General features: G+C 62.6%; 61 protein-coding genes (1 of these 61 only partly in view). 27 read left to right on the forward strand and 34 right to left on the reverse strand.

What is annotated here, in order from left to right:
• The first annotated feature begins 45 nt into the window (after positions 1 to 45).
• The 7 genes from AC4FIJ_RS11020 (at position 46) to AC4FIJ_RS11050 (ending at position 4,024) form a co-directional block, all read left to right on the forward strand.
• Positions 46 to 645 carry a dCTP deaminase domain-containing protein gene (locus tag AC4FIJ_RS11020; RefSeq protein WP_490336847.1) on the forward strand — a complete coding sequence of 200 codons (600 nt, stop codon included), beginning with the start codon at positions 46 to 48 and terminating at the stop codon, positions 643 to 645.
• Positions 638 to 1,483: a thymidylate synthase gene (locus AC4FIJ_RS11025; protein ID WP_490336776.1), complete on the forward strand. Its 846-nt coding sequence runs from the start codon at positions 638 to 640 to the stop codon at positions 1,481 to 1,483. Before AC4FIJ_RS11020 ends, AC4FIJ_RS11025 begins: the two co-directional genes overlap by 8 nt.
• 81 nt (positions 1,484 to 1,564) lie before the next feature.
• Complete coding sequence (locus AC4FIJ_RS11030) at positions 1,565 to 1,771, forward strand: hypothetical protein (protein ID WP_490336777.1); 207 nt, start codon at positions 1,565 to 1,567, stop codon at positions 1,769 to 1,771.
• Between the two features lie 216 nt (positions 1,772 to 1,987).
• Entirely contained in the window at positions 1,988 to 2,551 is a 564-nt protein-coding gene (locus tag AC4FIJ_RS11035; protein ID WP_490336778.1) for a hypothetical protein, read from the forward strand.
• Positions 2,552 to 2,858: 307 nt separating this feature from the next.
• The gene (locus tag AC4FIJ_RS11040; protein ID WP_490336779.1) at positions 2,859 to 3,224 is read left to right on the forward strand and encodes a hypothetical protein; all 366 of its coding nucleotides are present in this window, start codon (positions 2,859 to 2,861) and stop codon (positions 3,222 to 3,224) included.
• Positions 3,225 to 3,244: 20 nt separating this feature from the next.
• Positions 3,245 to 3,418 (forward strand): hypothetical protein, encoded by a 174-nt coding sequence (locus tag AC4FIJ_RS11045; protein WP_490336780.1) that lies wholly within the window; start codon positions 3,245 to 3,247, stop codon positions 3,416 to 3,418.
• Between the two features lie 159 nt (positions 3,419 to 3,577).
• Positions 3,578 to 4,024 (forward strand): DUF4168 domain-containing protein, encoded by a 447-nt coding sequence (locus tag AC4FIJ_RS11050; RefSeq protein ID WP_490336781.1) that lies wholly within the window; start codon positions 3,578 to 3,580, stop codon positions 4,022 to 4,024.
• A gap of 94 nt (positions 4,025 to 4,118) precedes the next feature.
• Here AC4FIJ_RS11050 and AC4FIJ_RS11055 read toward each other — a convergent pair whose 3' ends face one another.
• The 11 genes from AC4FIJ_RS11055 to recJ all read right to left on the reverse strand — a co-directional run bounded on the left by AC4FIJ_RS11055 (position 4,119) and on the right by recJ (position 14,177).
• Positions 4,119 to 4,724, reverse strand: a complete 606-nt coding sequence (locus AC4FIJ_RS11055; protein WP_490336782.1) for a YybH family protein — start codon at positions 4,722 to 4,724, stop codon at positions 4,119 to 4,121.
• 84 nt (positions 4,725 to 4,808) lie between these two features.
• Positions 4,809 to 6,185 (reverse strand): alpha,alpha-trehalose-phosphate synthase (UDP-forming), encoded by a 1,377-nt coding sequence (locus tag AC4FIJ_RS11060; protein ID WP_490336783.1) that lies wholly within the window; start codon positions 6,183 to 6,185, stop codon positions 4,809 to 4,811.
• Positions 6,182 to 6,979, reverse strand: coding sequence for a trehalose-phosphatase (otsB, locus tag AC4FIJ_RS11065; protein WP_490336784.1), 798 nt, complete (start codon positions 6,977 to 6,979; stop codon positions 6,182 to 6,184). The genes AC4FIJ_RS11060 and otsB overlap by 4 nt, the downstream gene beginning before the upstream one ends.
• 75 nt (positions 6,980 to 7,054) lie before the next feature.
• Positions 7,055 to 8,293, reverse strand: a complete 1,239-nt coding sequence (locus AC4FIJ_RS11070; RefSeq protein WP_490336785.1) for a nucleotidyltransferase domain-containing protein — start codon at positions 8,291 to 8,293, stop codon at positions 7,055 to 7,057.
• Complete coding sequence (locus AC4FIJ_RS11075) at positions 8,286 to 8,813, reverse strand: asparagine synthase-related protein (protein ID WP_490336786.1); 528 nt, start codon at positions 8,811 to 8,813, stop codon at positions 8,286 to 8,288. Before AC4FIJ_RS11075 ends, AC4FIJ_RS11070 begins: the two co-directional genes overlap by 8 nt.
• Positions 8,814 to 9,058: 245 nt before the next feature.
• Complete coding sequence (locus AC4FIJ_RS11080; protein WP_490336787.1) at positions 9,059 to 10,246, reverse strand: asparagine synthase-related protein; 1,188 nt, start codon at positions 10,244 to 10,246, stop codon at positions 9,059 to 9,061.
• Between the two features lie 5 nt (positions 10,247 to 10,251).
• Positions 10,252 to 10,773: a lasso peptide biosynthesis B2 protein gene (locus AC4FIJ_RS11085; protein ID WP_490336848.1), complete on the reverse strand. Its 522-nt coding sequence runs from the start codon at positions 10,771 to 10,773 to the stop codon at positions 10,252 to 10,254.
• An 8-nt stretch (positions 10,774 to 10,781) separates the two neighbouring features.
• Positions 10,782 to 10,988: a PqqD family protein gene (locus AC4FIJ_RS11090; RefSeq protein ID WP_490336788.1), complete on the reverse strand. Its 207-nt coding sequence runs from the start codon at positions 10,986 to 10,988 to the stop codon at positions 10,782 to 10,784.
• A 265-nt stretch (positions 10,989 to 11,253) separates the two neighbouring features.
• Complete coding sequence (locus AC4FIJ_RS11095; RefSeq protein ID WP_490336789.1) at positions 11,254 to 11,385, reverse strand: hypothetical protein; 132 nt, start codon at positions 11,383 to 11,385, stop codon at positions 11,254 to 11,256.
• A gap of 82 nt (positions 11,386 to 11,467) precedes the next feature.
• A complete protein-coding gene (locus AC4FIJ_RS11100) occupies positions 11,468 to 12,244 on the reverse strand; it encodes a hypothetical protein (RefSeq protein WP_490336790.1) in 777 nt (258 codons plus the stop codon).
• A gap of 124 nt (positions 12,245 to 12,368) precedes the next feature.
• Complete coding sequence (recJ, locus tag AC4FIJ_RS11105) at positions 12,369 to 14,177, reverse strand: single-stranded-DNA-specific exonuclease RecJ (RefSeq protein ID WP_490336791.1); 1,809 nt, start codon at positions 14,175 to 14,177, stop codon at positions 12,369 to 12,371.
• A 197-nt stretch (positions 14,178 to 14,374) separates the two neighbouring features.
• Between recJ and AC4FIJ_RS11110 the strand changes: the two genes are divergently transcribed.
• The 3 genes from AC4FIJ_RS11110 (at position 14,375) to AC4FIJ_RS11120 (ending at position 16,323) form a co-directional block, all read left to right on the forward strand.
• A complete protein-coding gene (locus AC4FIJ_RS11110; RefSeq protein ID WP_490336849.1) occupies positions 14,375 to 14,818 on the forward strand; it encodes a flavodoxin family protein in 444 nt (147 codons plus the stop codon).
• Positions 14,819 to 14,975: 157 nt separating this feature from the next.
• Complete coding sequence (locus AC4FIJ_RS11115; RefSeq protein WP_490336792.1) at positions 14,976 to 15,710, forward strand: hypothetical protein; 735 nt, start codon at positions 14,976 to 14,978, stop codon at positions 15,708 to 15,710.
• A gap of 43 nt (positions 15,711 to 15,753) precedes the next feature.
• Positions 15,754 to 16,323 (forward strand): AHH domain-containing protein, encoded by a 570-nt coding sequence (locus AC4FIJ_RS11120; RefSeq protein ID WP_490336793.1) that lies wholly within the window; start codon positions 15,754 to 15,756, stop codon positions 16,321 to 16,323.
• A gap of 20 nt (positions 16,324 to 16,343) precedes the next feature.
• Here the strand turns inward: AC4FIJ_RS11120 and leuA are convergent, their stop codons facing one another.
• The 6 genes from leuA to miaA form a co-directional block, all read right to left on the reverse strand.
• Positions 16,344 to 18,026 carry a 2-isopropylmalate synthase gene (gene leuA / locus AC4FIJ_RS11125; protein ID WP_490336794.1) on the reverse strand — a complete coding sequence of 561 codons (1,683 nt, stop codon included), beginning with the start codon at positions 18,024 to 18,026 and terminating at the stop codon, positions 16,344 to 16,346.
• 280 nt (positions 18,027 to 18,306) lie between these two features.
• Complete coding sequence (locus AC4FIJ_RS11130) at positions 18,307 to 18,954, reverse strand: YceI family protein (protein ID WP_490336795.1); 648 nt, start codon at positions 18,952 to 18,954, stop codon at positions 18,307 to 18,309.
• Between the two features lie 179 nt (positions 18,955 to 19,133).
• Positions 19,134 to 20,153: a ketol-acid reductoisomerase gene (gene ilvC / locus AC4FIJ_RS11135; RefSeq protein ID WP_490336796.1), complete on the reverse strand. Its 1,020-nt coding sequence runs from the start codon at positions 20,151 to 20,153 to the stop codon at positions 19,134 to 19,136.
• Between the two features lie 108 nt (positions 20,154 to 20,261).
• The gene (gene ilvN / locus AC4FIJ_RS11140) at positions 20,262 to 20,777 is read right to left on the reverse strand and encodes an acetolactate synthase small subunit (RefSeq protein ID WP_490336797.1); all 516 of its coding nucleotides are present in this window, start codon (positions 20,775 to 20,777) and stop codon (positions 20,262 to 20,264) included.
• Complete coding sequence (gene ilvB / locus AC4FIJ_RS11145; protein ID WP_490336850.1) at positions 20,777 to 22,525, reverse strand: biosynthetic-type acetolactate synthase large subunit; 1,749 nt, start codon at positions 22,523 to 22,525, stop codon at positions 20,777 to 20,779. The genes ilvN and ilvB overlap by 1 nt, the downstream gene beginning before the upstream one ends.
• Positions 22,526 to 22,676: 151 nt before the next feature.
• Complete coding sequence (gene miaA, locus AC4FIJ_RS11150) at positions 22,677 to 23,630, reverse strand: tRNA (adenosine(37)-N6)-dimethylallyltransferase MiaA (protein WP_490336798.1); 954 nt, start codon at positions 23,628 to 23,630, stop codon at positions 22,677 to 22,679.
• 34 nt (positions 23,631 to 23,664) lie between these two features.
• On the opposite strand from miaA, the gene serB reads away from it, so the two are divergent.
• Positions 23,665 to 24,546 carry a phosphoserine phosphatase SerB gene (serB, locus tag AC4FIJ_RS11155; protein WP_490336799.1) on the forward strand — a complete coding sequence of 294 codons (882 nt, stop codon included), beginning with the start codon at positions 23,665 to 23,667 and terminating at the stop codon, positions 24,544 to 24,546.
• 33 nt (positions 24,547 to 24,579) lie between these two features.
• On the opposite strand, the gene purL is transcribed toward serB, so the two are convergent.
• Entirely contained in the window at positions 24,580 to 26,799 is a 2,220-nt protein-coding gene (purL, locus tag AC4FIJ_RS11160; protein ID WP_490336800.1) for a phosphoribosylformylglycinamidine synthase subunit PurL, read from the reverse strand.
• A gap of 139 nt (positions 26,800 to 26,938) precedes the next feature.
• Between purL and AC4FIJ_RS11165 the strand changes: the two genes are divergently transcribed.
• The 8 genes from AC4FIJ_RS11165 (at position 26,939) to AC4FIJ_RS11200 (ending at position 33,413) form a co-directional block, all read left to right on the forward strand.
• On the forward strand, positions 26,939 to 27,193 hold the full coding sequence (locus AC4FIJ_RS11165) for an exodeoxyribonuclease VII small subunit (RefSeq protein ID WP_490336801.1): 255 nt from the start codon (positions 26,939 to 26,941) through the stop codon (positions 27,191 to 27,193).
• 5 nt (positions 27,194 to 27,198) lie between these two features.
• Positions 27,199 to 28,104, forward strand: coding sequence for a polyprenyl synthetase family protein (locus AC4FIJ_RS11170; RefSeq protein ID WP_490336802.1), 906 nt, complete (start codon positions 27,199 to 27,201; stop codon positions 28,102 to 28,104).
• Positions 28,105 to 28,156: 52 nt separating this feature from the next.
• Positions 28,157 to 28,678, forward strand: coding sequence for a pantetheine-phosphate adenylyltransferase (gene coaD / locus AC4FIJ_RS11175; protein ID WP_490336803.1), 522 nt, complete (start codon positions 28,157 to 28,159; stop codon positions 28,676 to 28,678).
• A gap of 91 nt (positions 28,679 to 28,769) precedes the next feature.
• A complete protein-coding gene (locus AC4FIJ_RS11180) occupies positions 28,770 to 29,522 on the forward strand; it encodes a peptidylprolyl isomerase (protein ID WP_490336804.1) in 753 nt (250 codons plus the stop codon).
• 44 nt (positions 29,523 to 29,566) lie between these two features.
• Positions 29,567 to 30,634, forward strand: a complete 1,068-nt coding sequence (gene queA, locus AC4FIJ_RS11185) for a tRNA preQ1(34) S-adenosylmethionine ribosyltransferase-isomerase QueA (protein ID WP_490336805.1) — start codon at positions 29,567 to 29,569, stop codon at positions 30,632 to 30,634.
• Between the two features lie 46 nt (positions 30,635 to 30,680).
• Positions 30,681 to 31,640, forward strand: a complete 960-nt coding sequence (locus AC4FIJ_RS11190; RefSeq protein WP_490336806.1) for an ABC transporter ATP-binding protein — start codon at positions 30,681 to 30,683, stop codon at positions 31,638 to 31,640.
• A complete protein-coding gene (locus AC4FIJ_RS11195; RefSeq protein WP_490336807.1) occupies positions 31,637 to 32,404 on the forward strand; it encodes an ABC transporter permease in 768 nt (255 codons plus the stop codon). The genes AC4FIJ_RS11190 and AC4FIJ_RS11195 overlap by 4 nt, the downstream gene beginning before the upstream one ends.
• Before the next feature lie 19 nt (positions 32,405 to 32,423).
• Entirely contained in the window at positions 32,424 to 33,413 is a 990-nt protein-coding gene (locus AC4FIJ_RS11200; protein WP_490336808.1) for a DUF481 domain-containing protein, read from the forward strand.
• A 12-nt stretch (positions 33,414 to 33,425) separates the two neighbouring features.
• Here AC4FIJ_RS11200 and AC4FIJ_RS11205 read toward each other — a convergent pair whose 3' ends face one another.
• Positions 33,426 to 34,184: a TSUP family transporter gene (locus AC4FIJ_RS11205; protein WP_490336809.1), complete on the reverse strand. Its 759-nt coding sequence runs from the start codon at positions 34,182 to 34,184 to the stop codon at positions 33,426 to 33,428.
• 145 nt (positions 34,185 to 34,329) lie between these two features.
• Here AC4FIJ_RS11205 and AC4FIJ_RS11210 point away from each other — a divergent pair, with 145 nt between their 5' ends.
• Both AC4FIJ_RS11210 and tgt read left to right on the forward strand, forming a co-directional pair.
• Complete coding sequence (locus tag AC4FIJ_RS11210) at positions 34,330 to 34,869, forward strand: alpha-ketoglutarate-dependent dioxygenase AlkB (RefSeq protein ID WP_490336810.1); 540 nt, start codon at positions 34,330 to 34,332, stop codon at positions 34,867 to 34,869.
• A 32-nt stretch (positions 34,870 to 34,901) separates the two neighbouring features.
• Positions 34,902 to 36,023 carry a tRNA guanosine(34) transglycosylase Tgt gene (gene tgt / locus AC4FIJ_RS11215; RefSeq protein ID WP_490336851.1) on the forward strand — a complete coding sequence of 374 codons (1,122 nt, stop codon included), beginning with the start codon at positions 34,902 to 34,904 and terminating at the stop codon, positions 36,021 to 36,023.
• On the opposite strand, the gene AC4FIJ_RS11220 is transcribed toward tgt, so the two are convergent.
• A complete protein-coding gene (locus AC4FIJ_RS11220) occupies positions 36,001 to 36,201 on the reverse strand; it encodes a hypothetical protein (protein WP_490336811.1) in 201 nt (66 codons plus the stop codon). The two genes, tgt and AC4FIJ_RS11220, sit on opposite strands and share 23 nt — an antisense overlap.
• A gap of 143 nt (positions 36,202 to 36,344) precedes the next feature.
• Positions 36,345 to 36,959: a 30S ribosomal protein S4 gene (gene rpsD, locus AC4FIJ_RS11225; protein ID WP_490336812.1), complete on the reverse strand. Its 615-nt coding sequence runs from the start codon at positions 36,957 to 36,959 to the stop codon at positions 36,345 to 36,347.
• Positions 36,960 to 36,993: 34 nt separating this feature from the next.
• Between rpsD and AC4FIJ_RS11230 the strand changes: the two genes are divergently transcribed.
• Entirely contained in the window at positions 36,994 to 37,512 is a 519-nt protein-coding gene (locus AC4FIJ_RS11230) for a chorismate mutase (RefSeq protein ID WP_490336813.1), read from the forward strand.
• A gap of 73 nt (positions 37,513 to 37,585) precedes the next feature.
• Here the strand turns inward: AC4FIJ_RS11230 and AC4FIJ_RS11235 are convergent, their stop codons facing one another.
• The 8 genes from AC4FIJ_RS11235 to AC4FIJ_RS11270 all read right to left on the reverse strand — a co-directional run bounded on the left by AC4FIJ_RS11235 (position 37,586) and on the right by AC4FIJ_RS11270 (position 45,440).
• Entirely contained in the window at positions 37,586 to 38,332 is a 747-nt protein-coding gene (locus tag AC4FIJ_RS11235) for an RNA methyltransferase (RefSeq protein WP_490336814.1), read from the reverse strand.
• Entirely contained in the window at positions 38,316 to 38,792 is a 477-nt protein-coding gene (gene nrdR / locus AC4FIJ_RS11240) for a transcriptional regulator NrdR (RefSeq protein WP_490336815.1), read from the reverse strand. The genes AC4FIJ_RS11235 and nrdR overlap by 17 nt, the downstream gene beginning before the upstream one ends.
• Before the next feature lie 14 nt (positions 38,793 to 38,806).
• Positions 38,807 to 38,986 (reverse strand): hypothetical protein, encoded by a 180-nt coding sequence (locus AC4FIJ_RS11245; protein WP_490336816.1) that lies wholly within the window; start codon positions 38,984 to 38,986, stop codon positions 38,807 to 38,809.
• 10 nt (positions 38,987 to 38,996) lie between these two features.
• Positions 38,997 to 40,295 carry a serine hydroxymethyltransferase gene (gene glyA / locus AC4FIJ_RS11250; protein WP_490336817.1) on the reverse strand — a complete coding sequence of 433 codons (1,299 nt, stop codon included), beginning with the start codon at positions 40,293 to 40,295 and terminating at the stop codon, positions 38,997 to 38,999.
• A gap of 26 nt (positions 40,296 to 40,321) precedes the next feature.
• Entirely contained in the window at positions 40,322 to 40,777 is a 456-nt protein-coding gene (gene rpiB, locus AC4FIJ_RS11255) for a ribose 5-phosphate isomerase B (protein ID WP_490336818.1), read from the reverse strand.
• A gap of 188 nt (positions 40,778 to 40,965) precedes the next feature.
• On the reverse strand, positions 40,966 to 42,993 hold the full coding sequence (gene rpoD / locus AC4FIJ_RS11260) for an RNA polymerase sigma factor RpoD (protein ID WP_490336819.1): 2,028 nt from the start codon (positions 42,991 to 42,993) through the stop codon (positions 40,966 to 40,968).
• 87 nt (positions 42,994 to 43,080) lie between these two features.
• Positions 43,081 to 44,964: a DNA primase gene (gene dnaG, locus AC4FIJ_RS11265; RefSeq protein ID WP_490336820.1), complete on the reverse strand. Its 1,884-nt coding sequence runs from the start codon at positions 44,962 to 44,964 to the stop codon at positions 43,081 to 43,083.
• Between the two features lie 23 nt (positions 44,965 to 44,987).
• Positions 44,988 to 45,440, reverse strand: coding sequence for a GatB/YqeY domain-containing protein (locus tag AC4FIJ_RS11270; RefSeq protein WP_490336821.1), 453 nt, complete (start codon positions 45,438 to 45,440; stop codon positions 44,988 to 44,990).
• A gap of 192 nt (positions 45,441 to 45,632) precedes the next feature.
• Here AC4FIJ_RS11270 and carA point away from each other — a divergent pair, with 192 nt between their 5' ends.
• The 3 genes from carA (at position 45,633) to greA (ending at position 50,774) form a co-directional block, all read left to right on the forward strand.
• Positions 45,633 to 46,817 carry a glutamine-hydrolyzing carbamoyl-phosphate synthase small subunit gene (gene carA / locus AC4FIJ_RS11275; RefSeq protein WP_490336822.1) on the forward strand — a complete coding sequence of 395 codons (1,185 nt, stop codon included), beginning with the start codon at positions 45,633 to 45,635 and terminating at the stop codon, positions 46,815 to 46,817.
• Between the two features lie 48 nt (positions 46,818 to 46,865).
• Positions 46,866 to 50,189: a carbamoyl-phosphate synthase large subunit gene (carB, locus tag AC4FIJ_RS11280; RefSeq protein WP_490336823.1), complete on the forward strand. Its 3,324-nt coding sequence runs from the start codon at positions 46,866 to 46,868 to the stop codon at positions 50,187 to 50,189.
• Between the two features lie 108 nt (positions 50,190 to 50,297).
• The gene (gene greA, locus AC4FIJ_RS11285; RefSeq protein WP_490336824.1) at positions 50,298 to 50,774 is read left to right on the forward strand and encodes a transcription elongation factor GreA; all 477 of its coding nucleotides are present in this window, start codon (positions 50,298 to 50,300) and stop codon (positions 50,772 to 50,774) included.
• A 50-nt stretch (positions 50,775 to 50,824) separates the two neighbouring features.
• On the opposite strand, the gene AC4FIJ_RS11290 is transcribed toward greA, so the two are convergent.
• The 5 genes from AC4FIJ_RS11290 to AC4FIJ_RS11310 form a co-directional block, all read right to left on the reverse strand.
• Positions 50,825 to 51,046 (reverse strand): DUF4170 domain-containing protein, encoded by a 222-nt coding sequence (locus AC4FIJ_RS11290; protein WP_490336825.1) that lies wholly within the window; start codon positions 51,044 to 51,046, stop codon positions 50,825 to 50,827.
• 104 nt (positions 51,047 to 51,150) lie between these two features.
• Positions 51,151 to 51,741, reverse strand: a complete 591-nt coding sequence (locus AC4FIJ_RS11295) for a hypothetical protein (protein ID WP_490336826.1) — start codon at positions 51,739 to 51,741, stop codon at positions 51,151 to 51,153.
• Positions 51,742 to 51,813: 72 nt separating this feature from the next.
• The gene (locus AC4FIJ_RS11300) at positions 51,814 to 52,188 is read right to left on the reverse strand and encodes a hypothetical protein (RefSeq protein ID WP_490336827.1); all 375 of its coding nucleotides are present in this window, start codon (positions 52,186 to 52,188) and stop codon (positions 51,814 to 51,816) included.
• 4 nt (positions 52,189 to 52,192) lie between these two features.
• Positions 52,193 to 52,555, reverse strand: coding sequence for a phage holin family protein (locus AC4FIJ_RS11305; RefSeq protein ID WP_490336828.1), 363 nt, complete (start codon positions 52,553 to 52,555; stop codon positions 52,193 to 52,195).
• A gap of 134 nt (positions 52,556 to 52,689) precedes the next feature.
• Positions 52,690 to 53,229: a hypothetical protein gene (locus AC4FIJ_RS11310; RefSeq protein ID WP_490336829.1), complete on the reverse strand. Its 540-nt coding sequence runs from the start codon at positions 53,227 to 53,229 to the stop codon at positions 52,690 to 52,692.
• Positions 53,230 to 53,536: 307 nt separating this feature from the next.
• Between AC4FIJ_RS11310 and eno the strand changes: the two genes are divergently transcribed.
• Together eno and AC4FIJ_RS11320 are read left to right on the forward strand one after the other, a co-directional pair.
• Positions 53,537 to 54,820 carry a phosphopyruvate hydratase gene (eno, locus tag AC4FIJ_RS11315; protein ID WP_490336830.1) on the forward strand — a complete coding sequence of 428 codons (1,284 nt, stop codon included), beginning with the start codon at positions 53,537 to 53,539 and terminating at the stop codon, positions 54,818 to 54,820.
• A 171-nt stretch (positions 54,821 to 54,991) separates the two neighbouring features.
• Positions 54,992 to 55,005, forward strand: the start of a protein-coding gene (locus AC4FIJ_RS11320; RefSeq protein WP_490336831.1) for a M13-type metalloendopeptidase. Its footprint extends 2,083 nt past the window's final position; only the first 14 of its 2,097 coding nucleotides appear in the window; the start codon lies at positions 54,992 to 54,994; the stop codon falls past the right edge of the window.

The raw sequence follows: 55,005 nt of genomic DNA on the forward strand, positions 1-55,005 counted from the left end.
GAGGCTTATGCCACTCCCGCCAACCCTTCGTAGCCAACCCCGTGAATAAGACGGGATAGATACGTCGTCCCTCCGCAAGGGATCGTCGAGGTCATAGCTGCGGAAACCCTCGCTGTACCAAGAAATGTATCTGGGCTAGCGTCGATTAAAACTTCAGTTTCCACGAACGGCATGCTCGCTCTTAACATTGGGATTATTGATCCTGGCTACCAAGGTCCAATGTCCAGCTTTCTGGTGAACTTCAGCAAGAATAATTTTTTAATCGAGGCGGGCGATGTGTTCCTTCGATGCCAGTTTTTCAATTTATCGCAAGTAGAGGATTCAAGTCTTGGTGATCCTATTTCGTATAGGACTTATCTACAGGAGAAAAAACAGAAGGTGGCCGGAAGATTTGGAGACACTTTCCTTAATGTCGAAGATATTGTCTCGTCCGCTGCAAAAGGGTTGGTGTTTCGAGGTTTAGGTTTCGTCGCAACTGTCGCGTTGATTATTACCTTTATGTCTTTTTTGCTGAACCTAGGGTTTTTTCGAGTGGCCGTAGACACAGATTCTCGGAGAGACGAATATATTTCTCGGTACGAGGATGAAATACGAGAATTAGAGGCCAAGGTATCTCAACTTGAGGACAGGCTGAAAGATGAATAGTTTCCTAAAGTTTGATTCATCTGATGATGTTGTCAAATGGGCTTTTGAAATGTGTAGAGATGAAGGAGAAAAAGTTTCTCCTAGGGGTATGCTTACTTATGAGGTGCCGGTCGTCGGCTTCGAGTTAACCTCTCCGAGAAAAAGAAAGATAAGCTGGTCCAAGAGAGGCTGGTCTTCGGGCTTGGGTGCGGCTGAAGCTGCTTGGCATTTATCCGGGTCAAGAGACGTGGATATCTTAGCCCACTATGCGAAAAGCTGGAAAAAATACAGTGACGATGGCCTTCGTGTAAATGGAAGTTGTTATGGTGCTAAGATATTTTCGGGGGGAGAGAACTCGCAATGGGAAGTGGCAAAACAAATATTAAAAAATGATTTAGACAGTCGTCGATCTGTGATCGTAACAGATGCGACAGTATCCAGTGATTTATATACTCTCGATAAATCATGCCTAACAAGCATGCAATTCTTGGTAAGGGACGGGAGGCTTCATGCTGTGGTGAACATGAGGAGTAATGATGTTTACCTAGGTTTACCATATGACATATTTCTATTTACAATATTTCAAGAGCGGATGGCCTTTGAACTTGACATCTCTCTTGGTAGTTATTTTCATATTGCTAGCTCTTTTCATTTATACGACCGAGATCTTGAGAGGGTAAACCGCAAAGGTGGTTTCGGTTCTTCTTATACTCAGGAAATGGCAACTCTCGATTTTAATGAGGTAAATAACTTTATTGCTGCTGAGGTTGCGTTTCGAAAATCCGGCGCTTGGTTGGGTAATGTAAGCTCCGGCTGGGAGGAGCTTGTTGCTGATCTCCGCAACTTCGCTAATAAGTAGAATGAAGTTTTATTGTCCTACACACCCCGACCTGTATAACTAACCCGGTTCCCTCAACCCTCGCACAGAGAGGAACCGGCCATGCCCCTTGAAATCCCCGCACCATCCGACCGCGATACCATCGATCACGCCCGCCGATGGCGCGCGCATGTCGAGGCTGGGCGGATCGGGACCGGAACGCCTTCCACCGCCGAGATAGCGCTCCAGCACCTCTATAACGAGGAAGTGCTGTGGGGCAGGGCGCGGACCTTTGCATATCCTGCGCCGCGGCGGTCGCGCTGGCCGTGATGTTGCCGGTTGCGGCCTTGCCGCGACGTTGGCGTAATTCGCCGTTTTTTGTTTGGGTCCCTCAAACGCCGGGCGCGGCCCATCCGGGCCGCTTGGCTTCGCCGCATAAGCGGCGGCGCGCGTTCGCGCTTGCGGGAGTCGCTTCGCGCCCCGTTCCAGCGCTCCGCTGACGGGTTGCGCTCTTCCGCCCTTGATCAAACCTCGGGAGATTCCTCCATGAACGATCTCACCCCCTGTGACTCCGCCCCCACCGACCTCGCTCCCCCCTCGCGCAACCGTCACGCGGGCTGGACCCGCGCGAAAATGGTCACCTTCCTGCGCGAACTGGCTGCGTCCCAATCCGTCGCGCAGGCCGCGTCTGCCGTGGGCCTTACGCGCCAGAGCGCCTATCGCCTGCGTGACCGTCTGGTCGGCACGCCTTTCGCGCTCGGCTGGGAAGTCGCGCTGGAGGCGGGGCTGACGCAGCTTGCGCATGCGATGCTCGACCGGGCGGTGAACGGGGTCGAGGTTCCGCACTACTACAAGGGCGAGCTGGTCGGCACCTCGCGCCAGTATGACGAGCGGCTGTCGATCTGGATCGCCTCGAACCCGTGGAAGATCGGCCGCCACCAGTTCGCGCGCGAGCACGGCGCCAAGGGCTTCGACCATCTGCTCGCCCGGATCGAGAGCGGCCCGCTCGACTGGACCGACGAGGAAGCCGGCGATCAGGGCAGCGCCGAACTGCGCCGCGCCCGCTCCTACGAAGGCGCGCTGGAAGGCTGGTACGGATCGAACCCCTGATCTCCGGCCCGCGACCCCGATGTTTGCCCGCACATCTCTCCGCACTCCCGCGGTGTCACTTTTCGCCCCAAGGCCCAGCATTTCCGCGGCACAGGGCCGGGTTACACAGCCTGTAGGACGTGTCACCTTTGTCACTTTTCGCGGGGGTATGCCGGGGCGGACGGTGGCGGCGGGAGAGGGAAAATCCGGTCCCCATGGTCGGGGCTTGCCGCGTGATATTGGGGTGATCCCCCGATACCGCCGCCATCCGCATCGGCCCAGTCTGCGCGTCAGAGGTCGCAACCGACCGACCAGAACGGAGGGATCCATGATCCGCTGGAGAGAGAGAAAACTGGGCGCCATCGCGGCGGCATGTCTTGCCGTCACCGCGATCTCCGCCCCCGCCATGGCAGAAGTGCGCCAGGTCGACGGCGATCTGTGGATGCAATCGACCGCAGAGCAGAAGCAGGCCTATCTGGTCGGCGTCGTCAACGTGCTGGCCGTCAACCAGGCGCTGCGGCAAAAGCGCGGCACCGCCGACGCCAGCGATCCGCTGTCGCGCTATCTGGCCGCCGCGGACCAGCAGTCCATCGCGCAGATGCAGGCCAGCCTCGACAGCTATTACGCCAATGCGGCCAATCGCTCGGTCCCGGTGCTGGGCGCCCTGTGGCGCGCATCGGTCGCGGCACGATGAAGCGCGGAAAGGATAGAGCCATGACAAAGCACAACAGGATCGCCATCGCGGCCATGGTGGCGCTCTCCATCGCCGCCTGCGCCACCACCAAGGGCGCGGTCATCGGCGGCGGCATAGGCGCCGTCGCGGGCGACGCAGGCAAGGGCGCCGCCATCGGAGCCTCTGCCGGCGCGGTGATCGACATCATCGACTAGGGGATCAGCGGCGCATCCCCCGGAGCGGTGCGGGTTACTGCCACGGCCCGCACCGCTTTCACTTCATCGCTGCTGAGGCACGACTGCCTCATTTCGGCCTCAATTGCGGCACGTAGTGGCGGGAACGCCGTTGAATTCAGGGCCGGGGATTGGGACTTCTTGTCGCATATTGGCGAAAAGGAGTATCGTGACATGAAAAAACTGATGATCTTCAGCGCGATGGCCGCAACCGGCCTCGCAGCACCCGCAATGGCCCAGGACGCGACCGACCACGCCGGTCACGCAATGGACGCCGAAACGGCAGAGGCCCCGGCAACGGCACCGCAAACCGCCGCTCCGATGGCCGAAGGTGAGGCAATGGCCGCAACCCCGGTGACCGAGGCAGAGGTCGACAGCTTTGCCGCCGCGATCGTCGACATCCAGAAGATCGAAGGCGACGCCGCAATCCCGGCCGAGGAAAAGCAGGCCCAGATGGTCGCAACCGTCAGCGAACACGGCCTGACCCCTCAGCGGTTCAACGAGATCAGCACAAGGACGCAGACGGATACGGAATTGCAACAGCGTATCCAGGTGGCAATGACGGAACTGATGTCGCCGGCCGGATAAGAGACAGGGTCGCGGCGGCAGTCCATAGAGACTGCCGACTAATCAGAGGCGGGCATCCGATCGAACGATCGGGTGCCCGTCCTGTCACGGAATACTAGTCGGAGGGAACGGTATCGGCGCGATCGGCCATGTTCTCATCGACCGGGGCGGGCGCGGCATCGCCCTCGGTCTCGTCCGTTGCGGCGCGGGCAGAAGGCAGCGCCACGCTATATTCGGAGACGATCTTCCATGACCCGTCCGCCTGCCGCTGCCACACCGACTGGCTCGTGCTGGAAACAATCGGGCTTCCCACCGGATCGGTGCTGTTGATCGAAATCCGGGCTGTAGTAACCGCGAAATCGGCCCCCGCCGAAACCCAGGTCTGGGTAGGGGTCACCGCGATCTTCACATTTTCATCGCCGAGAAGAGAGGCGTAATTCGCCCGGATCGATGCCGGGTCGGTCAATGGCTCAACATTCGGAATGACCAGCGTGGCATTAGGCGCATAGACCGATACGGCGCCATCGACATCGCGATTGTTCAAGGCGGCGATGCGGACTGCCTGCGCCTTTTCGATCGAAACCTCTGCCTGCGCGGGATCGGGGGCCTGCTTGGTCGGGGCTTCTACCAGCGTGTCCTGCTCGGACTGGTTGCAGCCCGCAAGTCCTGCAAGCGACATTACGACGGCAGCGGCAGTGGCCCTGCGAAACAGCGAATTCATCATGCCTCTCCTGCACGCAATTCGCTTGGAAATGCACGCCTTTTTCAAGAAAGCCAGCAGAGCCGACCGATTATCGACAGCAGACTAGCGGACCGTCTCGGTTTCTTCGATCATTTTCACGAACTTTTCGCGCCACCAGTGAACGTCTTCGTGCTCCACCCCTTCGCGAAGGCTTGCAAAGCGGCTCTTGCGTTCGGCCAGCGGCATCTTGAGGGCACGCTGGATGGCGTCGGCAACTTCTTCCGGTGCATATGGATTGACCAGCAGGGCTTCGGGCATCTGCGCCGCCGCGCCGGCAAATCGGGACAGCACCAAGACGCCCGGATCGTCGGGATCCTGCGCCGCGATATATTCCTTGGCCACAAGGTTCATGCCATCACGTAGCGGAGTCACCAGACCAACCCGTGCGGCCCTGTAAAGCGCTGTCAGTTCTTCGCGCCGATAGCCGCGATTGACGTATCGGATCGGCGTCCAGTCGACCTCTGCGAACATCCCGTTGATGCGGCCTGCCAGCTCATTCAGTTCCTCGCGGACGTGGCGATATTGCTCAACCTCGCCGCGAGATGGGGGCGCGACCTGTACCAGCACGACGGAGCGACGAAGCTCGGGATGGGCCGACAACATATGCTCGAAACTGACGAGCCTTTCCTGCAGGCCCTTGGAATAATCCAGCCGGTCGACACCGATGATCATGGTCAGCTGGCGCAGCGAGATCCGCATGCGTTCGGCCAGCTCGTTAGCAAGGCCGGTATCGCCCGCCTCGACGAAATTCTTGAAGTCGATGCCGATCGGGCACACGACCGCGCGCATCCGCTGGCCGTCGACGGTGATGTAATCGCCATCGACCGATCCACCGAGTTCATTCTCGCAGTAATGGCGAAAGCTTTCGAGCCATTCGGCGGTCTGGAAGCCGACCACGTCATAGCCGAACATGGACCTGACGAGCCTCTGGTGATGGGGCAGCGAAACCAGAAGGCGCGTCGGCGGCCAGGGGGTGTGAAGAAAGAAGCCGATCTTGTTCTTCACCCCATGATCGCGCAGCAGCGACGCCATCGGGATCAGGTGATAATCGTTGATCCAGATCGTATCGCCAGGCTCGATCATCACATGCAGCGGTTCGGCAAAGCGCTTGTTTACGCGCTCGTAACCCGATCCGAAGCTGCGGTTATACTTCGCGATGTCGATCCGGTAGTGAAACAGCGGCCACAAGGTGCGATTGGCAAAGCCGTTGTAATATTCCTCGACGTCCTGCGGTTCCAGATCAACGACGGCAGACCGGACGCCATCGACTTCCTCGAAGTTCACCGATCCGGTGAATTCCTCGACCTCATGTCCCGACCAGCCGAACCAGAGCCCGCCCGATTGCCGCAAAGCCGCCTGCAGCGCGACGGCAAGACCGCCTTGCGAGCCATCGGGACTGGGCATCGATACCCGGTTCGATACGACGATTAGGCGGCTCATGGCATGTCCTCGCTTGTTCCGGTTCCGGCGTGCTGCGACTTGTCTTTATGCAACGAACGTTTCAGCCAATCGTTCACATCGCGAACGCCGGGAAGGCGGTGGCTTGCAACGGTCCGTCTCGGTGCGCCGACCAGGATCCCCATACCGCCCGCGTCCTCTACCGTTCGGAAGCCATCCTCATCGGTCACATCGTCGCCCAGGAACACCGGCCGATGACCGGCGAAAGGCGACAGGCTGAGAAGTTCGGCAATGGCAGTGCCCTTGTCGACACCGGCGACCCGCACCTCGACCATGTCATGCCCATGCTGCACGTGGAGCGCGTGCTTGTCGGCCAGCTGTTTGGCCAGCTCCTGCGCCGCCTCGCGCATGTTGGGTGCACGCCTGTAGTGCAGGGCGGCTCCCAGCGGCTTGTCCTCGAACAGCAGGCCGTCGGCCGTTTCGGCGAAAACGGCAAATTGCTGCTGCGCAATGTCCAGCCCGTCGGGACGCGGCAGATATTCGCGTTCTCCTCCGGCGAGGCGCCATTCCGAGCCGTGACTGCCCGCTGCCGCCAGTCCGATCATGCCGAAACCGTCCAACACCTCGATCGCGCGCCCGCTGACCAGCGCGAGCCGGCCTTGCAGACGATCGTTCAATTCGTGGAGCGTGCGTAAAAGCTGGTCGGGAACGTCGACGGCGTCTGGCCGGTCGCACAATTCGACAAGCGTGCCGTCGAAATCGAGGAAAAGCGCGTCAGTGCCGAAATCGAGTAACGGAGGCTCTGAAAGCGGGCGATCGGGGTCAGGATCTGTCACACATTGGATTTGGCCGCTGCGGCGAGCGGGGTCAACCCTGTATGCTGCGATAGCGAAGATGGATGTCCCGCCTGCCTATCGTTCCGTTTCCTGACGCAGCCATTGCAGCATGCGGGCATCGCGTCTTGCGGCCTCTCGCAATGAGGGGTTGGTCATCGAGGCGAGATAATCCCGCCCTCGCTGCAGCACCCATCGCGGATAGCCGGTCCATCGCAGCCGATCCTGCGCGCTAGTGCTGGCAAGCTCGGCCAGTTTTTGCGGGGTAGGGTGAATGGCTTTCTGCAGCGCGCCGAGCGGTCCCGAGCCGGCATTCCCCGTTTCGAGCCGGCGCATCATCGCCCGCTGGTCGGCCTCTGCGGGAACCTGGAACATGGCCTGCAGCGCATCGGGAACAAAGCGTCCCGCGCGGTCCACGTCCGGCCTGATTTCCGCAGGAATGTCGATCTGCCCGGCTTCCCTTGCCAAGGCGAGCAGCAGATCGAGCGAGCGTCTGAGTTCCAGCCTGTCTGCGACCTTCACCGCGGCCTTCTGGTCGAGGTCGGGATGGCGCCACAACCGATGGATATCCGCAATCGTGAGCGGGCCATTGTCAAAGCAATTGTGCAAGGTCGCATGAACCGTCAGGTGCAGCAGGTTGGGCAGGGGGGCTGCATAGGCGATGGGGTGGCCGGAACTCGTGACCGGGCAAGCCGTGCCGAGCAGCATCGCGGTCAGCTCGGAATCTCCGGCCCAATGCCTTGAAAAGACCCGGTGATGAATTTCAACCGTGACCCCGTGCTGCTCGCACACGATCTCGGGCAATTGGTGGTTGTATTCGGTGCCATAGCTCTTCGCCCATGGCGCAGGCGCGAACCCGTTGACCAGCAGCCATTCGCGCGCCTCGACGGCCCGCTCCGCCGGGACCAGTATGTCGAGATCGCGCAGCGGACGCATCGCGGGCTGATCATAGAGCGAATAGGCGAGCGCGGAACCTTTCAGGGCCACATGCTCAATGCCCTTGTCGTCCAGCAGGGCTGCGATGCGGCCCAGAACCAGCTTTTGTTCAAGCGCATAGATGGACTGCCGCCGATAGAGATCGGTCAACCGCAACGCGGTATGCTGCGGTACCGCGACAGTGCTGGCGCGGAGATGGCGGTGCAGCAAATTGGCCGTGCGCGTCCGGACGGCAATCGCCTCGATCGCGGTCCATCCTGCGTCGTCCAAGGCCGCAAATTGCCCGTCATCAGGCTCGCTACCGCCGCAGATTTTCAAAAGGATCAGTTCGGCAAGTTCGTGGCGGGGTACGCGAAAGGTCCAGTCGTCGGCCTTATGCATTGCCGCGTTCCTGAAACTTCACGAAGCGCGCGGCGGTAAGGCCGCGGCCCACGGCGCAGAAGATGCGCGCGGCTTCCAGACCGCCGACGGAGTTGCCCCCCGACCATTCGCGCATCCAATTCTTGAGCCGAGGCAAATCGAGCATCTCGGCAATGTCCGCATCGTCTTCCAGCCGGTCAAGCTCGGCCATGATCGCGTCGCGTTCCTTCGACCAGCGCAGCGGCCAGTCGCTGCTCTGGATGCCGAGGCGCGTTTCGCATCGCACCTCCTCGGGCACGCGGCCCTTCAAAACGCGCCTTGCAAGCCAGCGGGTCTGCCCGTTCCGCAAATATTGTTCGTCGGGAATGCCCGCCGCCAGCTCGAAGAGCGGCCGATAGGCAAGCGGCGAGCGTTTCGGAACACCGTGCAGCAACTCAAGCGCCAGGGCCAGATCGGCACCGTCGCCGGAGGATCCGGCAATGACGGCCGCCCGCCATTCGCGCGCATCGCTTCGGTCAAGGAACAGCGGATCGTGTCCCATCGCTCTTCCGCGGGCGAGCACTCCGCTCCGCTCGGCATAATCGGAGCGCAGGGGGCACCAGCTCTCGAAGGGGTCGAGAGCCCGACCTCGCGCTCGCCGCAGTCTTGCGCGAAGCGTCAGCGACAATTGCGGCATGACGGCCTGGCTGATGAAGCGCCGAAAGTCCGATCCTTTCCCGCCCCGAGCCGAAACCTCGCGCCATGCAAGGCCCGCCCTGCCTTGCCGCAGCCAACTGGCGGGACCGGTCAGACCGTCATAGCTGAACCGCTATTGCCGAAATCGCCGTCGAGGACGACATCGCAGCCCGTGCGCGATGCGCGCCGCAGGATTTCGTGCCCCCAATGCAGATTGCCTGCGCCCATGGGGGCAAGGCCGGCCAGAAGGAACAGCTTGTCCTCTTCGTCCGACAAGGGCGCCGATCCCGTGTCGACAAGCTCGAGGTCGATGCGCGGATGCATGGCCGCAAATGCCTCTGCATTGGCTGCCTCATTGCCGTGGGCATTGGGCCAGTCCAGCGCCTCGAAACCCTCTTGCGGGACCCAGCAATAGGCCTTGAGCGGGCTGTCCGGGGGCAGGGCATCCAGCGCGAAGCTCGCGACAGCCTGCGAATCCAGTCCGCCGGACAACTCGGTGGCCACCTTGCCGAAACCGCGCAAGGTCTCGCGCGAGCCATGCGCCATCGCCGTTTCGACCGCTTCGACATAGTCCGCGTCTTTCGCGAAACGGACTTCGGGGAGCGAGAATATATCCCAGAAGCGGCGGCGGCTGAGGCCGGACCGATCGAGATGAACCACCTCGCCGGTCGCCACGCGTTCGATATCCCGAAACCAGCCGCGCCTGCTGTCGCCGAAGTTCAGATAGAGGGCGTCTGCCATTTGCGTCCGGTCGACGCGATCGCTTGCGCCCGCGGCAATCGCGGCCCGAGACGTCGATGCCGCGACGATACGCCCGGAATCGCGCCACAGGTGAAGAGGCGGCGCAGCCAGCGCCGAACGGGCAAGCCGCAGCCGATGCTCATCGGGGTAATAGGCAATGGCGGCGTAACGCCCGCTCAGCCGGCGGTCGCAATCGTCACCGAACTGCGTTAGGGCCGCGGCATAGATCGCATCGTCGCCCTGGCCGGCAGGCCTTTCGGGCAGATTTGCCAGGATAGCATCCCGGTCATGCAGTTCACCGGCAAACAGGACATAGGCGCCATCGGCACCGCGATGCGGCGTCCAGGGCGGTTTGCGTGCCCCCAGGCGAGGGGGCGGCGCATCTCGCAAGGCGGCACGGGTGAATAGCAGGCCGCAGTCGACCCGTGCCGATCCGACAGGTCCGCCTTGCCCAAGCCCCAGCGAATTGGCGATCCTGCCCCGTAGAGCAACGTCCGCACCCCCGCACCAGCTTCCATCGCCCAGGTCGATCGCGGCGGCGACAAGCAGCGAACCCATCGAAATTATCCCTCGGCGCGGGGGACTTGCCCAACCGCTGCATTCGAGAAAGTCATCAACGGGCGGTACAGGCGGCGATCGCAATGGCCGAGGATGATGTCTCCCCCGACTTCGACCCACGCGTGATATTCGTCCATCGCGGCATCCGATCCCCGGTAGACCGCGATGATCAGCCGCGCTTCGATATTCCGCCTTCGCAGCATCCACTGCAAGGCGACCGCGCGCGGAAGACATTTGGTATGGAAGGGCAGGCGTCCTGCCGCTCGCTCCACCTGTCTGGCCAATCGGCGCGACAGGCCGAGGTTCTCAGTCGTAGAGGCTGGTCCCATGACAGGCGGATCGACCGGTTTGACGATAGCGCCCAGAGTTCGGCGCCAATTCTTCATCGGGACATGGTTCACAAGTCCGCGAGCGATGGGCAAGAAAACCATCGCTTCGAGTGTCATCCGGCGGGAGGCGCTCCGTGTGGTCATCGCGCCGTCCTCACGCCTTTGCGCTATCCTCGACGGATCTGCCGCAAAGAACATATAATCGATCAGCAATATCGGGCGAATCCGGCATTGACGAGACTTTCGGCAAATCGCGCGACCCCTTCGCGTGCTTCCGTCGGCTCCACCTCATACTCGGAGCAAAGCTTTTCCGAAATGGCTTCCAGATCATCATCGCTATCGAGCAGTGTCCAGATGCGCAGTGCGACATCCTTGAGCGCGAAAAAACGCCCCGTATCGATATCGATCAGCATAAGCTCGTCATCGACGGGGCTCGCTTCGTATCGTTCGGTGATCTTCGAAAGTTTTTTCAGCGGCATGTCACGACATATGCCGAAACCTAAGCCGCAAAGCAAAGCCTATGCAAAGCAACGGTAAGTGCTGACAATTTATCAGACGCGCAAATTTGTAGACAATGCTTTTGCTAGCGACTGACCCAAATATAGGGCTTCAACGCAGCGCATACGAAAACCCCGGCCAGAAAGCCGGGGCGCGCATGATACTAATAAAGGCTCGGCGTCAGGAATTACGCGACAAGTTGTTCTTCCCGCTACCGTCCACGTAGTAGTTGTTGCCCGACGCGACCGAAGACAGGTCGACGTCCAGCGCTTCCAGCTTGGGTTCGCTCCAAAGGGCTTTCGACTGTTTCATAATTGTCTGGCGTCCTGCATTGTCCGCGTCTGATACTGAGGTCTTATACACCATTTCGCGTAATTCGCAAATGCACAATTTCTCAGAGACGGCTGAGTTGATCCACGATCCTCGGCAGATCCGATTCGAAACTGCCCCGATCTCTACGTCTATTCAACGTCCACACCCGCAGCCCTGTTCCCAATGACATCAGATCGCGCCGATAACGCGCTTCGTCCTGCAGCGCGATCGCGATTTCGATGCGGTACATCGCTTTGACAATACACGGCAATTTGGATGCTCCCGTGCACGGCTCCAGCATCGGTTCATCGCGATCCCAGGTTTGGAGGACGATAAGGTCCGTCAGGGGCAAGGGCTGCCCGCCTTTCGTCTCCAGGTCAGACTTTTCCGCCTCCAGAAGCTCGGCAAAATACTTGGCCGCGCCCGGTTCGATGGGCGAAAGCGCACGCGCGCCCGTCATTGCAAACGCGTCCTCGCATAATTTGATGCGGTTCCGGTCCGGCCAGGCAAGTATGCCATCATCGGCGAATTGAAGCAGCAAGACATCATCCGACCTGTGAGCAAAGCCATATCGCCCCAAGGCTGCGGCCAGCGTGGATTTGCCTTCGCCCGAATCGCCGGTAAACGCGACGATCCTGCCTCCCATGACCACGCTGCTGGCGTGAAGCGGCACCAGCCCGTTCAGCCATGCGACCGCGCCATAGACGGTGCCGTTGTAGAAAAGATCGGTTTCCTCGGTCGAACCGTCATCGCCCTGCGCAATCGCGATGCCCTTGCCCCTGGCATAATGGAAACGCGTGCCTCGCGGCGTGGTGAACAGGAATGCGTCACGGTTCAATTGCATGACGGGCCATTCCATCACGCAATGCTCCAGCCGATCGGGCAGCGTGCGCGCCTCGATGCGCATTTCCTCACGGATGATGGCGGGAAAGCTCATGCTTCCGGGTTCTACTGCGCCGGATGCGAATCGCCAGCAATTGGTCTCAATCCGCGAACGCCGCGTCTTCCAAAAGCAATTCGGCGACCGGAACACTACCCCAGTCGTCGATCTTGGCCCGTCCGGCCAGCCACAACTTCCGCCCGCGCGATCCGTGGAGCAAGGCTTGGCCCAGATCGCTTTCCTCGGCCCGAAAGGCGATGGCCTTGAACCGCGCGCCGTCCTGTCCGGCCGCGATCAGGCGCACGTGCCCCTGTCCGACGACATCCGCCTTGATAAGCGACACCGGCCCGACCGCCACCCTCGGCGCCGGCCAGCCGACGCCATACGGCCCCGCGGCTTCCATCTGTTCGATCAGCTCGGCATGCAACCCGCGCGGCGCCAGCGAAAGGTCGAGCGTCAGCGCGCGCGACGCCATTGCCCGTTCGACATCGCGGCCAAGGCGCTCGTCCAGCCAGTCCCTGAACGCGTCAATCCGGCCTTCCTCGATCGTCAGGCCTGCTGCCATTGCATGCCCGCCGCCCTTGACCAGCAAGCCCGCATCACACGCGGCGATGACCGCTGCGCCAAGATCGACGCCCGTGACAGAGCGGCCCGATCCCTTGCCGACGAACGATCCGTCCTTAGCGTCCTCTTCCACGGCGATCACGAAGACCGGCTTGTTCGTCTTTTCCTTGATACGACCCGCGACGATACCGATCACGCCGGGATGCCAGCCGCGACCGGCCAGCACGAGCACCGACCGGTTATGCTGGCCCAGCAGCTGCGCTTCCGCGGCAAGCTGCACCTCTCCCTCGATCGCGCGGCGCTCTTCGTTGAGCCGGTCGAGCAGGGCGGAAATCTCGCGTGCCTCGGCAGTGTCTTCGGTCGTCAGGAGCCGGACCCCAAGGCTTGAATCCCCGATCCGTCCCGCTGCATTGATGCGCGGACCCAGGGCAAAGCCAAGGTCGCTCGCGTGCGGAGCGCGCTTAACCCGGCCGGCGTCCAAGAGCGCCGCGATCCCGACATTCTGTCGCCGCGCCATCACCTTGAGCCCCTGCGCGACGAACGCGCGGTTAAGGCCGTGTAGCGCCGCGACATCGGCCACCGTTCCCAGCGCCACGAGATCGAGCAGGCCCATCAGGTCGGGCTCTTGCCTTTCGACGAAATAGCCCTCGGCACGCAGCAGTCTCACCAGCGCGATGCCGAGAAGAAAGGCGACACCCACTGCCGCGAGGTGGCCATAGGATGCCGCCTCGTCGCTCGAATCCAGCCGGTTCGGGTTCACCAGCGCGGCCGCGCGGGGCAATTCGCTGGCGCATTTGTGGTGATCGACGACGATAACGTCCACCCCGGCATCCGCCGCCGCCGCCAGCGCGTCATGCGCCATCGCGCCGCAATCGACCGTGACGATCAGGCTGGATCCGCTTTCCGCCAGCTGGACAAGCGACTGGCCCGTCGGACCATAGCCTTCCAGCAGGCGATCCGGAATGTAATGGCCCGCCTCGACGCCCAGCTGGCGCAGCAGACGGATCAGAAGCGCCGCGCTGGTGGCGCCGTCGACGTCGTAGTCGCCATAGATCGTGATCGTCTCACCGCCCAGAACGGCCTGCGCAAGACGCTCGGCCGCGCCGTCCATATCGGCGAAGATCGACGGATCGGGCAGAAACGCGCGCATGGTGGGCTGCATCTGGCGGTCGACGTCATCCTCCTGCACGCCGCGGGAAAGCAGCAATTGACGAAGCAGGCCCGCGCCGTCCGCCGCCATGCCAAGCGCCATGTTCCCGCCGCGCCATTGCCACGCCCGCCCTGAAAGCGAGGACGAGACATTGCAGACAAAGCCCTTGATATTGCGTTCGTCGATCCGGGAAGCCATGGTCGGATCATAGCACGTGGGGAGAGAGCCTTTCGGTCCCTCTCCATCATGTCGGCGACTTATCCACGATTTAGCTTTATTCACGATCCAGCGGGACAATCGGCGAGACGGGTGTGAGCGGCAACCGAACGGACAAGCCAGACGCGGCGCGCCAGATTCTGATCGTCTGGCATTCACGCACAGGCGGCGCGGAGGCCATGGCTCTGGCCGCAAGGGAAGGGGCCGATGCGCAGGATGACAATGTTGCCGCCGCTCTTTTGCGCGCGAGGGATACCGAACCGGGCGATGTTCTGGACGCGGCGGCATTGCTGTTCGTGTGTCCGGAAAATCTGGCCGCGATGTCTGGCGAGATGAAGGAATTCTTCGACCGCTGCTATTACCCCGTTCTCGGCAAGGTCGAGGGAAAGCCCTTTGCCACCGCCATCGCGGCAGGATCGGATGGCGAAAATGCGACCCGCCAGATCGACCGCATCGCGACAGGCTGGCGGCTGCGACGGGTGGCCGATCCGCTGATATGCAATTTCGGCGCGCAGACGCCCGAGGACATCATGGCGCAAAAAACCTTGTCGCCGGCAGACCGCAAAGCCTGTTTCGATCTGGGAGCCGCCCTGGCGGCAGGCACGGCGATGGGTGTGTTCTAGCCGGATGACCGACAGGACATATCCGATTCTGTCCTGAGTCGGGATAGGTCCAATACGGATCGAACCGGATCTCGTCAGCAACCGATGTTTGCTCTACTAGGCAACGCCGTGGGAGATTTGTGGCGGCTGCCCCGCGTGGTAGCGCTCGCAATTTTAGATGATGAGGGACGAACAGAAATTGCGGGGTCGGCATTTAACCCTCTTTTTCCATGATAAGCGGACCGAACGTGAACGGCTGCTTCGCACCCGGCTGCAGTCGGCGGGCCGGGCCGTCGAGACCCTCGGGGTCGACCAATGGCGCGTCGGCGACGGCGTGGCGGGCGAGGATGGGATGGAACTCACCATTCGCTTCGCGGACAGGTCGGCCTGGGGCGGGGGCAGTCCCGCACATTGTTTTGAAATCGATCGCGATCTGATTGGCGACTGTCTCGCGGTGACGATCGCCGCTTCGCCGGCCTTCGTTTCCGATTTCGACCCGGTGGACATGTTGCGGCATCAATGCGCGCTGGCACTGGAATTGCTCGACGCGCAAGCGGTCGGAGTCTTCTGGTCCGGGGCCGATTGCCTGATGGGCGCCGACTATTTCCGCCGAATGGTTTCGGTATGGATCGACGGCGGCGCCTTTCCGGCGCTGGGCCTGACCGCTCTGGTGCGCGAGGATACGGGCGTAATGCGCTCAACCGGCCTCGAATTTCTCGTCGGTCAAGAGGTCGCGGTGCTTCCGGGGGAGGGCATGGAGGGCCGCGATCAGGCCAGGCTGGCGATCCGCATGATCGACTTTCTTGTGCGCGAGGGGCCGATCCAGCAGGACCAGACGATCGATGTCGACGGCTTCGGACCGGTCCACGTGCAAGTCGATGCGAATAAAGGCCACATTAACCTCTATCGCTAAGATTGGTATTAGCATTTGATCGCGTAGTGCAGGCCTAACAGGCATGCAAAAATCGTCAGCGAATATCGGTTCGTCCGGAACCAGGTTTTCGTCGGTCAACAGGAGGGGTTCGGCAGGCTATTCTCCGGGATGGCAGCGGCACCATCTGTTGCCTCGGCAGTTACTTTCACACGGCAGTCTGGAACGTTTCTTTGCGGAGCTTCTTCCGCAGGGGTTGGGGTTTGAGAATTTCGGGACCAACGGTGTCCTGTTGCCGGCTACGGAAAAGCTGGCTCTCAAACATGGGCTGCCGCTGCACCGCGGCCCGCACCGCCTCTATAATGAATTGGTGCTGGAAAGGGTCGCTGCGATCGAGATGTCTTGGTCACAGTCAAGAAATCGAAGGCAAATCCTGGGCTCGGCCGCGGCGGATCGATCGCGGCGCCAGCGTGCCAATGATGATGCGCTCGAAAGGATGGCCCTGCTTCAGCGGGCCTTGAAGCGCCGCCTGCTGACCTGTTCGGGCAAGCCGCTGATTCTGAACCGTAAGGATCCGGTCGGTACCGGGATCGATTTCTCGCATCTCGACGCCATGGCCGATCTGCTGTGGGATGATACGCGCCCGTACAGCTGACGGGCGCGCATCCCTATGCGTCAGTCACGCTCGGCCCACGCGCCATTGGCGGCGCTCAGGATCGCACGCACGCTGGCGGTGGCGACGTCCTCGTCGATGCCCACGCCCCATATCGTGCAGCCGTCCGGCGTGATGCACTCGACATAGGCCGCCGCCCGCGCGTCGGAACCCTTGTTCATGGCGTGCTCCGAATAATCGTTCACCTCGAGGGTCAGGTCGAAACTGTCGCGCAAGGTCGCGATGACCGAGCTTATCAGCCCATTGCCGCGGCCCGAAACCGAACGTTCCTCGCCATTGACGGACACTTTGCCTGAGAAGATGCGCGTGCCGTCGGCGGCGCGGGCTTCCTCATATTCGACAAGCTGGAAGTGCTGGGGGCGCGAGAGGCGGTATTCGTTCCGGAAAGCCTGCCAGATATCCTCGGCGTTCAGCTCGCGGCCGGTCTGGTCGGCCATTTTTTGCACCGCGCGCGAAAAATGGGCCTGCATGCGCTTGGGCAGCTTCAGCCCCTTGTCCTGCTCCAGCACCCAGGCAAAGCCGCCCTTGCCGGACTGCGAATTGACGCGGATCACCGCCTCGTAATTGCGGCCCAGGTCCGCGGGATCGATCGGCAGATAGGGCACGCGCCACAGCTCGTCGTTCTGCTGTTCGTGCGCCTCGAACCCCTTCTTGATGGCGTCCTGGTGGCTGCCGGAAAAGGCCGTAAACACCAGCTCGCCGCCATAGGGATGGCGCTGATGGACGGGGATCTGGTTGCAATATTCCACCGTCTCGATCACCGCGTCGATGTCCGAGAAGTCGAGGCCGGGATCGACACCCTGCGTGTACATGTTGAGCGCCATCGTCACGAGGCAGCAATTGCCCGTCCGCTCGCCATTGCCGAACAGGCACCCCTCGATCCGGTCCGCGCCCGCCATCAGTCCCAGTTCCGCCGCCGCGACCCCGGTGCCGCGGTCGTTATGCGTGTGGAGCGAGATCACCGCGCTGTCGCGGTTCGGCAAGTTGCGGCAGAAATACTCGATCTGGTCGGCATAGATGTTGGGCGTCGCCGCCTCGACCGTGGCGGGCAGGTTCAGGATGATCGGGCGTTCGGGCGTCGGCTGCAGTATCTGCATCACCGCCTCGCAGCACTCGATCGAGAAATCGAGTTCGGCGGTCGAGAACGTTTCGGGCGAATATTCGAAATGCCAGTCGGTATCGGGGCGCTTGCCCGCCTCGTCGCGGATGACCTTGGCGCCGGCGACCGCGATCTCGCGCACCTCGGCCTTGGTCATGCGGAACACGATGTCGCGCCACGCCGGGCTGACCGCGTTATAGACATGGACGATGGCCTGCTTCGCGCCTTCGAGGCTTTCGAAGCTGCGGCGGATCAGATCCTCGCGGCTTTGGGTCAGCACCTGCACCAGCACATCGTCTGGAATCCGGCCCGACCGCACAAGGCCCTTTATGAAGTCGAACTCGGTCGCGCCCGCAGCGGGGAAGCCGACCTCGATCTCCTTCAGCCCCACCTTGACCAGCATGTCAAAGAAGCGGTTCTTCTTCACCGCATCCATCGGATCGATCAGCGACTGGTTGCCGTCGCGCATATCGGTGGAGAGCCAGCGCGGCGCCTTGTCGATCACGCGCGAGGGCCACTGGCGGTTTTCCAGCGGCACGGTCGGAAACGGCCGGTACTTGGCCGAAGGGTTCTGCAGCATAGTCATGGGGTTGTTCGCTTTACGTCCTGGATCTGTGCGATGATCTGGCTGGTTCGGCCCTCAAGCCCTTCAGCAGAGTGGATCGTGTCCCCCGGGGCGCAGACGGCGCCGCGGACACGACGCATCGCTTCACGCCCGGGGGCGGATAAGTCGCAGGAGTAGTCCAGGCTTCGCGTTCATGGGGCTGCCTATGCTGCACCATCCGCCGCTTGTAAAGCGAAAGACCGCGGGCAGCGGGGACGATTTCGATACAAATCGCCCCTCGCTGCCCGTCATCCGCGCAAGATTACTGCTTTTCGAATGCCGCCGTGATGTCCAGTTCGACTTCGTCCGACACCAGCGGAATGAAGGCGTCGACACCGAAATCGGACCGCTTGATCGTGGTGCGCCCTTCGAAACCCAGCGTCTGGACCTGGCTCATCGGATTGGCACCCGCGCCGGTGAACTCGGCGGCGATCACCACCGGCTTGGTCACGCCGTTCAGCGTCAGATTGCCCGTGATGTTCGCGCTGGTGTCGCCGGTCATCGCCACCGAAGTCGAGGTGAAGCGCGCCGCGGCCGGATCGGGACCGAAGAAATCGGGGTCGCCGCCGTCCTCACCGGCACGCAGCAGATGATCCTTGAGGCCTTGCGCGGCCACGGTGACATCGGCAACCGGGATCGTCACGTCGACGCTGGCGGCGGAAGGATTGGCCGGATCGATCTGCAGCGTGCCGGTCACGCCGCCGAAAATCCCGAAATAATCGTTGAAACCGAAATGGTTGACGCGAAAGCCGACCAGCGTGTGCAGCGGATCGGCGGCATAACTGCCTGCCGCCACGCGCGAGACGTCTACCTGACCGGGAAGGGCGGGCACGTCGTTCTGTGCGAATACGGGGGCGGCAACAATGGCCCCTGCCATCGCGAAGGCCGCAAGCTTTGTCTTCACATTCATGATTATAATCTCCTCAATTCCCGAACCGTCCGCGCCGCTATTTGGCCATCAATGCGGACAATAAAAGTAGGCACAGCCATGTAACCCAGCCTAGTGGATTGAGATCGCTCAACAAAAAACCCGCCGCCCACGATGGGGCGGCGGGTCCATAATGTCAGCGGCCCGTCAGGGCCGAAGGATCAGTTCTTTTCCTTGTCGACCAGCTTGTTCGCGCCGATCCACGGCATCATGGCGCGCAGCTTTGCGCCGGTCTGCTCGATCGGGTGCGCTTCGGCGGCCTTGCGGCTTGCCTTGAGTTCGGGCTGACCCGCACGATTGTCGAGCACGAAGTCCTTCACGAACCGGCCCGACTGGATGTCGGCCAGAACGCGCTTCATCTCGGCCTTGGTCTCGTCGGTGATGATGCGCGGCCCGGTCTTGATGTCGCCGTATTCGGCAGTGTTCGAGATCGAGTAGCGCATGTTGGCGATGCCGCCTTCATACAGCAGGTCGACGATCAGCTTCGTCTCGTGCAGACACTCGAAATAGGCCATTTCGGGGGCATAGCCCGCCTCGACCAGCGTTTCGAAGCCGGCCTGGATCAGATGGGTGACGCCGCCGCAAAGCACGGCCTGCTCGCCGAACAGATCGGTTTCGCATTCTTCCTTGAAGTTCGTTTCGATGATGCCCGAACGGCCGCCGCCCACGCCGCTGGCATAGGCGAGCGCCACATCATGCGCATTGCCGGTCGCGTCCTGATGGATCGCGATCAGGCAGGGCACGCCGCCGCCGCGCTGATATTCGCTGCGCACCGTGTGGCCGGGGCCCTTGGGTGCGATCATGATGACGTCGATGTCCTTGGGCGGCTCGATCAGGCCGAAATGGACGTTCAGGCCATGCGCGAAGGCGAGGGCGGAACCCGGCTTCATCCGGCCCGCGATATCGTCGTTGTAGATCGCCGCCTGATGCTCGTCGGGCGCAAGGATCATCAGTATGTCGGCCCATTCGGCGGCCTCGGAATTGGTCATCACCTTGAAGCCAGCGCCCTCAGCCTTCTTGCGCGTGGCCGAGCCTTCGCGGAGCGCGATCGCGACGTCGTTCACCCCGCTGTCGCGCAGGTTCTGCGCGTGGGCGTGGCCCTGGCTGCCATAGCCGACGATGGCGATCTTCTTGTCGGTGACCAGATTGATGTCGCAATCGGCGTCGTAATAAACCTTCACTTCATGTTCCCCTACAGCCCGGCGTATTCACGCAGGGCGATTATACGGGCTGCCGCCTCACTTCAACGCATGAGGGGGCAGCAAACGAATGGATGTATTGCCTGGCGTTCAGGCGCTGTCCGGACCGCGCATCATGCCGACGATCCCGGTGCGACCGACCTCGACCAGCCCCAGCTCGCGCATCAGCGCGATGAAGCTGTCGATCTTCTCGGGCGCGCCGGTGATCTCGAAGATGAAGCTCTGCGTGGTCGAATCCACGACCTTGGCGCGATAGACATCGGCCAGCCGCAGCGCCTCGACCCGGTTGTCGCCGCGGCCCGATACCTTGACCAGCGCAAGCTCGCGTTCGACATGCGGACCCTGTTCGGTCAGGTCCACCACCTTGTGCACCGGGACCAGCCGGTCCAGCTGCGCGTGGATCTGGTCGATCACCTGCGGCGGGCCATGCGTCACGATGGTGATGCGCGACACGCGGTGGTTCTCGGTAATGTCGGCGACGGTCAGGCTGTCGATGTTGTAACCGCGCGCGGTGAACAGCCCAGCGATCTTGGCAAGAATGCCCGGATCGTTGTCGACGGTGACGGCCAGGACGTGGCGTTCCTGTTCCCTGTGCTGGATATGCATCAGACCGACGCCTTCGCTTCTGCGCTGACGGTGATGGCGGCGGGCGCCTCGTCACCATAGAGCATCATGTCGGTGTGCGATGCGCCCGAACGGAACATCGGCAGGCAATTGGCCAGCTTGGCCACGCGGCAGTCGACGATCACCGGACCGTCATGATCCAGCATGGCCTGAATGCCCGCATCCAGATCGGCGGGATCCTCGATCACGATGCCCTTCCAGCCATAAGCCTCCGCCAGCTTCACGAAATCGGGAAGCGCGTCGGAATAGCTGTTCGAATAGCGGGATTCATAGGTCAGTTCCTGCCACTGGCGGACCATGCCCATGAATTCGTTGTTGAGGATGAACACCTTGACCGGGAGGCGGTACTGGCTCGCCGTGCCCAGTTCCTGGATGTTCATCTGGATCGATGCTTCGCCCGCGATGTCGATCACCAGCGCATCGGGATTGCCGATCTGCGCGCCGATGGCGGCAGGAAGGCCATAGCCCATCGTGCCCAGACCGCCGCTGGTCAGCCATTTATTGGGCCCGAAAAAGCCGAAATGCTGGGCCGCCCACATCTGGTGCTGGCCAACCTCGGTGCTGATGATCGGATCGTGCTCGCGGGTGAGCGCGAACAGACGCTCGATCGCGTACTGCGGCATGATCTCCTGCTCGGACTTGGGATAGGCGAGCGACTGGCGCGCCTTCCAGCCCGTGATCCGCGCCTTCCATTCGGTCAGTTCGTTCGCCTCGTGCCCCGCCGCCTTCCAGCGCGCGATCATCTGGCGCATCACCTCTCCGACGTCGCCGATGATCGGCAGGTCGACGGCGACGGTCTTGTTGATCGACGAGCGGTCGATATCGACATGGATCTTGCGCGCGTCGGGAGCGAAGTCCTCGATCCGGCCGGTGACGCGGTCGTCGAAACGCGCGCCGAGGCACAGGATCAAATCTGCGCGGTTCATCGCGTGGTTCGCTTCCCACGTGCCATGCATGCCCAGCATGCCCAGCCAGTCGTCATGATCGGCGGGGAAGGCACCCAGACCCATCAGCGTCGAGGTGACGGGCGCACCGCACAAGGCCTGCAGTTCGCGCAGCAGTGCGCTGGCTTCGGGCCCCGAATTGATGATGCCGCCGCCCGTATAGAGAACCGGCGCTTCGGCCGCTGCCAGCAGGTCCATGGCCTGCGCAATGGCTTCCGCGTCGCCGGAGAAGGGCGGGTTGTAGCGGCTTGGCATCTGGTGCGGCTTGCCGTCGACGCTGGCGACCTGCACGTCCTTGGGAATGTCGATGACCACCGGACCGGGCCGACCGCTGGTGGCGATGCGAAACGCCTCGTCGATCGTGGCGGCAAGATCGGCAGGGTCCTTCACCAGATAGTTGTGCTTGGTGCAGTGGCGCGTGATGCCGACGGTATCGGCCTCTTGAAAGGCGTCGGTCCCGATCATCGCGGTGGCGACCTGTCCGGTCAGCACGACCAGCGGAATCGAATCGAGAAAGGCGTCGGCGATGCCGGTGACCGCATTGGTCGCACCCGGACCGCTGGTGACGAGCACCACGCCGGGCTTGCCGGTCGATCTTGCATAACCCTCGGCAGCATGGGCCGCGCCCGCTTCGTGCCGCACGAGGATGTGACGGATGCGATCATCGTTGAAGAGGGCGTCATAGATCGGAAGCACCGCGCCGCCGGGATAGCCGAAGACGACTTCGACCCCCTGCTCGACCAGCTTGTCGATCAATATCTCTGCGCCGCTGCGCTCGCTCACAATACGCTCCATCATCCTGATTGGCGGGTCGTCCCGACCTGTGGTCCAGACTTGCCCAAAACGAAAGCCCCGATAGAGACGGGCCCGAGCGTGTTGGTCGCCGGGCCCGTACAGGTCTTCCTAACTTGCGGGGCGGGTTAGGAGACATAAACATTCATGTCAACCCAAAATAATGTAATAAAGTTGCTTTGTTTGCCGAGGAAAGGTAATCATCGGCATTCGCGCGCTTCCAATCATGCGGAGGCTGGTGGCGAAACCAGGTATATTGCCTTTTCGCATAGCGCCGCGTGGCGAGCGCGCCCTGTTCCGCGCACTCCTCAGGCGAGATGTCGCCGCGAAGCATTGCCGCAATCTCGCGCACCCCGATGGCCCGCATGACGGGCAGGTCGGGTGACAGCCCGCGCGCCAGCAAAGCTTCGACCTCGGCGGCGGCTCCGCGTTCGAGCATCAGGGCGAAACGGCGGTCGCATCGTTCGTAAAGCCATTCCCGATTGGGCAGCAAAACCAGCGCCTGCAAGTCGATCCGATCACCGATCCCGCCTTCCAGCCGCTGCTGCCAATGGCTGAGCGGCTGTCCGGTCGACCTGACGACCTCCAAAGCGCGCGCGACGCGCGTCGTGTCGGTCGGTGAAAGCCGGGCGGCGGCCACAGGATCCTCGCGGCTCAGCGATGCATGCGCGTCGGCCACGGGTAAATCGCGGACCTGCGCGCGGACCGCTGGATCGATCTGCGGCACCGGCGCGATGCCGTCGATCAATGTCCGTAAGTAAAGCCCCGTACCGCCGACCAGTATCGGCAATCGGCCGTTATCGTGCGCTGCATCGATCTCCATGCGCGCCGCCGCTGCCCATTCCGCCGCCGAACACGCCGCCGCACCGTCCCAGGTGCCGAACAACCGGTGCGGGACGCCTTGCATCTCATCCTCGGCAGGGCGGGCGGACAATATCTTCAAATCGGCATAGACCTGCGCGCTGTCGGCGTTGATCACCACTGCCGGCTGCCCGCGCTCGGCCGCTGCCAGCGCAAGCCGGACGGCGAGATCGCTCTTGCCGCTGGCGGTCGGCCCTGCGATGAGCGCCACCCCTGGTTTATCCGCGACGCGGCGCATTCCCGCCTGACTCGCTTTTTCGGAGACTTGTCCCGTGCTCATCGCCCGGCTGATAGCAGACCACGCCACGCTTGAAAGCGCGCTCGACACAGCCAGTGCCGCGCTGGCGGACAAGGGTTGGCCCGTGGCGGAGGCGACCATGCTCGATTTCTGCGGCGACGTGTTGCAGATCTCGATGGCGGGCGGGGATGCGGCGCAGGTCCGCGCGATCCTGTCCGATGCCTTTGCGCCGTCCGACCTGCTGCTGTCGGCAGGACCGATCGTGGTCCCGCACCTGCTTGTGTCCGATATGGATTCGACCATGATCGGGCAGGAATGCATCGACGAGCTGGCCGATTTCGCGGGGCTGAAAGACCGCATCGCCGCGATCACCGAACGCGCCATGCAGGGCGAACTCGATTTCGAAAGCGCGCTGAAGGAAAGGGTCGGCCTGCTCAAGGACCTACCCGAAACCGCCATCCAGCAATGCCTTGCCGATCGCATCCGCCCGATGCCCGGCGCGCACACGCTGGTCGAAACGCTGAACGCGCGCGGCTGCCACACGGTGCTGGTGACGGGCGGGTTCCATTCCTTCGCCGACCCCGTTGCCGAAATGCTGGGCTTCCGGCGCGTCGTCGGCAATGTGCTGGGCGTTACCGATGGGCGGCTGACCGGCGATCTCGCCGCGGCCATCGTCGACAGCGGGGTGAAGAAGAAGACGCTGGAACAGGAAATGGAGCGCTTGGGGAAGGGCGACCATAGCCTTGCCATGGGCGACGGCGCCAATGACATCCCGATGATTCAGGCCGCCGATTACGGCATCGCCTATTACGCCAAGCCCAAGGCGCGCGCAGCCGCCGATGGCTGGATCGAACGCGGCGATCTGACCAGCGTGCTGAAGCTGTTCGACATTCCCGAGGCTGACTGGGTCAAGTGACCGCTGGCGGGGAACGGCTCCCCGCCGGAGGCGTCAGCCTTCCATCCATTCCTCGAAAAAGGCGCGGTGTGCGGCCTTGATTTCGGCCAGCGACACCATGCTTTCGCCATAGACGGAGCGGAAGATGATCCGTTCGCCGCCGGTTTCGCCCAGAGCCACAGCCGCGAGTCCTGCTGCTTCGGCGGCCTCCAGAATGGGTTCGGCTTCGGCGGCGGTGACGACATAGCGCGCCTGATCCTCGCCGAACCAGAATGCCGCGAGCGAGGCGCGATCTTCCGGCATGGCGACCGCGCAGCCGATGCCGCCCGCCAACGCCATTTCCGCCAGCGCCACGGCAAGCCCGCCGTCAGAACAGTCGTGCACCGCCGTAACCGCGCCGTCCGCGATCAGCTGGCGCACTGTCTCGCCCGCCTTGCGTTCCAGATCCAGCATCACGGGCGGGGGCGTGCCTTCCTCGCGGCCCGCAATCTCGCGCAGCCATAGCGACTGGCCCAGATGGCCGCTTTCGCCGCCGATCACCACGATCTGCTCGCCCGCCGCCTTGAAGGCAGACGTCGCCATGATGCCGTAATCCTGCATCAGCCCGACGCCGCCGATGGCGGGGGTGGGCAGGATGGCACTGCCGCCGCCGGTCGCCTTGCTTTCGTTGTAAAGCGACACATTGCCAGACACGATCGGGAAATCGAGCGCGCGGCACGCTTCGCCCATGCCTTCGAGGCAGCCGACGAACTGGGCCATGATCTCGGGCCGCTGCGGATTGGCAAAGTTGAGGCAATTGGTAACGGCAAGCGGCAGCGCGCCCACCGCGCAGATATTGCGCCATGCCTCGGCAATCGCCTGCCGCCCGCCTTCCTGCGGATCGGCATAGCAATAGCGCGGCGTGCAATCGGTGCTGATCGCCAGCGCCTTGCGCGTTCCATGCACGCGCACCACCGCCGCGTCTCCGCCGGTCTGCAGCGTGTCGGCGCCGACCTGCGAATCGTATTGCTCCGCGATCCACGCGCGCGAGGCGAGATCGGGCGATCCGATCAGGCGCTTGAGGTCGCCCGCGACGTCATCGGTGCCGGGCGTGTCGGACAGCGGGGAGATACCCGCCCATTCGGCATATTCCTCGCGCCCGATATAGGGCCGGTCGTACAGCGGCGCGTCCGCGGCGAGGGGACCCAGCGGAATGTCGCACACCACATCACCGCCGAATTCCAGCACCATGTGCCGCGTGTCGGTGACTTCGCCGATCACCGCGAAATCCAGCTCCCACTTTTTGAAGATCGCCTCGGCCATGGCTTCCTTGCCGGGCTTGAGCACCATCAGCATGCGTTCCTGCGATTCCGACAGCATCATCTCGTAAGGCGTCATGCCTTCCTCGCGGCACGGCACCTTGTCCATGTCGAGCCTGATGCCCGCCTTGCCATTGGTCGCCATCTCGACCGAGGACGAGGTGAGGCCCGCCGCGCCCATGTCCTGGATCGCGACGATGGCATCGGTCGCCATGAGTTCAAGGCAGGCCTCGATCAACAGTTTCTCCGTGAACGGATCGCCGACCTGCACGGTGGGGCGTTTCGCTTCCGCGTCCTCGCCGAAATCGGCGCTGGCCATAGTCGCGCCATGGATACCGTCGCGCCCGGTCTTCGACCCGACATAGACGATCGGATTGCCCACGCCCGTCGCGGCGGAATAGAAGATGCGGTCGCTGTCCGCGACGCCCACCGTCATCGCATTGACGAGGATGTTGCCGTCATAGGCCTTGTGGAAATTGGTTTCGCCGCCGACGGTCGGCACGCCGACGCAATTGCCGTATCCGCCGATGCCCGCGACAACGCCCTGCACAAGATGCTTCATCTTCGGATGATCGGGCCGCCCGAAACGCAGCGCGTTCATGTTCGCGACGGGACGCGCGCCCATGGTGAACACGTCGCGCAGGATACCGCCAACCCCCGTCGCCGCGCCCTGATAGGGCTCGATATACGAAGGGTGGTTGTGACTCTCCATCTTGAAGATGCAGGCCTGGCCGTCGCCGATGTCGATCACGCCCGCGTTCTCGCCGGGACCGCAGATCACCCACTCCGCCTCGGTCGGCAGCTTCTTCAGGTGCAGGCGGCTGGACTTGTAGCTGCAATGCTCGGACCACATGACCGAGAAGATGCCCAGTTCCACCAGATTGGGCTCTCGCCCAAGGGCGTGCAGGACACGTTCGTATTCCTCGGTGGACAGGCCGTGGGCGGCAACGACATCGGGGGTGATTGCATCGGTCATGGCGCGCGCCTTACCTAGGCGCGCGGGCGGGCGCTAGCCCGTTTTATCCGCAAAATGCACGCCATCCACCGCCTGCGGCGTGGACAGTCTGCCCCTGCATGGCTTGACCCGGTCACGGCCACGTTCCAAACACGCTGCGATGAGCGACGCAGCACCCGATATTTCGCAGATGAGTTACGAACAGGCCCTTTCCGCGCTGGAGGATGTCGTCCGCCGGCTTGAGGGAGGAGACGCCGCGCTCGACGAATCGATTGCGCTCTACGAACGGGGCGAGGCGCTCAGGAAGCATTGCCAGGCCCGGCTCGACGCCGCGCAGGCCCGGATCGAGGCGATCGTCGCCGACAGCGAAGGGCGCGCGTCGGGCACGCGGCCTTTCGACGAACCGGCGGCCTGATTACGATGGCGGAAACGCTCGTCACCGACGATCTGGGAGAGGCGCTGCGGCAGATCGCCCATGACGTCGACACCTGCTTCGACGCATTGCTTCCGGTGCCGCAGGACGCGCGGGCGCGGCTGATCGAGGCGATGCGCTATGCCGCAATCGGCGGCGGCAAGCGGATGCGTCCGCTGCTGTGCGTGACAACGGCGGGCATGCTGGCCGTGGACCGCGAAACGGCGGTGCGCGTCGGCTGCGCGATCGAGGCAATTCATGTCTATTCGCTGATCCACGACGATCTGCCCTGCATGGACGATGACGCCCTGCGCCACGGCAAGCCAACACTCCATCGCCAGTTCGACGAAGCGACCGCGGTCCTCGCCGGCGATTCGCTCCACGCGCTGGCGTTCGAGGTACTGAGCGAAGCCGAGCGTATTCCCGATCCGTTCGTTCGCGCCGAACTGGTATCCTGCCTTGCGCGAGTCAGCGGCGCCGACGGCATGGCAGGCGGCCAGATGATGGATATCGTGGCCGAGGAAAGCGAGTTCGACCTGCCGACCGTCACGCGCCTGCAGCAGCTCAAGACCGGTGCATTGCTGGCGGCGAGTGTCGAAATGGGCGCCATTCTCGGTCATTTACCTGCCGAAGGACGGCGCGCGCTGCGCCATTATGCGCATGATATCGGCCTGGCCTTCCAGATCGCGGACGATCTGCTCGACCACGAAGGGGACGAGGAACTGGCCGGCAAGGCCCTGCGCAAGGATGCCGAGGCGGGCAAGTCCACCTTCGTATCGCTGCTGGGGGCCGACCGCGCGCGCGAACAGGCCAGGATCCTTGTCGAGCAGGCGATCGGCCATCTGTCGTCCTATGGTGCCGAAGCGGACCTGCTTCGGTCGGTCGCGCGATTTGTGGTCGAACGTCAGCGCTGAGCGGACAAAGACGCCAGGACAATACGGCCAGTACAACACGGGGAGCAGGAACGTGAGCGACACAAGAGCACAGGTCGGCATATATCCGGGTACATTCGATCCGATAACCCTGGGCCATTGCGACATCATCCGGCGCGGGGCCAAGCTGGTCGACCGGCTGATCATCGGCGTTACCACTAACCCTTCGAAAAACCCGATGTTCTCGCCCGAAGAGCGCATGGAAATGGTCGAGCGCGAAGTGAAGGCCATGGGGGTCGAGAATGTCGAGGTGGTCGGCTTCAATGCGCTGCTTATGCATTTTGCCGAAAAGCAGGGCGCGCAGATGATCGTGCGGGGCCTGCGCGCGGTCGCCGATTTCGAATATGAGTACCAGATGGCAGGCATGAACCAGCAGCTGAACGACGATATCGAGACGGTCTTCCTGATGGCCGACGTTTCGCTTCAGCCAATCGCGTCCAGGCTGGTCAAGGAAATCGCCCAGTTCGGCGGCGATATCTCGCGTTTCGTCAGCCCTTCGGTAAAGGAGGATGTCGTGGAGCGGGTGGCCCGGCAAGGCTTGAAGGGCGATCGTTGAACCGGCCGCCTTACGAGGTAATACCGCCTTCTATTCATTTCGCTGACAGCCCGTGCAGGCTAAGCGGCTGCACGGTTTGCAAGGATTTCAGATGACTATCGCTATTTCCCGATCGGCCCGCCTGTGGGTCAAGTCAGGCATCGCCGCCATTGTGCTGGCAACCGGCGGCATGGCGCTCGCGCAGGACGAGGCTGACGATGCGGCTGTCACGGAAGAAGCGGTTCAGGCCGATCCGGCCCCCTTCGCCGGAATGGGCACCGCCTATTGGACCGTGAATACCGATGTCTCGGTCGAGCCTGAGAATGTGTGGATGCTCGACCTGTCGAATGGCGGGCGCGTGGCCATTCGGCTCAAGCCGGAATGGGCGCCCGAACATGTCGAGCGGATCAAGACGCTGACGCAGCAGGGTTTCTATGACGGGGTGATCTTCCACCGCGTGATCGACAGTTTCATGGCGCAATCCGGCGATCCCACCGGCACGGGGCGCGGTGGATCGGAACTTCCCGACCTCAAGGCCGAATTCAACCGCGTGCCGCATCTTCGCGGAACCGTTTCGATGGCGCGCATGGGCAATTCGGAAGATTCCGCGAACAGCCAGTTCTTCATCGTGTTCTATCCGACCATGGCGATCGACGGGAAATACACCGTTTTCGGCCGCGTGATCTCGGGCATGGACAAGGTCGACGCCATTACCCGCGGCGAACCGCCCGCGAACCCGACGCGGATCGTTCAGGCATCGCTGGCCAGCCAGAACAAGGCTCCGCCCGCGACATCGGCACCAGCGCCCGGCGCGGAAATCACGGCGGACATGCTGAACAATGCCGCTTCGGGCAGCGACGAGTAACGAGAGCGCTTTCCAATCGCATCGCGCCTGACTAGTGGAGCGCGATGCGAGTAGATGCCTTCGATTTCGATCTTCCGAACGAGCGGATAGCGCTGCGCCCTGCGCGTCCGCGGGATGCGGCGCGCATGCTTGTCGTGGAAGGATCGGACGCAAGGCTGACCGATCGGCAGGTCCGCGATCTTCCCGCGTTGCTGTCGCCCGGCGATGTGCTGGTATTCAACGACACGCGCGTCATTCCGGCCCAGCTCGAGGGTGTCAGGCCGCCCCGCGGGGGCGAGGCGGGCGATGGCGCCTCGATTGGCGCCACCCTGCACAAGCGGATCGACCTGCGCCGCTGGCAAGCCTTCGTGCGCAACGGAAAGCGTCTGCGCGAAGGAGACCGGATCCAGTTCCCGGCCGATGTCATGGCCATTGCGGAAGGCAGGCTGCCGGATGGCAGCTGGACCCTGCATTTCGGCGGCGAAGAGCCGGTCGAGGTCCTGCTCGAACGAGCGGGCCGCATGCCCCTGCCGCCCTATATCGCGGGGAAGCGCGGGACGGACGAGCAAGACCGAACAGACTACCAGACCATGTTCGCAGAACGCGACGGCGCGGTGGCGGCACCGACTGCCGCACTGCATTTCACGCCCGAATTGATCGCCGCGCTCGACCAAAGGGGCATCGCGCGCGAAACGCTGACCCTGCATGTCGGCGCGGGTACATTTCTGCCGGTCAAGGCGGATGACACCGACGACCATGCCATGCACGCCGAATGGGGCCGGATAGACGCGGCGACCGCCGACCGCCTGAACGAAGCGCGAAAGGCCGGGGGAAGGATCGTCGCCGTTGGAACGACGGTGCTGCGTCTATTGGAAAGTGCAGCCGATGAAAACGGCGTAATTCAACCGTTTGAGGGCGATACCTCGATCTTCATCACACCCGGCTACCGGTTCCGCGCCATCGACGCTTTGATGACCAATTTCCACCTGCCCAAATCGACCCTGTTCATGCTGGTCAGTGCCTTGATGGGGCTGGATGTCATGCAATCGGCCTATGCGCACGCGATTGCCGGTGAATATCGTTTCTACAGCTATGGCGACAGTTCGCTGCTGCTGCCCGAACGCGGCGCATAGGGATGGCGGCTTGAAAAGCGCTGGCCTCGCGCCCAAACAGTCTTTCGTGGACACCATACTCGATATTCGCGGCCTGTCGAAAACCTATCCCGGCAGGGGCAACGCGCCGCCGGTAACCGCTCTCGACAATGTAGACCTTCAGATCCGCAAGGGAGAGATTTTCGCTCTTCTGGGCCCCAATGGCGCGGGGAAAACGACACTGATTGGCGCGGTTTGCGGCATGGTGAGGCCTACCGGCGGCAGCGTCAGTGCGTTTGGCCACGACATGGCAAAGGACTGGCGCCGGATGCGCTCGCGCATTGGCCTGGTGCCGCAGGAACTGTCCGTCGACATCTTCGAGAAGGTTCACCGATCGGTGGCCTATTCGCGCGGCCTGTTTGGCAAGCCTGCGGATCCTGCGCGGATCGAGGAAGTCTTGCGGACCCTTTCATTGTGGGACAAGCGCGACTCCCAGCTTCGTGCCCTTTCGGGCGGGATGAAGCGCCGGGTGCTGATCGCCAAGGCACTTGCCCACGATCCCGACCTTTTGTTCCTGGACGAGCCGACCGCCGGAGTTGATGTCGAACTTCGCCGCGACATGTGGCAGACCATCGGACGACTGCGCGAGCAGGGCGTGACGGTCATTCTGACGACCCATTACATCGAGGAGGCCGAAGAGATGGCCGACCGCGTCGGGGTCATCAGCAAGGGCCGTATCCTGCTGGTGGACGATAAGCACGAGATGATGAAGCGCCTAGGCCGGACCGAAGCCAGTTTCACGCTTGCCGCGCCGCTCGATAGCTTGCCCGCGGCCTTGGCGGATTATCCGGTTACGCTTGAAGAGGGCGGCCGCAGCATCGTGTTTCGCGGCGGTGACGGCAGCGGTCTGGGCAAAAAGCAGGTGGCCGAGATCGCCCGAATTCTCGTCAACGGCGGCATAGAATTCGACGGCATCGACCAGCACGAATCGAGCCTTGAGGACATTTTCGTCCGGCTCGTCGACGAAAAGGGCGCGAAAGCGGCATGAGTTTCAATCTGACTAGCGCCTTCACGATCTATCGTGCCGAGCTTCTGCGCTTTCTACGTACAGCGTTTGGATCGCTGGTTTCGCCGGTGCTGACGACATGCCTCTATTTCATCGTCTTTGGCGCGGCCATCGGCGGCCGGATGAACGAGGTCGGGGGCGTCCCTTATGGCGCCTTCATCGTACCGGGCCTGCTGCTGCTCACCATGCTGTCGGAGAGCACGTCGAACGCCAGCTTCGGCATCTATATGCCGCGCTTTACCGGCTCGATCTATGAATTGCTGTCCGCACCCGTCGGTGTGGCCGAAACCCTGTTCGGCTATGTCGGGGCGGCGGTGACGAAATCCCTTATCCTCGCGGCGATCATCCTGCTGACCGCGACGCTGTTCGTCGATTTTCACATCGCCCATCCTGTGGCGGCGTTCTTCTTCATCCTGCTGGTCGCATCGGCCTTTTCGCTTCTGGGCTTCATCCTTGGGCTTTGGGCCGACGGGTTCGAAAAATTGCAGATGGTGCCGCTGCTGCTTCTCACCCCGCTGACCTTTCTGGGCGGGACGTTCTATTCGATCGACATGCTGGCAGAGCCGTGGCGGACAGTCGCTCTCTTCAATCCAATCGTCTATCTCGTCAGCGGCCTGCGCTGGACGTTCTACGGTCAGGCAGACGTGTCGATCGCGGTCGCGACGGGACTGACCCTGCTGTTTCTGACGATCTGCATCGTTATTATCGGTACGATTTTCCAAACAGGCTGGCGGCTTCGAGAGTGATTTGATACCGGCCTGCGTCATGAAATCACGGGCGCTTTTCCTTGCATTGTTGGCATCGTCGGTGGCGGCCCCGGCTTTCGCCCAGGAAGCCATCTATATCGAGCCATATCCGCGCCCGGAAATACCCGAGCCGGAAGCGCCCGGCTTGCCCGATGCGGCACGGGAGATGGTCGAAACCGCCATCGCCACGGGCGATCCGGACAAGGTGAAGACTGTTATAGAAATCGCGCGCCATACCTATCCGGCGGGCGGCACCGAACTCGACGGGCTGGAGGCAAGCTTCAAGGAAAACCGCCAGCGCATCCTCGCCGCCGAGCAGGAGCGCAAGCGCCAGTCGCTCGCGACGGCCGGGCCACTTGAAGGGTGGACCGGCAATGGCGAATTCGGCGCGCTGGCCTCTACCGGCAACAGCCAAGATGTCGGCGTGACCGCCGGTTTCAAGGCCAATCGCGTCGGCCTTACCTGGCGGCACAGGGTCACAGCCCGTTTCGACTTTCAAAGCTCGGACGGCGACACCACGCGAGAGCGTTATATTGCGTCCTACGAGCCCAGCTTCGACCTGTCCTCCAAGGCATTTGTCTTCGGCCTTGCGCAATATGAAAAGGATGAGATCCAGGGCTTCTCGTCACGCTATTCGGCATCGACGGGCATCGGCTATCGCCCCTTCGACCGCGACGGTTTGCGGCTTGAACTCAAGGGCGGGCCGGCTTGGCGGCGAACCGTCCTTGTCGATCCGATGCAGGAGAGCGAGGACGACACCTATCTCGCCGCGCTGGGCGCTGTGGAACTGGAATGGCGCATCGCCGAAAACCTGACGCTGACCGAGAGCGCCAATGCCTTCATGCATTCGGACAATTCGACCTTCGCCGCGCTGACCGGACTGGAAGCCGGCATTGCAGAGCGTCTCAAGGCGCGGCTTTCCTATGGGATCGAGCATGACACCGATCCCCCGGAGAATACCAAGCCGACCGACACGCTTTCGCGCATTTCGCTGATTTACGACTTTTAGGCGGGCTCCGGTTCAGCCGCTGAACCATCCCCAGATCAGCCGCGCGGTCAGCCCGAGGCTGACGGCGACGAGCAATGGGCGGATCAGCTGAGCGCCGTGCCTGACCGCGAATTTCGATCCGATCCACGAACCCGTCATCGCGCCGGCCGCGCAGGCCAGCCCCAGTGCCCAGACGATCTTCCCGCCCGCGGCAAACACGATGACGCTGGCGATGTTGGTCATCATGTTGAACAGCTTGGCATGCGCAGTAGCGCGGGTCAGGCCTTCGCCGCGCAGGCCCACCTGGCTTGCCGCGAAAAAACTGCCGGTTCCGGGCCCGAAGAAGCCGTCATACAGACCGATGATGCCAGCGACGGGCGCATAGCCCTTGCGCGTCAGGATCTGGTGCGCCTGCGTATCGTCCATCCGCGGCGATAACAGTACATAGAGCGCCACACCCGCCAGCAGCAGCGGCACGATCAGTTCCAGCGCGCGGGTCGAGACCTGCTGCACCAGCAGCGAGCCCGCCGCCGCCCCGGCCAGCGCGATCAGCCCCAGCCATTTCTCTTTGCGCCAGTCGACCAGCCCCGCGCGGGCATAGTTCACGAACGCCATGGTCGTTGCGAAGATTGACTGCGACTTGTTGGTGCCCAGCGCAAGCTGCGGCGGCAAACCCGCGAACAATAGGGCCGGCATCATGACCAGCCCGCCGCCGCCCGCTACGGAATCCAGAAAGCCCGTAAGCACGGCCACGCAGGCCATTACGATCAGAAGCCAGGGTTCGATGTCCATTGACCGCCCTTAGCGCCAGTTCGTCCCGCTGGGGAAGGGCTGATGGCCCCGCTCGACCCTTGAGCGGGTGGGGCGGACAGCCCATATCGCCAGCGTGCCTCACCAGCCCGATCTTTTTGCAGACGTTGCCGATCTTGAACCTGCCGTGCCCTGGCTGTCCCGGTCGGGACCGCTGCTGGATGCGCATGAACAGGCCGAAGCCGTCAAGCTTATCGAGGCCTTGTCGCTGACACCGTTCCGCTTCGGACCTTGGACAGGACGGCGTGAAACGATATCCTTCGGCTGGCACTATGATTTTGAGCGGGGCGGCGTTTCACGCGCCGATCCCATGCCCGACTGGCTGGTCCGCATTCGCCAAGTGCTCGCGGAGGCCTTTAGCGACCCGGCGGACATGTACGAGCAAGCCTTGCTGATCCGCTACAGGCCGGGTGCGGTCATCGGCTGGCACCGCGACCGGCCCCAGTTCGGGACGGTCGCTGGCCTTTCCCTTGGCTCGCCCGCGACCATGCGTTTGCGCCGCCGCCGTACCTCTGGGTTTGATCGCACCAGTTTCGCGCTGGAACCTGGTAAGGCTTACCGCCTCGACGGCGAAGCGCGGCACGAATGGGAGCATTCGATCGCCGCTTTGCCCGAAACACGCTGGTCGATCAGTTTTCGCAGCATCGCAAGGCCGATGGCGGGGTGACGAACGATGCGCAGACCGCTAAGCGCCCGCGCATGACGCGCTTCGAGTTCACCATTCACGCCCGCGAGGGCAGGGCCCGCACCGGCGAGATTGCCATGCAGCGCGGCACGATCCGCACGCCTGCCTTCATGCCGGTCGGCACGGCGGCGACGGTCAAGGCGATGAAGGTCGAAGACGTGCGCCGTACGGGCGCAGAGATCATTCTTGGCAATACCTATCACCTGATGCTGCGGCCCGGCGCAGAGCGGGTCGCGCGTCTGGGCGGGCTGCACGCCTTCATGGGCTGGGACCGCCCGATCCTGACCGACAGCGGCGGCTATCAGGTGATGAGCCTGTCCGACCTGCGCAAGATCACCGAGGAAGGCGTGACCTTCAAGAGCCATCTGGACGGATCGCGCCATGCGCTGACGCCCGAACGCAGCATGGAGATCCAGCGCCTGCTAGGCAGCGACATCGTCATGGCGTTCGACGAATGCCCTCGCGCAGATCGTCCACGCGACGAGATTGCCGCTTCGATGGAAATGTCCATGCGCTGGGCCAAACGCAGCCGCGAGGGTTTCGACAGCGGCGGCGAACATGCCGCGCGGTCGGCCCTGTTCGGGATCCAGCAGGGCGCACTGGATGAGGAGTTGCGCCGGATCAGCGCGGACAAGCTGACCGACATCGGCTTCGACGGCTATGCCGTGGGCGGCCTCGCTGTGGGAGAGGGGCAGGAGGCCATGTTCGCCACGCTCGATTTCGCGCCGGGCCAGCTGCCGGATGACAGGCCCCGCTATTTGATGGGCGTGGGCAAGCCGGACGATCTGGTGGGCGCGGTCGAACGCGGCATCGACATGTTCGATTGCGTGCTGCCCAGCCGATCGGGCCGCAACGGGCAGGCATTCACATGGAACGGCCCCATCAACATCCGCAATGCGCGCTTCGCCGAGGATCAAGAGCCGGTCGATAGCCGCTGCTCCTGCCCGACCTGCGGGAAATACTCACGCGCCTATCTGCATCATCTTGTGCGGTCTGGCGAAATTCTGGGCGCGATGCTGATGACCGAGCATAATCTGTCGTTCTATCAGCAATTGATGCAGGCGATGCGCGATGCGATTGCGCAGGGCCGGTTTGCCGCCTTTGCCGCCGACTTCAGGCGTGAATATTTGGGCTGAGCCCGCGTTCCTGCCGTTTGGCGGCACGCCTCTCTTCAAGGATCGTATCGCGATAGGCGACGAAGTTGCCCGCCGCATCCAGAAAGCCTGCGCCGATGCTGTTGGCAAAGCGTTTTGCCAGCTCAAGCGTCGGGTACCATTTGCCCTTACGATTGGGGGTGATGAACCTGTATTCCATGATGCCGGATGAATGCCGCAACAAGGCCCCGGTTCCGGCAATTCGGCCCGTATTGTAACGGCTTGGCGCATTTCGGGACAGGCCACGAAAAAGGGCGGCCTCCCGCAGGAAGCCGCCCTGTTTTTCTGGTCTGAACCGATGGATCAGCGCGAGTAGAACTCGACCACCAGGTTCGGTTCCATACGCACCGGATAGGGCACTTCGTCCAGCGTGGGAACGCGGGTGAAGGTCACCTTGTCGGTGCCGTCGGGCGCGACATAGTCGGGGATTTCACGCTCGGGCAGGCTCTGCGCTTCGATCACCAGCGCCATTTCCTGCGCCTTGTTGCCCAGCGAGATGACGTCGCCGACGAAGCAGCGGCGTGATGCGATGTTGCACTTCACGCCATTGACCTTGATGTGGCCATGCGAAACGATCTGGCGAGCCGCGAAGATGGTCGGCGCGAACTTGGCGCGATACACGATCATGTCGAGGCGCTGTTCCAGCAGGCCGATCAGGTTCTGGCTGGTATCGCCCTTCATGCGCGACGCTTCCTGATAGGTGCGCTTGAACTGCTTTTCGGTGACGTCGCCGTAATAGCCCTTCAGCTTCTGCTTGGCGCGCAGCTGCAGGCCGTAGTCGGAAACCTTGCTCTTGCGGCGCTGGCCGTGCTGGCCGGGGCCATAGGAACGACGGTTGACGGGGCTGTTGGGACGGCCCCAGATGTTTTCGCCCATACGGCGGTCAAGTTTATGCTTCGAGGCTTTACGCTTCGACATAGTCTTTCCTTCAATATGCAGACCGCGGCGCCAGATGCGCATTGCGATCGAGTTTTTCGTGGCCCGGACACGCACCGCCCGACATAGATGTCTGGCGCGGCCACCGCTTCACCGGGGTGCGGGGCCTATTGCGAGCGCGCGCATTTGCAGAAATGCGCGCTTGCGTCAAGTCCGGCACGCCCCGGCGCATGAACCGCGCGCCCTGCACTGGACAACCGCCCATGCGCACGGCAATGGCGGCGCCATGGAAAAGGCAATCGAACCCGAACTCTGCCGCACGATGAAGGAAGTGCGCCAAGGCGTCGACACCGTCGATGCGGCCCTGGTCGAGCTTCTGGCCCAGCGCTTCGGCTATATGCGCGCGGCCGCCCGTATCAAGCAGGATCGCGAAGCGGTGCGTGACGAAGAACGCAAGCAGGCCGTGATCGAGGCCGCGGTCGCCGCCGCGCGCAGGCACAAAGTTCCGGAAGGGCTGGTTGCCCGCTTCTGGGAAGATCTGGTGGAAACGTCGATCGCCTATGAAGACGAGGAATGGATTCGCCTGCGCGACTGACGCCTATCCCACCGCCGTGTGCGGCAAATTGCGCGGACCCTTCTACGAACCGAAATACAGGTAAGCGGCGCAGCTATCCGTCTTGGCGCGGCCCCTTCGCCAGCGCGCTCAACACGCCGCGCATGGTGCGGATCTCGAGGTGGTTCCAAGCCGGCTTTGTCAGCATGGTCCGCAACGTCCGCCGCGTGGCTGTGGCGCGGCTCTCGGGGCGAAAATAGCCGCAAGGTTCAAGCATGCCCTCCAGCTGCGCAATCATGCCGTCAAGCTCCTGCTGCGGGGCAGGGGGGAGGATCTCCTCGCTCGTCGGCTGGGCCATCATGCCGCCGTCCGAATGCTGCGATTTCGACCATTCATAGCTTAGAAGGATGACGGCCTGCGCCAGATTGAGCGAACCGAATTCCGGATTGATGGGCACCGTGACGATGGTCCGGGCGAGCGCCACGTCGTCGGTTTCCAGACCCGATCGTTCCGGGCCGAACAGGATCGCATGCCGCCCGGCCATGCTCGCCATCTCGCCCGCCGCCTGCTCCGGCGTCAGGACCGGCTTGGTCACCCCGCGTTTGCGCACGGTGGTCGCATGGACATGCGCGCAATCGGCGACCGCATCGGCCACGCTGTCGTAAACCCGCGCCTGTTCCAGAACGATATCAGCACCCGACGCCGCCGGGCCGGCGGATGGATTGGGCCATCCGTCGCGCGGGGCGACAAGGCGCATCTCGGTCAGTCCGAAATTCAGCATGGCGCGCGCGGCCTTGCCGATATTCTCGCCCAGTTGCGGACGGACCAGAACGATGACCGGATTGCTATTCGGCGGCGACATCGCGCACCGTGCTGGCGAATTGCTCGAAGTCACTGGCTTCGCTGAATTCGCGGTAGACGCTGGCAAAGCGGATATAAGCCACCGAATCGAGCTGGCGCAGCCCCTCCATCACCAGCTCGCCAATTACGGCCGAGGGGATTTCGCTGTCGCCGCGCGTTTCCAGCTGACGCTGAACGCCCGAAACCAACCGATCGATCTGCTCGTGCGAGATGGCTCGTTTGCGGCAGGCCAGGCGAACCGCATGTTCCAGCTTTGCCCTGTCGAACGGCTCGCGGCGAATCTCATCGCCCGTTCCACCCGACTTGAGGACCGTGACCTCGCGCAGCTGAATACGCTCAAACGTCGTAAAGCGTGCGCCGCAGCCCTCGCACTGGCGCCGCCGGCGGATGGCGCTGCCATCTTCCGCCGGCCGGCTGTCCTTTACCTGGCTCGATTCATTCGCACAGAACGGGCAACGCACTTAAATCATGACCTTCAGATCTTGCCCTTGGCCTTGGCGTAACCCAGCCCGCCGCCGACGATGCCGCCGATGATGGGTCCGACGAAAGGCACGGGGATCGCGATAACAGCGCCAACCGCACCCCATTTCGCCGCTTTCTGCGCTTCGGGCGAAAGGCCGTTCCAGTAATCCTTGATGCCGCCGGGTTCGCTCATGATGGGCTCCTTAGTCCTCGTAGATCGGGAATCGATCGCACAGGGCCTCGACGCGCGCGCGGACGTTCTGTTCCACCTGCGCGTCGCCGGCTTCGCCGCATTTTGCCAGACCGTCGAGCACATCGGCGACCATATGGCCGATCTCGCGGAATTCCTCGGGCCCGAATCCTCGCGTGGTGCCCGCGGGGCTGCCGACGCGTATGCCGCTGGTCTTCATCGGCGGCAGCGGATCGAACGGAATGCCGTTCTTGTTGCAGGTGATGCCTGCACGTTCCAGCGCCTCGTCCGCGTCCTTGCCAGTGACGCCTAGCGGGGTCAGGTCGATCAGCGCCAGATGGGTATCGGTGCCGCCGGACACGACTTCCGCGCCGCGCTCTTTAAGCGTGGCAGCAAGGACCTGCGCGTTCTCGACAACGAGCCGGCTATAGGCCTTGAATTCGGGCCGCAGCGCCTCGCCGAATGCGACGGCCTTGGCGGCGATCACGTGCATCAGCGGGCCGCCCTGAAGGCCCGGGAAAACGGCGGAGTTCAGCTTCTTCGCCAGTTTCTCGTCATTGGTCAGGATCATGCCGCCGCGCGGGCCGCGCAAAGTCTTGTGCGTGGTGGTCGTGGCGATATGCGCATGGGGGAAGGGCGAGGGGTGGATGCCCGCCGCGACCAGACCGGCGAAATGCGCCATGTCGACCTGAAAGATCGCGTCGACCGAATCCGCGATCTGGCGCATGCGCGCAAAATCAATGATGCGGGGATAGGCGCTGCCGCCAGCGATGATCAGCTTGGGCTGATGCTCCTTGGCAAGACGCTCCACCTCGTCGTAATCTATCTGGTGCGTGTCCCTGGTCACGCCATATTGCACGGCGTTGAACCATTTGCCCGAAAGCGCGGCGCGTGCGCCATGCGTCAAATGCCCGCCCGCATCGAGGCTCATGCCCAGAATCGTATCGCCCGGCTTGACTGTCGCCAGCAGAACCGCGCCATTGGCCTGCGCGCCCGAATGCGGCTGCACATTGGCGAATTCGCAGCCGAACAATTCCTTCGCGCGGTCGATGGCAAGCTGCTCCACCGCGTCGGACGGTTCGCAGCCCTGGTAATAGCGGCGGCCGGGATAGCCTTCGGCATATTTGTTCGTGAACACCGAACCCTGCGCGGCAAGGACCGCCTTGGAGACGATGTTCTCGCTCGCGATCAGTTCGATCTGCTTGCGCTCGCGCTTCAGCTCATGATTGATGGCCTTGGCGACGGCGGGGTCCGACGCGGCAAGGTCATCGGTGAAGAATCCGGTGCTGCGGATCGCGGTGTCGACGGTCATGATGTCTCTTTCACGCTTATTCTTGATCAGGAAACTGTCTGGGGCACGAAGGGGGGCGAGGAAAGCTTGTCGACGCGGCCCTCGTGACGGCCGCCTTCGAAACGGCCGACCATGAAGGCGGCGATGCAGGCTTTAGCCATGTCGATGCCGACCAGCCGTGCACCCAGCGCAATGGCATTCGCGTCATTATGCTCGCGCGCCAGCATCGCGGACAGCGGCTCGTTCACCAGAGCGCAGCGCATTTTCGGATGACGGTTTACTGCGATCGAGATGCCGATTCCCGATCCGCAGATGGCGATGCCGAAATCACTCGCGCCGCCGGTGACGGCCAGGGCCAGCTTGTATCCGAAGTCGGGATAATCGACCCGCGCATTGCTCTGCGGACCGCAGTCGGTCACGACGTGGCCTTCATCCGCAAGCCAGCGGGCAATATCCTGCTTCAGGTCGAAACCGGCGTGATCGGAAGCGATGGCAATGCGCATGAGCGGCCTGTGTCAGTTTTGAGACTCGGGTGTTTGCGACGCGCATAATGTGAACGCGCGCAATTGACCACCGCAATCGGGGTTTTGGCCAATAAAGCGCGCATATCAGCGTCCGGCCCGGCGCATATGACAAAAGGCCCCGCATGGAATTACCACGCGGGGCCTTGCGTAAATGGCCGTAACCGAAGTTACTGGTCGAGGAAGCTGCGCATCTTGCGGCTGCGGCTCGGATGCTTGAGCTTGCGCAGCGCCTTCGCCTCGATCTGGCGGATACGTTCGCGCGTGACCGAGAACTGCTGGCCCACTTCCTCAAGCGTGTGATCGGTGTTCATGCCGATGCCGAAGCGCATGCGCAGCACGCGTTCCTCACGCGGGGTAAGGCTGGCGAGCACGCGGGTCACGGTTTCCTTGAGGTTCGCCTGAATCGCGGCATCCACCGGAATGATCGCGTTCTTGTCTTCGATAAAATCGCCCAGATGCGAATCTTCCTCGTCGCCGATAGGCGTCTCAAGGGAGATCGGCTCCTTGGCGATCTTCATCACCTTGCGAACCTTTTCGAGCGGCATCGACAGGCGTTCGGCCATTTCCTCGGGCGTCGGCTCGCGGCCTTGTTCGTGCAGGAACTGGCGGCTTGTGCGGACCAGCTTGTTGATCGTCTCGATCATGTGGACCGGGATACGGATCGTGCGGGCCTGATCCGCGATCGAACGCGTGATCGCCTGCCTGATCCACCAGGTCGCATAGGTGCTGAACTTGTAGCCGCGGCGATACTCGAACTTGTCGACCGCCTTCATCAGGCCGATGTTGCCCTCCTGAATGAGATCCAGGAATTGCAGGCCGCGATTGGTGTATTTCTTGGCGATGGAAATCACGAGGCGCAGGTTCGCCTCGACCATTTCCTTCTTGGCGATGCGGGCCTCGCGCTCGCCCTTCTGCACCATGTTCACGATGCGGCGGAATTCGGGCAGGGCCATGCCGGTCTGGCTGGCGATGTCCGCGATCTCGGCGCGGATGCGCTCGACCGGCTCGGCTTCCTTATCGGCGAAGGCGGCCCATTTCTTGTCCTTCTTCGCGACCGTGGTCAGCCAGCCTTCGTCGATCTCGTGCCCGACATAGGCCTGCAGGAAGTCGGCGCGCTTCACCTTGTGCCGTTCGGCAAGGCGCAGCATCTGGCCGCCAAGCGCGGTCAGGCGGCGATTGAAGGCATAGAGATTGTCGACCAGAAACTCGATCTTGGTCGCGTGGAACTGGACGGATTCGACTTCGGCGGTCAGTTCCTCGCGCAGATTCTCGTACTTGTCTTCCTTGCCCTTGGCGAACACCTCGCCCCGGCCCATCGCATCGACACGCTCGTTCTGCAGCTTCTCGAAGCTGCGGAACAGCTTGGTGATGCGGGCGAAACGCTCAAGCGCGTCGGGCTTGAGCGCGGCCTCCATCTGGGCGAGCGAGAGGGTGTTGTCCTCCTCGTCGTCGTCCTTGCGGCGGCCTTCGCCTTCCTCGCCGTCTTCGCCTTCGCCGTTCTCTTCCTCGTCGTCGTCGTCATCGTCCTCTTTATAGGACGGGCCGGCGGTTTCCTCGGAGATCTCGCCGTCGCCTTCGTCGTCGTCGGTCAGGTTCTCGGGCGCGGGTTCCTTGGACAGCATGGCGTCGAGATCGAGGATCTCGCGCAGCTGCATTTCCTCGTTATTAAGGGCCTCTGACCACTGGATGATGGCGTGAAACGTGATCGGGCTTTCGCACAGGCCCATGATCATCATGTCGCGGCCGGCCTCGATCCGCTTGGCGATGGCGATCTCGCCCTCGCGGCTCAGCAGTTCGACGGCGCCCATCTCGCGCAGATACATGCGCACAGGATCGTCGGTCCGCTCGACCGTTTCCTTTTTCTTGGCCGGTGCCTTGTGATCCTTAGGGGCGGTGCCATCATCCGAATCGGAATCGTCGTCATCCGACGCGTCGATTTCGTCCGGCGTATCCTCGCCCTCTTCGGAATCGTCGTCGTTTTCGACGATATTGACGCCCATTTCCGAGATCGCGGACATCACGTCCTCGATCTGCTCGGACGACATCTGGTCCTGCGGCAGCGCCTCGTTCAGCTCGTCATAAGTGATCACGCCGCGCTTCTTGGCGCGGGCGATAAGCTTCTTGATGGACGCTTCGTTGAGGTCGATCAGCGGTGCATCACCGTCGCCGCCGCCGTTTGTCGTTTTGGTTGCCATTACCGCCTATTCATCTGCCCTGATCTACGCCTGCCGATCATCGCCTGCTGTCGTGTCGATAACCCGCTGGATAGTTGATCGTATATTTTACTGATTGCCACCTCGCATGGCCGCCATTTGCATGAGGCGGGCATCGAATTCCAGCTTTCTCTTCAACAAGCGCTGCTGCTCGGCAAAGGATCCTTCCGGATCATCGCCGAACCGAGCGGTCGCCGATACGAGGGCCGCCTCGATCGCCGGTCTTTCGACCAGCAGCGAGATTGCCTCCGTCAATTCTTCCGCAGCCTCGGCCGGTGTCGTGCGATCGGACAGGAAGGCAAGTTTCATGCCGCCGATCGCGTCCCCATGGGGCAGGGCCAGTCCACGTTCGGCCAATATGGCGGCAATATCGGGACTTTCAAGCGACCCCCCGCCGATTTGCCCCGTTTCCGCAAGCTCGAGCAAGGCATCGAGGAGCCGCGCCTGCCCGGCATCTTCGGGACGCAATTGCGAGATCTGCTCGGCCTTGCCGTTCAGCAGGGACGGGTGGCGGACAAGCCCCAGTATGACGGCGGCCATCAGGCGCGTGCGTGCGCTGGCCGGTCCAAGCTGCCTGAGCAGCGGGGAGGGCGGGGTATTGTCGCGCTGAAACCGTTCGAACCGCCGCGATCCGCCGAACTCGCCCGCAAGCTTGCCACCAAAGCCGCGCGCTGGCTGGCGCTGCCGGGGCGGAAAGGCAAAGGCCGAAAAGCGGTCGCGCAATTCGCGGGCATAAAGCGCGCGTATATCGGGATGCTGGATAGCGTCGGCATGCGCCATCAACCGTTCCTTCAACCCGGCCTTGGCCTCGGGCGTGGCGGTTGCGGTGGCGGACTTTTCGAAACGCCAGATCAGATCGATCAGGCTTTCACCGCCGCCCAGCAGTGACTTCATGGCGGCAGGGCCATCGCGCCTGATGAGATCGTCGGGATCGAGGCCCTCGGGCAGCGTAACGATCGAAAGGCTATGCCCCGGCCTTAGCATGGGCAGAGCGCGTTCGACGGCGCGCATGGCCGCGCGCTGGCCTGCCGCATCACCGTCGAAACACAGCACCGGGACCGGCACCATGCGCCACAGCAGTTCGATCTGCTGTTCGGTCAGCGCGGTTCCCATGGGCGCGACAGCCTCGGCAATGCCTGCACCTGCCAGCGCAACGACATCCATATAACCCTCGACGACCACCAACCGCTCGCTCTGGCGCGAGGCGGCGGAGGCGCGGTGGATGTTGTAAAGCGTGCGGCTCTTATCGAAAACGGGCGTGTCAGGGGAATTGAGATATTTGGGGGCGTGATCGACCTTGCGCAGGATACGCCCGCCAAACCCGATGACCCGCGCGCGCCGGTCTTGAATCGGCAGCATCAACCGCCCTCGGAACCGGTCATAGGGTTCCTTGCCATCGACGGTTATCAGCAAGCCCGCCTCGATAAGCATGTCGCGTTCGAAACCCGACAAGGCCTTTTCGATCCCGCCCTTTGCATCGGGTGCAAAGCCGAAACCGAATTCGCGTATTTGCGCCTCGGAAATTCCCCGCTGCTTCAGATAGGCGCGGGCTTCCGCACCCTCGGGCGCCGACAGATTGCTAACGAACCACGCCTGCGCTTCGCCCAACACGTCATGCAGCGAAGCGCGCTGCTGTGCCGCCTGCGCATAGCGCGGATCGGGCGCGGGCACTTCCATGCCCGCCTGCTCGGCTAGTTCCTTGACCGCATCCATGAACGGTAGACCGCGCTGATCGGTCATCCAGCGGATCGCATCGCCATGCGCGCCGCAGCCGAAGCAGTGATAGAACTGCTTCTCGTCATTGACGTAGAAGCTGGGCGTATTCTCGTTATGGAACGGGCAGCATGCCTTGAACTCGCGCCCCGCGCGCTGCAGCTTTTCGGTACGACCGATCAGCGCGGACAGCGTGATCCGCGACCTCAGTTCGTCCAGCCATTGGGGAGAGAGCGCCATCGCCCCCTAATGCCGCAGGCGCCTCAGGAAAGCGAGGCTTTCACAAGCCCGCTCGCCTTGCTCATGTCCAGCTCGGTGCCGTGGCGCGCCTTCAGCTCGGCCATGACCTTGCCCATGTCCTTCATGCCGCTCGCGCCTGTCTCGGCCTTGATCGCCTCGATCGCGGCTTTCGTTTCCTCCTCGCTCATCTGCGCGGGCAGGAATTCCTCGATGACGGCCAGTTCCTTTTCTTCCGCCTTGGCCAGCTCGGCGCGGCCGCCCTCGTTGTACATCGCAATCGATTCGCGGCGCTGCTTGGCCATCTTCTGCAGCACGTCGATGACCAGCGCATCGTCGTCGCCGGTCGCCTCGCTGGTGCGCAGTTCGATGTCGCGGTCCTTCACCTTGGCCAGGATCAGGCGAATGGCATTCAGCCGTTCCTTGTCCTTGTCCTTCATTGCCTGGATCTGGGCGGCCTTGAGATCGTCGCGGAGCATGATTTTTCTTCTTCGTTCGATAGGATGATGTCGATGTGCCCCGGCAGATAGGGCGGATCGCGGGTGATGCAAACCCAACTTGGGGTCGGTAATCCCGATTTATGCGGAAACCCCGCTTGACGGTCTGCGCTCCCATCTCTAGCGGACGGGACTTAGCACATATCGCCGGACCCCTAGCTAACGGAGCGCCTCATGGCCGACCCCGCATCTTCACGCGCGCCTATCCCCCAGGGGGCTACCGCCGTTCTCGTTTTTGCCGATGGCCACGTCGCATATGGCAAGGGTTTCGGCGCCACGGGCGACGCGGTGGGAGAGCTTTGCTTCAACACCGCGATGACCGGCTATCAGGAAGTGATGACCGATCCGTCCTATGCCGGGCAGGTGGTCTGCTTCACCTTCCCGCATATCGGCAATGTCGGCACCAATGACGAGGATGTCGAAGGCAAGGTCGATTCGGCACTGGGCTGCGTGGTGCGCGAGGATGTGACCGATCCCTCCAACTTCCGCGCCATGGGCGACTTCCCGGCATGGATGGAGCGTATGGGCAAGATCGGCATCGCGGGCCTCGACACCCGCGCGCTGACCCGCCGCATCCGCATCCAGGGCGCGCCGAACGTGGTCATCGCGCATGATCCGGATGGTAACTTCGACATCGACGCGCTGGTCGCCAAGGCCGCCGCGTGGAGCGGTCTGGAAGGTCTGGACCTCGCCAAGGGCGTCAGCCGTGAAATCAGCGAAGGCTGGACTGGCGGCCACTGGGTGCTGGGCGAGGGCTATGGCGCGCCCTCCGATGAAGGCCGTCCGCATGTCGTCGCCATCGACTACGGCGCGAAAGACAATATCTTCCGCAATCTGGTGAGGGCAGGGGCCAAGGTTACCGTCGTCCCTGCTGAAACCGGCTTTGAAGAGATCAAGGGCCTGAAGCCCGATGGCGTGTTCCTGTCGAACGGCCCCGGCGATCCGGCGGCGACGGGCGTGTACGCGGTGCCGGTGATCAGGGCGCTGCTGGATGCGGATGTGCCGCTGTTCGGCATCTGCCTTGGCCACCAGATGCTGGCGCTGGCGGCGGGTGCCAAGACCGCCAAGATGTTCCAGGGCCACCGCGGCGCCAACCATCCGGTACAGCGCGTCGGCGGCAACTGGGGCGAGACCGAGGGACTGGTCGAGATTACCTCGATGAACCACGGCTTCGCGGTCGACGGCGAGACCCTGCCCGAAGGCGTGATCGAGACGCACAAATCACTGTTCGACGGCACCAATTGCGGCATCGCTATCACCGGCAAGAAGGCGTTCGGGGTGCAGTATCACCCCGAGGCTTCACCGGGCCCGCAGGACAGTTTCTATCTGTTCGAGAAGTTCGTGGGTGCGCTTCGCTGATAACGCTCATCCTGCTGCATCCTTGATATTCGTTAGGCGAGAACAATAATGCCCAAACGCACTGACATCTCCTCCATCCTCATCATTGGCGCGGGTCCGATCATCATCGGGCAGGCGTGCGAGTTCGATTATTCGGGCACACAGGCGGTCAAGGCGCTGAAGGAAGAGGGGTACCGGGTCATCCTGGTGAACTCGAACCCCGCCACGATCATGACCGATCCGGAAATGGCCGACGCCACCTATGTCGAGCCGATCACCCCGGACTTCGTCGAGCGCGTGATCGCAAAGGAGCGGCCAGATGCGCTGCTGCCCACCATGGGCGGGCAGACCGCGCTGAACACCGCGCTCAAGCTCTTCGAGAACGGTATTCTCGACAAATACGGCGTCAAGATGATCGGCGCGGACGCCGATGCCATCGACAAGGCCGAAAACCGCCAGCGGTTCCGCAAGGCGATGGACAAGATCGGGCTGGAATCGGCGCGCAGCGGTGTCGCCAACACGCTCGACGAAGCGATCAAGGTGCTGGATCACACCGGCCTTCCCGCCATCATCCGCCCTTCCTTCACGCTGGGCGGCACCGGCGGCGGCATCGCCTATAACAAGGCGGAGTTCGAGCGGATCGTTCGCGAAGGCCTCGACGCCAGCCCGACCACCGAGGTGCTCGTCGAGGAATCGCTGCTCGGCTGGAAAGAGTACGAGATGGAGGTCGTCCGCGACCGCAAGGACAATTGCATCATCATCTGCTCGATCGAGAATGTCGATCCGATGGGTGTGCACACGGGCGATTCTATCACCGTGGCGCCGGCGCTGACGCTGACCGACAAGGAATACCAGATTATGCGCACCGCCAGCATCGAGGTGCTGCGCGAAATCGGTGTGGAAACAGGCGGTTCGAACGTACAGTTCGCAGTCAATCCCAAGGATGGCCGCCTGATCGTGATCGAGATGAACCCCCGCGTCTCGCGCTCCTCCGCGCTGGCGTCGAAGGCTACCGGCTTTCCCATCGCGCGCGTCGCGGCAAAGCTGGCCGTCGGCTACACGCTAGACGAGATCACGAACGAGATCACCGGCGCGACGCCCGCCAGCTTCGAGCCGACGATCGATTATATCGTCACCAAGATCCCGCGCTTTGCCTTCGAAAAATTCAAGGGCGCCGAGAACAAGCTGGCCACCGCGATGAAGTCGGTGGGCGAAGTCATGGCCATTGGCCGCAACATGAAGGAATCGCTGCAAAAGGCGCTGCGCGGCCTCGAAACCGGGCTCGACGGGTTCAACCGGATCGAGGAGCTGGAAGGCGCCAGCCGTGACCAGATCACCGCCAGGCTTGCCGAACGCACGCCTGAGCGTTTGCTGATCGTGGCGCAGGCCTTCCGCGAGGGCCTGACGCTCGACGAAATCCACGGGATTACCCAGTACGACCCCTGGTTCCTGCGGCATATCGAGCAGATCATTGCCGAGGAGGCCGACATCATCGCCAATGGCGTGCCGCGCACCACCGAGGGTCTGCGCCGCCTGAAGGCCATGGGCTTTTCCGACAAGCGGCTGGCCACGCTGGCCGTCCGCTCGGTCGGTGTCGCGGGCGGCATGGGCGAAACGCAGGCCAAGCGTTCGGGCCTGCTTCACGATACGCTGAAGGCCATGGCAGGCGGCACCTCGGAAGAGGAAATCCGCGCATTGCGCCACAAGCTGGGCGTGCGCCCCGTGTTCAAGCGCATCGACAGCTGCGCCGCCGAGTTCGAGGCGATCACGCCCTACATGTACTCGACCTACGAAAACCCCCTGTTCGGAGAAGCCGAGAACGAGGCCGACCCTTCAGACCGCAAGAAGGTCGTAATTCTTGGCGGCGGTCCGAACCGGATCGGGCAGGGCATAGAATTCGACTATTGCTGCTGCCACGCCTGCTTCGCGCTGGACGAGGCGGGCTATGAAACGATCATGATCAACTGCAATCCGGAAACCGTGTCGACCGATTACGACACCTCCGACCGGTTGTATTTCGAACCGCTGACCGCCGAGGACGTTCTGGAAATTCTCGACGTCGAGAAATCGCGCGGAACGCTGCACGGTGTCATCGTCCAGTTTGGCGGCCAGACTCCGCTCAAGCTTGCGCAGGCGCTGGAGGATGCGGGCATTCCGATCCTCGGCACCAGCCCCGACGCGATCGACCTCGCCGAAGACCGCGAACGATTTGCGCAGTTGGTCAACAAGCTCAACCTGCTGCAGCCCGCCAATGGCATCGCGCGCAGCCAAGATGAGGCGCGGGGCATCGCGGCCAAGATCGGCTATCCCGTGCTGATCCGCCCGTCCTATGTGCTGGGCGGCCGCGCGATGGAGATCGTGGACAGCGAAGCGCAGCTTGACGAGTACATGGAGACCGCCGTTCGCGTATCGGGCGACTCTCCGGTGCTGATCGACCAGTATCTGCGCGATGCGGTCGAATGCGATGTCGACGCGCTTTGCGATGGCACCGATGTGGTGGTCGCGGGCGTCATGCAACATATCGAGGAAGCCGGCGTCCATTCGGGCGACAGTGCCTGCACGATCCCGCCCTACAGCCTTCCCGCCGACATTATCGAGGACATGGAACGCCAGGCCGATGCGTTGGCGCGCGCCCTGAAGGTCGTAGGCCTGATGAACATCCAGTTCGCGGTCAAGGACGGCAAGGTCTACTTGATCGAGGTCAATCCCCGCGCCAGCCGTACCGTGCCCTTCGTCGCCAAGGCAATCGGCCAGCCCATCGCGAAAATGGCGGCGCGGGTCATGGCTGGCGAAATGCTGGGCGACATGCCGCCGATCAAGCGCGACATCGACTATTTCGCGGTCAAGGAAGCCGTTTTCCCGTTCAACAAGTTCCCCGGCACCGATCCGGCGCTTTCGCCCGAGATGAAATCGACGGGCGAAGTCATGGGCATCGACCCGGACTTCACCGGCGCCTTCATCAAGAGCCAGCTTGGCGCAGGCGCGATGATGCCCGAAAGCGGCGTGCTTTTCGTGTCGGTCAAGGACAGCGACAAGCAGATCATCCTGCCCGCGGTGAAGCAGCTGGCCGAAAATGGCTTTACGGTGATTGCCACCGGCGGCACGCAGCGGTTCCTTGCGGAAAACGACGTTGCGGTCGAAGCGGTCAACAAGGTGGCCGAAGGCCGCCCGCACATCGTCGATGCGATCATCGACGGTAAGGTCAGCCTGATCTTCAACACGACCGAAGGTTGGCAGAGCCTGAAGGACTCGAAGTCCATCCGCCAGGCCGCGCTGGTCGAGAAGGTCCCGATCTATACGACGGCGGCGGGGGCTATCGTTGCCGCGCAGGCAATCGCCGCGCAACGCGGTGGCAAGCTTGAAGTGCGCTCTCTTCAGGCCTATTATAGCTGACCGCTAACGTTCCTCCCTGCAACGTCGGTTCCGATTTCCACCGCTGCTGTTCGCGGCGGTGGCAGGAACCTGTTTCGCTGGAGAGGGACCAGGAGGAAATGAATTAGAATGGCGAGTGTCGAAAAGGTACCGATGCTGGCGGAAGGCTATGAGAAGCTGACTGCCGAACTGAAGCTGCTGCGTGAAGAGCGTCCCCGTATCGTCGACGCGATCGAGGAAGCGCGCGCGCATGGCGATCTGTCGGAAAACGCGGAATATCACGCGGCGAAGGAACGTCAGGGGCAGGTGGAAGCGTCGATTGCCGATCTTGAGGACAAGGTCAGCCGCGCGCAGATCATCGATCCGGCGACGCTTTCGGGCGACAAGGTCATTTTTGGCGCCACCGTCACCCTGCTGGACGAGGACGACAAGCCGGTCCGCTATCAGATCGTTGGGCCGACCGAGGCAGATGCCAAATCCGGTCGCATCAGCTATTCAAGCCCGCTCGGCCGGGCGCTGATCGGCAAGAAGGTCGATGACGAGATCGAAGTGACCGTCCCGTCGGGCGAGCGCTTCTACGTGATACAGAAGATCGAATTCATCTGAAATAATGGGGCGGAGGGCCATGCCTGCTCCGCCCCATTGCCGATCCGGGATCAGTCGTTGAGATCGGGTTCGAGCAGGCGGTGGAGGTGGACCACCACATATTTCATCTCGGCATCGTCGACGGTCTGCTGCGCCTTGCTGCGCCACGCGTTTTCGGCCGAGGAGAAATCGGGAAACACGCCCACGATATCGAGCGCCTTGAGGTCCTCGAACTCATGACCACGCGGATCTTTCACGCGACCGCCCATCACCAGATGCAGTTTCTGCGACATCAAACACTCCGCTTGTAAATGAAAAGCCGCCCCGTCGGGCAGGACAGGGCGGCTAGTAGCGTATCGGCGGGTCTATCCAAAGACCCAATTTTCTGCGTGTTCGATCAGCGGCGGATCCGCGACATCATCGAACGGGTCTTGAATCCTGCGTCCTCGCCAGCGTGGCGAGCAGCAAGGGCAGCCTTGTCGCCCAGATGGCGCGCAGAGAGCATCGTGCCTTCGCCGCGTTCGGCCAGGCCATGCGCCAGATTGCTGCTGGCGTCGGCAACCGTATCGCCCAGTTCGCCCAGCTTCTCGCGCGATTCTTCTGCTGCATTCTCTGCCAGTTCGAGGATCTGGTGGCCGTAGGTCGATGCCAGTTCCGCCAGCAAACCGCCCGCGGTCATGACCGAACCGCGAACCTTGCGTCCCGGCCTTCCGGGCAGTGCCAGCGCGATCAGCGCACCGATGGCGACGGCGCCGCCGATTGCCACGAACGGATGATCCTTGACGAATTCCTTGGCGCTATCCGCGGCGGCCTTGGATTGCTCGGCCGCCTTAGCGCGGGCCGGGGCGGTGCGTTCGGCAATGCGTGCCTGCGCAGCGGACAGTTTCTCGGCAAGCGTCGGATCCTGCGGAGCCGACAGATCATTGGCGGGCGGAACGACGGCCTGCGGCTTTTCGTCGGGTTGCGGAGCAGTGGTTGTGTCAATCACGAGCGGAGGTCCTTAATATGAGTTGCCTTTGCAGAACTAATGGCCCGCGCGGAATACGGTTCCGCTTTACCCTCAGATCCGGCGATCTTCTGCGTATTCGGCGTGTTTTCCACGATATGCGGCATCTTCGTAGTGATCGTCACCGTCGTTATACTCGTCCTCGTCGCCCGAAAGCCCAAGCAGACTGGCAGCAAAGGCGCCGATGGGACCGCGCAGGAACCAGCCCGTCAGGCCAAGTGCGCCGATCGTCACGAGTGCGCGATGGCTGCTGGCGACGTCCGCCGCCTCTTCGGCAATGGTCTTGCCTTCGGTGACAAGCTTGGTCGTAACGCGCTTGCCGACTCCAGCAGCGTCGAGATCCGCGCGAACCATTTCGCGCTGCGTGTCGAAGACCTGGCGCGCCGCATGACGCAGGCGCTTGGCTTCAAGAACATCTTGTTCGCCCATGGGATCAGCCTTCCTTGTCCGAAATGACGCGCTTCGTACGCTCCAGCCGCGATTGTCCGCTTTTGGCAAGGACAATTGCGATGATGCCAAGCACGGCCGTGACGAGGGCCGTGGAGCCCCAATAGGTAATGATCTGGCCCAGAGCGAGGACAAGCCCCACCACGAGCGCCATCAATGCAAAGAAGCCGAAGACCGCGGCGGCGGCGAAGCGGGCGCCGATGCCCTTGGCGGCTCCGGCGGCGTAGAGGGCGCGTTTCTTGTGAAAATCGATCTCTGCTTCGGCCAGCAGCTTGCCATCGTCGACCAGAGCGCGAACATCCTCAACAAGTGAGCGTTCGGCTGCGATATCGTCGGCAGTTTCCGACATGAAGCATTTCCCCTGTCACGTGGTCTCCGGACTGGAAAACCGCGCCTCTTATTGATGTCATGGCCGTGGACATGGATTCCACAGGGAGGAGGGGGCGGCATCCGCTGACGCCGCCCCCTCTTAACAGATTTCGATCACTTGCTGCGGAACATCCGGGCAAGCAGATAACCTGCACCGGCCGCGATCGCGACAGCCGTTCCGGGGCTCTTGCGCACGAATTCCCGTGCATCCTCGCCGAGCTGCTCCAGCGATTTCTCGTCGAGCGAAGCAGCATTCTTCTCAAGGCTGCCGGCAGCCGTACGGGCATAATCGCCGTATTTGACGCCAAGCTTCTCATCGAGAGTAGGCGCGTTATCGGTAATCAGGCGCGACAGTGCGACAAGACCTTCGCTGGCCTTCGACTTACCGTCATTGGCAAGCTCATACGCCTTCGCCTTGGCCTGATCGCCATAGACGGCGGCATCGCCTTTCAGCTGCTCACCCTTTTCGCCGGCACGATTCTTGTAGCTGTCCGACTTTTCCAGCGCTTCGGCCTTCAATTCGGCCACACCGGCCTTTGCTTCGTCCAAAGCCTTGGAAAAGCGGCTCTTCGCTTCGGCCTTGTGATCCGTGGCACCGAGGCCGGCGGCGGGAGTCGTCTGGGAAGGAGTAGTTGAGTCGACCATGGTTTGCATCTCTCATTCCTTTCGGCCCTTGGCGGAAGGCCGGATTGATTGCGTGGTCAGGAGTCCGACGTACTCGAAAACCTGGCGGTTCTGTCGTGCCGCCCGGTCCTGTCCAGCCAATGGACCGGACCTTGCGGCGGAAGAGACGCACATGTCGAGCGCCCTTCATTCGCTGATGCAATAACGACTGTTGCCAGCCATTGTTCCGCCAACTAATCGGCGACCATATCACGAAACACCCGAACCACGACGACGCAATTTTCGAAAACCCCTACTTTCCGTCCTGCAGGACCGTCCATTCAGAGAGGCAAGCTTCATGACCGCGATCATCGATATCCACGCACGCGAAATTCTCGACAGCCGCGGCAATCCGACCGTCGAGGTGGATGTCCTGCTGGAAGACGGATCGATGGGGCGCGCCGCCGTCCCCTCGGGCGCATCGACGGGCGCGCATGAAGCCGTCGAACTGCGTGACGGCGACAAGTCGCGCTATCTCGGCAAAGGCGTGCTGAAAGCCGTGGACGCTTGTAATACCGAGATTTCCGACATGCTTCTCGGCCTGGATGCCGAGGATCAGCGCGATATCGATTACGCGATGATCGAGCTGGACGGGACCGAGAACAAGTCGCGTCTGGGCGCCAATGCGATGCTGGGCGTTTCGCTGGCGACCGCAAGGGCCGCGGCGGCGGCGCGTGGGCTGCCGCTCTATTCCTATGTCGGCGGCGTTTCGGCGCACATGCTGCCCGTGCCGATGATGAACATCATCAATGGCGGAGAACATGCCGATAATCCGATCGATTTCCAGGAATTCATGGTCATGCCCATCGGCGCCGAATCGATTGCCGAGGCCGTGCGCTGGGGCGCGGAAATTTTCCACACGCTGAAAAAGGGCCTCTCGGACAAGGGGCTTTCCACGGCCGTGGGCGACGAAGGCGGCTTTGCCCCGAACCTCGCATCGACGCGTGACGCGCTCGATTTCATCATGGGGTCGATCGAGAAGGCCGGTTTCAAGCCGGGCGACGACGTCGCGATCGCGCTCGACTGCGCGAGCACCGAGTTCTTTGCCGACGGCCGTTACGACATTGCGGGTGAGGGGATCTCGCTCACCGGCGAGGAAATGGCCGACTATCTGGCCGATCTTTGTGCCGCCTATCCGATCCGTTCGATCGAGGACGGCATGGCCGAGGACGATTTCGCTGGATGGAAGGCCCTGACCGACAAGGTCGGCGGCAAGGTCCAGCTGGTCGGTGACGATCTGTTCGTGACGAACCCGCGCCGTCTTGCGATGGGGATCGAGCAGGGCCTCGCCAACTCGCTGCTGGTCAAGGTCAACCAGATCGGCACGCTGACCGAAACGCTGGAAGCCGTCAGCATGGCGAACCGTGCAGGCTATACCGCGGTCATGAGCCATCGTTCGGGTGAGACCGAGGATTCCACCATCGCGGATCTGGCGGTTGCGACCAATTGCGGACAGATCAAGACCGGGTCGCTGGCTCGTTCCGACCGTCTGGCGAAATACAACCAGCTGATCCGTATCGAGGAAGAGCTGGGCGCCAGCGCGCTTTATGCCGGGAACGGTGCGTTCGGTCGCCTGTCCTAAAGCTAAACCTCCACATCGGGGTGGCCATTCCGTTTCAAGGAATTGTCACCCCGACACCGGCAGGCGCCGGAACGATTTGCACGCGGCGGTTCTGTTCCCTAGAAGACATGTGCCATTTTTTCGCCACATAGTCCGCACGCCCTTTGGTGCGGTTCATTGCCAGAGCCGTTTGTGTCCTATCACCC

The sequence above is a fragment of the Croceicoccus sp. genome, assembly GCF_983967925.1.

Excerpts from the sequence above, each read along its gene's own strand:
- AC4FIJ_RS11025 (WP_490336776.1), top strand. The coding sequence starts at position 638 with ATGAATAGTTTCCTAAAGTTTGATTCATCTGATGATGTTGTCAAATGG.
- AC4FIJ_RS11030 (WP_490336777.1), top strand. The coding sequence starts at position 1,565 with ATGCCCCTTGAAATCCCCGCACCATCCGACCGCGATACCATCGATCAC.
- AC4FIJ_RS11035 (WP_490336778.1), top strand. The coding sequence starts at position 1,988 with ATGAACGATCTCACCCCCTGTGACTCCGCCCCCACCGACCTCGCTCCC.
- AC4FIJ_RS11040 (WP_490336779.1), top strand. The coding sequence starts at position 2,859 with ATGATCCGCTGGAGAGAGAGAAAACTGGGCGCCATCGCGGCGGCATGT.
- AC4FIJ_RS11045 (WP_490336780.1), top strand. The coding sequence starts at position 3,245 with ATGACAAAGCACAACAGGATCGCCATCGCGGCCATGGTGGCGCTCTCC.
- AC4FIJ_RS11055 (WP_490336782.1), bottom strand. The coding sequence starts at position 4,724 with ATGAATTCGCTGTTTCGCAGGGCCACTGCCGCTGCCGTCGTAATGTCG.
- AC4FIJ_RS11060 (WP_490336783.1), bottom strand. The coding sequence starts at position 6,185 with ATGAGCCGCCTAATCGTCGTATCGAACCGGGTATCGATGCCCAGTCCC.
- AC4FIJ_RS11070 (WP_490336785.1), bottom strand. The coding sequence starts at position 8,293 with ATGCATAAGGCCGACGACTGGACCTTTCGCGTACCCCGCCACGAACTT.
- AC4FIJ_RS11075 (WP_490336786.1), bottom strand. The coding sequence starts at position 8,813 with ATGGGACACGATCCGCTGTTCCTTGACCGAAGCGATGCGCGCGAATGG.
- AC4FIJ_RS11080 (WP_490336787.1), bottom strand. The coding sequence starts at position 10,246 with ATGGGTTCGCTGCTTGTCGCCGCCGCGATCGACCTGGGCGATGGAAGC.
- AC4FIJ_RS11085 (WP_490336848.1), bottom strand. The coding sequence starts at position 10,773 with ATGTTCTTTGCGGCAGATCCGTCGAGGATAGCGCAAAGGCGTGAGGAC.
- AC4FIJ_RS11090 (WP_490336788.1), bottom strand. The coding sequence starts at position 10,988 with ATGCTGATCGATATCGATACGGGGCGTTTTTTCGCGCTCAAGGATGTC.
- AC4FIJ_RS11095 (WP_490336789.1), bottom strand. The coding sequence starts at position 11,385 with ATGAAACAGTCGAAAGCCCTTTGGAGCGAACCCAAGCTGGAAGCGCTG.
- AC4FIJ_RS11100 (WP_490336790.1), bottom strand. The coding sequence starts at position 12,244 with ATGGAATGGCCCGTCATGCAATTGAACCGTGACGCATTCCTGTTCACC.
- recJ (WP_490336791.1), bottom strand. The coding sequence starts at position 14,177 with ATGGCTTCCCGGATCGACGAACGCAATATCAAGGGCTTTGTCTGCAAT.
- AC4FIJ_RS11110 (WP_490336849.1), top strand. The coding sequence starts at position 14,375 with ATGGCTCTGGCCGCAAGGGAAGGGGCCGATGCGCAGGATGACAATGTT.
- AC4FIJ_RS11115 (WP_490336792.1), top strand. The coding sequence starts at position 14,976 with ATGATGAGGGACGAACAGAAATTGCGGGGTCGGCATTTAACCCTCTTT.
- AC4FIJ_RS11120 (WP_490336793.1), top strand. The coding sequence starts at position 15,754 with ATGCAAAAATCGTCAGCGAATATCGGTTCGTCCGGAACCAGGTTTTCG.
- leuA (WP_490336794.1), bottom strand. The coding sequence starts at position 18,026 with ATGACTATGCTGCAGAACCCTTCGGCCAAGTACCGGCCGTTTCCGACC.
- AC4FIJ_RS11130 (WP_490336795.1), bottom strand. The coding sequence starts at position 18,954 with ATGAATGTGAAGACAAAGCTTGCGGCCTTCGCGATGGCAGGGGCCATT.
- ilvN (WP_490336797.1), bottom strand. The coding sequence starts at position 20,777 with ATGCATATCCAGCACAGGGAACAGGAACGCCACGTCCTGGCCGTCACC.
- miaA (WP_490336798.1), bottom strand. The coding sequence starts at position 23,630 with ATGCGCCGCGTCGCGGATAAACCAGGGGTGGCGCTCATCGCAGGGCCG.
- purL (WP_490336800.1), bottom strand. The coding sequence starts at position 26,799 with ATGACCGATGCAATCACCCCCGATGTCGTTGCCGCCCACGGCCTGTCC.
- AC4FIJ_RS11165 (WP_490336801.1), top strand. The coding sequence starts at position 26,939 with ATGAGCGACGCAGCACCCGATATTTCGCAGATGAGTTACGAACAGGCC.
- AC4FIJ_RS11170 (WP_490336802.1), top strand. The coding sequence starts at position 27,199 with ATGGCGGAAACGCTCGTCACCGACGATCTGGGAGAGGCGCTGCGGCAG.
- AC4FIJ_RS11180 (WP_490336804.1), top strand. The coding sequence starts at position 28,770 with ATGACTATCGCTATTTCCCGATCGGCCCGCCTGTGGGTCAAGTCAGGC.
- queA (WP_490336805.1), top strand. The coding sequence starts at position 29,567 with ATGCGAGTAGATGCCTTCGATTTCGATCTTCCGAACGAGCGGATAGCG.
- AC4FIJ_RS11195 (WP_490336807.1), top strand. The coding sequence starts at position 31,637 with ATGAGTTTCAATCTGACTAGCGCCTTCACGATCTATCGTGCCGAGCTT.
- AC4FIJ_RS11200 (WP_490336808.1), top strand. The coding sequence starts at position 32,424 with ATGAAATCACGGGCGCTTTTCCTTGCATTGTTGGCATCGTCGGTGGCG.
- AC4FIJ_RS11205 (WP_490336809.1), bottom strand. The coding sequence starts at position 34,184 with ATGGACATCGAACCCTGGCTTCTGATCGTAATGGCCTGCGTGGCCGTG.
- tgt (WP_490336851.1), top strand. The coding sequence starts at position 34,902 with ATGACGCGCTTCGAGTTCACCATTCACGCCCGCGAGGGCAGGGCCCGC.
- AC4FIJ_RS11220 (WP_490336811.1), bottom strand. The coding sequence starts at position 36,201 with ATGGAATACAGGTTCATCACCCCCAATCGTAAGGGCAAATGGTACCCG.
- rpsD (WP_490336812.1), bottom strand. The coding sequence starts at position 36,959 with ATGTCGAAGCGTAAAGCCTCGAAGCATAAACTTGACCGCCGTATGGGC.
- AC4FIJ_RS11230 (WP_490336813.1), top strand. The coding sequence starts at position 36,994 with ATGCGCATTGCGATCGAGTTTTTCGTGGCCCGGACACGCACCGCCCGA.
- AC4FIJ_RS11235 (WP_490336814.1), bottom strand. The coding sequence starts at position 38,332 with ATGTCGCCGCCGAATAGCAATCCGGTCATCGTTCTGGTCCGTCCGCAA.
- AC4FIJ_RS11245 (WP_490336816.1), bottom strand. The coding sequence starts at position 38,986 with ATGAGCGAACCCGGCGGCATCAAGGATTACTGGAACGGCCTTTCGCCC.
- glyA (WP_490336817.1), bottom strand. The coding sequence starts at position 40,295 with ATGACCGTCGACACCGCGATCCGCAGCACCGGATTCTTCACCGATGAC.
- rpiB (WP_490336818.1), bottom strand. The coding sequence starts at position 40,777 with ATGCGCATTGCCATCGCTTCCGATCACGCCGGTTTCGACCTGAAGCAG.
- rpoD (WP_490336819.1), bottom strand. The coding sequence starts at position 42,993 with ATGGCAACCAAAACGACAAACGGCGGCGGCGACGGTGATGCACCGCTG.
- dnaG (WP_490336820.1), bottom strand. The coding sequence starts at position 44,964 with ATGGCGCTCTCTCCCCAATGGCTGGACGAACTGAGGTCGCGGATCACG.
- AC4FIJ_RS11270 (WP_490336821.1), bottom strand. The coding sequence starts at position 45,440 with ATGCTCCGCGACGATCTCAAGGCCGCCCAGATCCAGGCAATGAAGGAC.
- carA (WP_490336822.1), top strand. The coding sequence starts at position 45,633 with ATGGCCGACCCCGCATCTTCACGCGCGCCTATCCCCCAGGGGGCTACC.
- carB (WP_490336823.1), top strand. The coding sequence starts at position 46,866 with ATGCCCAAACGCACTGACATCTCCTCCATCCTCATCATTGGCGCGGGT.
- greA (WP_490336824.1), top strand. The coding sequence starts at position 50,298 with ATGGCGAGTGTCGAAAAGGTACCGATGCTGGCGGAAGGCTATGAGAAG.
- AC4FIJ_RS11290 (WP_490336825.1), bottom strand. The coding sequence starts at position 51,046 with ATGTCGCAGAAACTGCATCTGGTGATGGGCGGTCGCGTGAAAGATCCG.
- AC4FIJ_RS11300 (WP_490336827.1), bottom strand. The coding sequence starts at position 52,188 with ATGGGCGAACAAGATGTTCTTGAAGCCAAGCGCCTGCGTCATGCGGCG.
- AC4FIJ_RS11305 (WP_490336828.1), bottom strand. The coding sequence starts at position 52,555 with ATGTCGGAAACTGCCGACGATATCGCAGCCGAACGCTCACTTGTTGAG.
- AC4FIJ_RS11310 (WP_490336829.1), bottom strand. The coding sequence starts at position 53,229 with ATGCAAACCATGGTCGACTCAACTACTCCTTCCCAGACGACTCCCGCC.
- eno (WP_490336830.1), top strand. The coding sequence starts at position 53,537 with ATGACCGCGATCATCGATATCCACGCACGCGAAATTCTCGACAGCCGC.